Source organism: Nitrosomonas sp. Nm166, assembly GCF_900112825.1.
Lineage (GTDB): Bacteria > Pseudomonadota > Gammaproteobacteria > Burkholderiales > Nitrosomonadaceae > Nitrosomonas.
On the sequence record NZ_FONE01000030.1, the window covers coordinates 1 to 42,981 of the forward strand.

Here is a 42,981-nt window from a genome sequence, read left to right on the forward strand (position 1 = left end):
GCACGGTAGCTGCCGGAGGATGAGCGCGGGTGATCCACCGGGAATTGCAACGCGGCATGGTCGTCACCCAGTTGCTTGCGCCAGTACGCTAATTGTCGCTCTTTCTCACCGGCTTCCAGCCAGTTGCGTTGCCACAACGTATAGTCACCATAGCGGATAGGCAGATTGTTGAAGCAGACAGCTTTCCCTTGTGCATGTGCCTGATAGCACATTGCAAGTTCATTTAACAGGATTTGCATCGAAGCGCCATCCGAAACAATGTGGTGCATTACGATGACCATAATGTTGTCCTGTTCCGCCATCCGGATCAGGGCAACCCGCAACAATGGACCTTGCGTCAGATCAAAAGGTGACGCAACAATACGTTTTATTGCCTCGGCAGCTTCTTTTTCACGCTGTGAAGCGGACAGATCCTGCAAATCAATATTGGCAATCATTAATGACAATACCGGCTGAATGATTTGTTCAGCTGAGCCTGTTGCACTGATACGAAAAATTGTGCGTAACGACTCATGCCTATCGATCAGATTCTGAAAACTGGCATAGAGCGCTTGTTCATCCAGTGCACCCGATAAGCGTAAGGCATACTGAATATGGTAGGCGCTGCTGACGGGATCAAGCTGCCACAGAAACCAAAGGCGCTGTTGCCCATAGGATAAAGGTAATACATCGATCTGATCCTTACTGGGTAATATGCGGTTTTCAGGTATTGAATAAGTAGGTTTTGTCGATATCAGATATCTGATTTCCGCAGCGCACTGATGCAATCGCGGATGCTGAAACAAGTTGCGCGGAGTAAATGGGATGTGCCATTGGTCTGAAATGCGCGCCACAACTTGAACAGCCTTCAGTGAATTACCACCCATGGCAAAAAAATGAGCTTCGCGTCCCACACCGGTACGATTTAATACCGCTTCCCAGATGGCTGCCACTGCACACTCCGTTTCATCCATTAACGACTGGGAAGGCTGCTGGCTCCCACCACGTACAAAGTGACCGTATTCGTAGATGGCATAAGCATCCAATGTGCGTTCGCGCCAACCTTGACGGCAGGCAGAACGTTGTAGCTTGCCACTGGATGTTTTGGGCAGCGCGCCTGGATTTAACAGTACTACCACTGATAAAGGTTCGTGGCAACTGGCACTGACTGCTTCACTGAGCGCCTCCACCAGAATTTCAGCGGCAATGAGTTTCTGCGTACTGCGCGATACTTCAACCGCAACGCCGATTCCTTCACCATCTTCGTTTTCGACTGCAAATGCGGCTATCCTTCCCTTACGCACAACCTCTACTTCTTCCTCAATGATCAGTTCGATATCCTGAGGATAAATATTTTGTCCGCGGATGATGATGAGATCCTTAAGCCGTCCCATAATGTACAACTGACGAGCATGAATGAAACCCAGATCACCGGTGCGCAGCCAGCGTTCGCCTTCATGCTGCAGAAAAGTGGCTGCGGTTTCCTGTGGGCGTTGCCAATAACCATGAGCCAGACTGGGCCCATCCGTCCAGATTTCACCAACAGTGCCGTCTGCCACGGGAGTCAGCTTTTCCGGATCGACGATCTTGACCGTATGGCTGGAGGCCGGGAAGCCGCAGGCAACGACCGGTATTCCCTGGGTCACCACTTCCGCCTTGCCTTGCGCCAGCAATTCAGCAGAAAATTCACAGGTCTTCATTCCTTCTCCACGCACGCCGCCGGTCACAAACAGCGTTGCCTCAGCCAGACCATAGCAGGGATAGATTGTACTGGCTGGAAAACCGGCTGGCTTAAAGCGTTCGATAAATGCGCACATTGTTTCTCCGCGTACCGGTTCTGCGCCGGAAAAGGCGACACGCCAGGTCGACAAATCAAGTTCCTGTAATTGCGAGCTTCTCACGCGCTCGACGCAGAGCTGGAAAGCGAAATTGGGAGCGCCGCTGACGGTGGCACGATAGTGAGAAATAACCTCGAGCCAGCGTACCGGTCTTTCAATAAAAAACTTGGGTGTCATCAGAATTGCCGGAATACCTCGATGTATCGGCTGCAGCAATCCTCCGATCAATCCCATATCATGATACAGTGGAAGCCAGCTCACAAAGATATCATCAGCACTGATTGACATGCCTTCTTCAAACGCCCTGGCATTCACCATCAGATTATGGTGACTGACCATCACGCCTTTGGGGGTGGAAGTTGATCCAGAGGTATATTGCAGAAAAGCAATGTCATCATTCTCTGGTATATGGGCACGCCATCTGGTTGCGTTATTTTGCGCTACCGTGTCAACCGTCAGAATCTCAACACCTGCCAATTGTGCGATTGCTGCATCACCGATCAGCGACAAGTTCCTACTGATGGTGATAATACCTTGCGCCTTAGCATCCGTAGCGATTGCAAGCAACCTTGCCAGATGCTGTTCCCGTATCGACTCCGGAGGAAAAACAGGTACCGCAATTACCCCTGCATAAAGACAGGCGAAAAAACCAGTCACGTAATGCTCATCATTATCCATCAGCAATAATGCGCGCTCACCGGGTGCAAAGCGGTCCTGCAGAATAGCAGCAAGCGCTTTGACCTGCAGATCGAGCGTCGCATAGTCGAATTGCCTGTCAACCAATCCATCACCATCCGCATTCACAACAATCAACGCAGTATCAGTTGGACAGTCGCGGGCAAGCGCCTGCAAATGGGTTACAAAGTTGTCAGGATAGTCACGAGATGGAATCAATCTAGTATTCATGATTTATACCTAAAGAATCTTGCTGTATCAGCTAATTAATTGATAGCAGTGTTTAAATTTCTTGATTCATAGTTTTTGCAGTAGCATTTCAATTTGAATCATGTGAATTGTCAGCAATCACAGAGAGAAGCGTTGGATTGCGATCGCATTGCCGATTGTTTTATCAGCGCCAGTGCTGCCTTATAATGCGCCGGCGCATCAATTGACCAAGCGCTGACACTGGACCACTCGGCAAGATCATGGGCAATACAATAACTTCCGTCACCATTCGGTAGCACGGTAATAGCTCTCAGATGGTCAGCAATTCCGAATCCCAGCGCTTTCAGCACAGCCTCCTTCACCACCCAGAGCTCAATGAAGTGCTTGACTGGCCAAAGCTTCCAGGCACGTTCAGTCGGAGAAAGCACATGCCTATCCAGCCCAGTCACATCCCGATGGCATTGCTCGATGTCGACTCCAATTTCTCCAAGCGTGGATAAGGCAATCAATGCGAAACTGCCGGCATGGGAAATATTAAATTTGATGTCAGGATGCGCCGGTAAGCGCGGTTTTCCAAATTGATCTGCTTCAATTTTCAATGTATCAGGCGATGCCATCACACGCTCTGCCAGCAAGCGACGCAGCGCTGCCCGTGTCGCAATGAAACGCACGCGATCCTGCTGCTGAAGAAAACGCTGTGCCCGGACTTGCTCATCAGCGCTTAACAATGACCAGTCATGGCTCAGTTGCGTTGAGCCCGGATTGAATTCGAGCAGCCAGACCTGAATGCCATCAGGTACCGTCTTAAGCAGTTGCAGATACCCCATGCGAGATCTCCATCTGACTTTCCACCAAGCGCTTTTTTAATGTGAACATAAACCACTCTTCAGATTGACGCAGGAAGAAATGACCGCCATCAAACCAGTCCAGCGTAAATGTCCGACTGCTTTCTAATTGCCAGGCGTTCAGTTTTGTCGCGCCAATCTCATCTGTCCGTCCACCAAAACCATAGATCGGAATGGGCAAAGGTGGCAATGAAAGATACTGAAAACTTCCACACACACGATAATCTATCCGTAATAAATCCAATGTCATCGCCAGCAATTCGCGGTTGTTAAACACTTCTGTCGGTGTACCACCCTGTTTACTTAGGTCTGCAATCAGTGCAGCTTCACTCTGCATCCTGGTATAGCGCTCACTATCCTGGCAACTCGGTGCCGCACAACCCGACACAAATAGTGCCGCAGGTGGTGGTAATTTCCGAGCACATAGACCCTGAGTAATGCCATAAGCAAGCAAGGCACCCATGCTGTGACCAAAAAGAACGTATCGCTCAGGCAGCGCAGGCGCCAGTTCGTCACATAAACTTTTTGTCAGCGTCGCATAACTTTCTTTGGGTGACTCATTCAATCGGCTACCACGACCCGGCAATTCAATGGGTTGCAACTTTACCCAGGCAGGCAATAATTTTCTCCAGCGCAAGTACATTGCTGCGTTCGCACCTGCATAGGGCAGACAAAATAGTGTTAATGGTTTCAGCATAAGTAAAGCGCCTAGTGGGCGTTATCCATAAAACGCCGCAGGCTAAGCGGGCGCATGTCTGTCCAGACTTCCTCAATATGATTCAAACAAGTCTTTTTATCTCCCAACATGCCCGTATCCCGCCACCCTCCTGGAATCGCCTTCCATTCCGGCCAGATAGAGTATTGTCCTTCATGATTGACTAGTACGCGAAACACGCCATCTTCGCGGTCAAAACAACTTGTCATAGCAAATACCTCAAATTACCGATTAAATATTATGATTTTTAAATAAGAATGCTTCTTATTCATACAAGACGAATCGGCTTATAAAGAATACAAAAATTATTCACCCTACCAGTTCCGCCGATTCCTTGAGGAAACACCCCAGATTCACAAAGAGACATAAAAATTGTCAGAAATTTTTTAGAAATCATAAGCATCTCCTTAAACTATTTTGATTAAAATATGAGTAAATCTCTATAGTCTTGCGGATGCTTTGCTCAAAAAAATATTTCTGCAATGATCCATTGCTTCATGGATAAGAATGTTTATCAGCGAAGTAGAAATATTTAACTCATCGGCAATCATTCGGTGCGTATAGCCATCTATTCGATACAGTTCAAAAACCCGCCTTGTACGTTCTGGAAGCTTGGTCAACGCTTCTGCAATTAATGTGAGATGCTGACAAGTAATTGCATGAGTTTCTGGTGTTACCGCTAGCACTGGCACGGGCAATCCTTCCTCATCGGTTTCGAAAAGCTCTGTCTCAAATGCAATACGCCGATAATGATCAATGGCCAGATTACGGACTATCTGAAATAGATAAGCTAGTGGTTGCCTCACTTTTTGCTTGACTGATGATTCAGTAATCTTGATGTAGGCATCCTGCACAACATCTTCTGAACGCTCCCAATCCCCTAAAATTTTATATGCCGCCCGACGCAACTGCATTCGATTTGCGATAAATACTGTATCTAATTGTTGAACCCACTTTTCGACTGGTTCCATCACAAGCCTTTATTATTAAGACATTATTAACATGAATGATAATAATCATGATAATGATAATTATTATTATTTATACTTATACAAGTAGACTACGCTAAAAAACAACTGCTTTGCCAGATTTGAGCAATAACTACAAAATTAAAAAGCTCCAAATGGCTGAACTGGCTGAATCACAAGCTGCTTAGTCTGCTTCATTCAAGCGAAGGCTGATATCGTAATAGCCCATGTCTATCAGAAGCATATTCTGCGAATAGAAGATAATAATGATAATCATTATTATCTAAATTGTAAATAATCACCGCTGAGAAATTTTGAAGGGATGTTCAAATGTGCACAAGCAAAAAAACAATTCCAGGAATCGCATACTCAGGTAAGAAAATGACATTTTTTGTTATTTACTGACAAATAGGAGTATCCGCTGGGCGTTTCGCTCGATTTTGAAAGGAATAAGAAGGATAAGATTGATTAATGATAGAGCCTCCAATGAGTCAGTCATTAAATCATCATCAATCAGTATGCAAGCCTGGTATGCCAATACGTTGTATATGAATAGCATTGTTTCCTTCCTCATAAGCGAGCAATTTACCTTCCTTTTGCCAGAGACGAAATGCTAGAGAATAGGATAATACCCGGATCGGATAATCGCGCGGTAGTGTTTGCAAGTATGGTTGGATCGTGGTGAAATCAGAAGCGCCATATTGTTGCATGATAAAACGCAGCCCCCCGTTGGCAGGGCCGATATTATAGGCGAGCAGAGCCAGAAAAAGATCACCTTTCATTTCAGCCAAATAGTGTTTAAATGTCGCTGCGGCGATAAAGGCGTTGTGCCGGGGATTTTCTAGAGAGATTTTTTCCGTGCCTAATCTTTTATAGGCTTGAGTCATTACCGTTTTCGGAACCTGGGTGATTTGAAACAAACCACGCCCGCCATCGCTGCTCTCTCTTGGTATAAAGGAAGACTCTGCTGCTGCAATACCTTGTAATAGATTGACATCAACATTAAAAGCGCTGGCTGCATTCTCGATAGCCTGTTGATATTCCTGGGCTCGTTTTATCATTTTCTGCAGCTGTGTTGTATTATGCCTGCGATAAGCAGCATAAACTTGATGTGAAATTGTCATTCGACCGGCTTCTTCTTTGCTTCCAACCAGGGTGCGGAAATTTCCATAAGCTAGCGTGAATTGATCGTGGATAGCAAACCAGATAATCAGCAAAGCAAATGAGAGAGATAAGACTGGCGCCAGAAATTCAGAATAAGATTGCAACCATTTTCTCAGCTTCCACCAACCGATGAGAAAAACAGAAGCAGCTAGTATCAAAGTCAATATGCCAAAAGCGAAGGGTAGCAAACTACCGAAAAAACTGGTCCCCGAAAAGCGATTGGCAGAATAACCTAGTATCACTATGATGAGTGAAATCGCTGTAATGCCTAGGCCAAATATTTCTATGCTTAGCAGCAGCAATTTTTGCCGAAATTCACCAGGCAGTTTCTTCTTCGGTCGTTTGCGGGATATAACTTTGCCAGTGCTCGCAATTGACTTACGCTTGCGCTTGGATTTTAGCTTGACGTCATCAGGTATAGATCTGCTGAAATTAGCTGTTTTATCCATTGAAATCAATTTTAAGCAGTCTCATAAGTCAGTTAAACCTAAGAAGCCCTGAATGAGCCACCAAGCAAGATGAGGTACAAAGCGGGGGCGGAACATAGGAATGAGGCATATCGGGCAGATAGACGAGCTTTCGAGTGCCGCCCCATGCAGCTCTCTGGCACAGACACTTATTCAGGACTTTCCTAACAGTTAAATGATACGTTGCGTTTATAATGCTTCTCTTCTTCAGAAGCGTTACTAAAAAATCATTGAAGACATGCTCCACTTCTCGCACTAATTGTAGCATCTTCTACTCCAAAATCCGCTCCACTTCTCTCCTTAACAATCTTTTCATCATTCCAGATCGGAATTAAAAAAACTCCCTACCTTAGCTCGGCAAGTCCTTCTTCAGATCCGATCTCAAATATTGGCACAATTTGTGCTTTATCACTATTGCAGTACTAAAAAGGCAAACTCTGCGAAAGCAGGGGACGCAAAGTCACTGATCTAACGGGAAAATCCCCATGATGGCAGGACTGCAGGTAACACACTCGTGCAGGTCGCATATGTGATTTGACGAGCATCGATCAATAAATTCGATAGGTATCCGCGCAGTTCCGTCCTTTTAAATTATAAGGAGGAATTAAATATGAACAGCAATAGCCAAGCATTACTGGCCCCTAGTCTACTACCGACTATCATCAAACCCAATCAATCTACTGCAAACAGACAAACGCATCATGCCGCATTGATCGCATTATTATTCTTTATTAGCATGATGCTGGTTCCGTGGGGAACAGCGCTGGCTGGCGCCACTCCGGCTGTGACAACTCCAGTCAAATGGCATCCAGGTCATTATTACTCATTGATGGAACATGGAAAAAATTCTTCTTGGTACTTGTCGATGGTATATAGAGAACTTAAAGCAACACCAGCATTGCGTGGCATACAGATTCGCTATTCATGGGCAGAACTAGAGCCAACTGAAGGTGTATATGATTTCTCGCAGATCGCGAAGCGGCTCTCCGAGCTTAGCGCAATTAACAAACGCCTCATTATCATGTTGGATATGAGGACATTTGACCATTTAGAAGAATTTGTACCAGACTACATTAAAACGAGTACCTATGAAGGAGGTGTATTTCTCTATGATAGCGTCATCAAAGACCGCCAAGGACACAACATCAAGCTGTGGAATCCACTAGTACATGATCGACTGGTTGCGCTAATTCGCGAACTGGGAGAACGCTTCAATTCAGACCCCCACTTTGAAGGTATCGGTATAACAGAAACCGCTATAGGAGATCCTGTAAAACCATTATCTAGCACCCAAATAAACGGTTATTATGAAAATATGCTGAGTCTACAACAGCAGATGCGCAATTACTTTCCTAATACCGTGACATTCCAGTTCACCAACTATCCACGGCCGATTCTAGAATCATTTATCGGAAAACTGGAAGAGATGGGAACGGGATTGGGTGGACCAGACACTTTCCTGGAAGAACCCGGATTACTCTTCCCCAGAAAGCCACACGGCGTCTATCATTACTATCCTAAACTTTCGGGAATTGTGCCTCTAACACCTTCGGTAATGTCTGGAAATTATAAAAATACCAGGACCGATGGAAGCGGTTATAAACCCACCGTCTCAGAACTTCTTGCTTTTGCACGGGATAAACTGAAAGCCAATTACATCTTTTGGACACGTAACCCAGATTATTATCGCAAAGTATTGGAATTGCTGAACATGAAAGCTCAAAAAACTACACTTTCGGGTGGATTAGATTCAACTTGCCCCAGCGCCTTTTCCTCATGTGTAGATTAGCAGTTTCCTGAACAGATTCATTGAGTGCAGGTCATACTCTCAAAGTATGAACCTGCACCTCGATCAACCCCCTAGCAATTTGTTTCTTTATCTAAATCATGCAAAGAAAAGATAACTCCCGCCAACGGCGGCAAAGTAATCACAATCGAGTCAGTAAAACTCAGCCATGGTTCTTGCGAAGAAGCAATACACCCTGCATTGCCCATATTGCTGCCGCCGTAATAAGTTGAATCACTGTTAAATATTTCACGGTAAACACCACCCACAGGAACGCCCATGCGATAACCGATACGTGGGACCGGTGTAAAGTTGAGAATCACCAATACAAAAGTACCATCTTTAGCACGCCGCATGTAGCTGATCACGGACTGATCGATATCCTCACAATCGATCCAGCTAAATCCTTCGGCAGAAAAGTCGAGTTGATATAAAGCCGAGATGGATTTATAGCAACGATTCAGGTCGCGCAAAATCGCCTGTACACCGGCATGTCGTTCTTGCTGCAGCAATGACCAGTCCAGTTCATGATTAACTCGCCATTCCTGCTGCTGGGCGAATTCATTACCCATAAAATTGAGTTTCTTGCCCGGCCACGTCATTTGATAAACCAATAATAGACGCATATTGGCAAATTTCTGCCAGGTATCACCGGGCATTTTATTAAATAATGAGCCTTTTCCATGCACCACTTCATCGTGCGAAAAAGGCAAAATAAAGTTTTCGGTATACGCGTAGAGTTGGCTGAAGGTAAGCAATTGATGATGATAGCGCCGGTAGATAGGATCTTGACGCATATAAGACAAGGTATCATGCATCCAGCCCATATTCCACTTCATCGAAAAACCCAGGCCACCGACATAGGCCGGGCGCGATACCGCCGGCCATGCGGTGGATTCTTCGGCCAGCGTCAATGTCCCTGGAAATTCCCCATGCACCATTACATTCAGGTCGCGTAGAAAATCGATCGCCTCGAGATTCTCTCTACCCCCATATTTATTTGGCAGCCATTCGCCTTCCCTGCGAGAGTAGTCCAGGTACAGCATGGAAGCCACCGCATCGACCCGCAATCCATCCAGGTGAAATTCAGAAAGCCAGTAATAGGCACTGGACAACAAAAATGATTTCACCTCGTTGCGGCCATAATTAAAAATATAAGTACCCCAATCTTGATGAAAACCCAGGCGCGGATCTTCATGTTCATACAAGGCTGTACCATCAAAACGCGCTAACGCGAAGGCATCTTGCGGAAAATGTGCAGGTACCCAGTCAAGGATTACACCGATCCCCGCCTGGTGGCAGGCGTCTACAAAAAACCTGAAATCATCGGATGAACCATAGCGGCTGGTAACAGCAAAATATCCCGTCGTCTGATAACCCCATGATTCATCCAGTGGATGTTCTGAGATGGGCATCAACTCGATATGGGTATATCCCATTTCCAATACATAAGGCAGCAGATGCTGGGCCAGTTCCCGGTAGGTATAAAAACGCCCATCCGTATGGCGCTTCCATGAGCCAGCATGAATCTCGAGGATATTCAGTGGTGCATGCAGCCAATCCCAATTTACGCGATTCGTCATCCATGAGGCATCGCGCCAATCATAGACCCTATTAACAGCTGTTAATGCCGCAGTGTTGGGTCGGAGTTCAAAGCGCTTTCCATAGGGATCGGTCTTAATGAGAATTTCACCGCTATCCCGGTTACGAATTTCAAATTTGTACAGTGAATCAGGCGGCAATTCCGGAATGAACAGCTCCCACACGCCACTGCTATGATGCACTGCCATTGGATGAATTCTTCCGTTCCAATGATTGAAATCACCCACTACGCTGACACGCTCCGCGTTGGGCGCCCATACTGAGAAACGCATGCCGTCAACACCGGCATTGTTGACAGGCTGAGCACCTAGCGTACGATAGGCTTGCCACAACTTGCCTTCATTAAACAAATATAAATCGTGAGCAGAAATCTGCAGTGGAAATGCATATGAATCATAAGCTTCATAAACTATATGCTGTAATCCTTTTTTTTCAATGCGTAATCGATACGGCATATCAGGTAGAGATTTCCCACGCCATTCAAAAACCCCATCCGAATGGATCCGTCTCATTGGCTCAAAACCTGCCGTTGTCCTAATCCATATATTCTCATCATATGGACGAAATACGCGCACTACAGCCTGGCCGCGTTCTTTATGCAACCCCAGATAAGCGTAGGGGTCATATAGCTGCGCATTCAGCAGTGCCTGTTGAAGCAGATTGGTTTTACTTGTAGTAATCACATTTATAAACTGGCTAGCTTGATTAATGAATTATAGCTTGTCTAATTTTTGACAAATGACAATTAAACTAAAAGTACGTAAGAAATGCCATAATGCGATAACATATTGACGACACGAATCATGAAGGCATATCGCTATGGATAATAAAATCAGTACATTGGAAAGTGAATTCGGAGCACAGTATACAAGCAGCATACGTTTCCACAGCAACCTTTCGAACGATACCATCGCGCTGGTACTGGCGGGCGGGCGTGGCAGCCGTTTACATCAACTGACGGATTGGCGCGCAAAACCGGCAGTTCCTTTTGGTGGAAAATTCCGCATTATTGATTTTCCACTTTCCAATTGCGTCAATTCAGGCGTCCGGCGTATCGGTGTGGTCACGCAATACAAGGCGCAGAGCCTGATTCGCCATATTCAGCATGGCTGGAGCTTTCTGGATGGCCGCTTTAAAGAGTTTGTCGAACTGCTGCCAGCCCAGCAACGAACCGCCGAAGAAACATGGTATCAGGGCACAGCCGACGCGGTATTCCAGAATATCGATATCCTGCAACGCCATGATGCAAGATATGTATTGGTACTGGGCGGCGATCACATTTACAAGATGGATTACAGCAAATTGCTGTCCGAGCATATCGAAAAAGCAGCGGACGTAACGGTAGCCTGTCTTGAAATTCCAGTGCAGGAAGCCAGTTCTTTTGGCGTAATGGGCGTCAATGATGCATGGCAAGTAACCAGTTTTACCGAAAAACCGGCTAATCCGCCACCCATACCCGGTCGACCGGATACAGCATTGGTAAGCATGGGAATTTATGTGTTTAATGCAGCATTTCTCTATCAGCAACTCATTCGTGACCATCAAGCAACTGATTCAGCACATGATTTTGGAAAAGATCTGATTCCGTATCTGGTGCCTCGCTATCGCGTATTTGCACACCGGTTCCAGAACAGCTGTGTCAATATGATGGCATCAGGAATACCGTATTGGCGTGACGTGGGAACACTCGACGCCTACTGGGAAGCTAATATTGATCTTACAACTATCACGCCACAACTCAATCTGTACGATGAGAACTGGCCGATCTGGACGCATCAGGAACAATTACCTCCCGCTAAATTTGTTTTTGATGATGATGACCGCCGGGGTCAGGCATTGGATTCATCCGTATCGGGAGGCTGTATTATCAGCGGTGCAGCAGTTCGCCGTTCCTTGCTGTTTTCCAATGTAAAAGTTCGCAGCTATAGTAATGTGGAGGATTCCGTCATATTACCCAATGTCGAGATTGGCCGAAATGCGCGCTTGCGACGGGTAATCGTGGAAAAGCAATGCATTATTCCTGAAGGCTTGGTGGTTGGGTATGATTCAGAAGCGGATCGCGAACGATTCTACGTAACACAGAAAGGCGTTACCTTAATTACACCAGAAATGCTAGGGCAACATATCCATAAAGTATGTTAACTGTTTATAAGTATTATCATTTTAAATGAAGCAATTAAATCTTGTTCTATTGTGGCACATGCATCAGCCAGATTACCGCGATTATATTACCAACGAATTCGTATTACCGTGGGTATATCTGCACGCCATCAAGGATTATACCGATATGGCTTATCATCTGGAAACGCATCCACAGACTAAGGCGGTTATTAATTTTGTACCGATATTGCTCGATCAGTTGGAAGATTTCACCGAACAATTCGCCACTGGGCAGATACGTAACCCTTTGCTGCGTCTATTAGCCACACCCGAACTTGAACGTATCACCATCCAGGATCGCCTCTATATATTCGACAGTTGTTTTCTCAGCAATCATGACACGATGCTGCGACCCTATCCAACCTATAAACGGCTGCACGAACTGTATCAAATCTTCAATAAGCGCAGTGAAAGTGAGTTAACTTACATCTCCGGACAGTATTTATCCGATTTGCTAGTATGGTATCACTTGGCATGGATGGGTGAGAGTGTGCGCCGCAACAATGAATTCGTCATGAGATTGATGGCCCAAAGCAGGGGATTTAGCTATGCGGATCGATTACAACTGTTCAATCTGATTGGAGACCTGATCCAGAAACTGATTGCACGCTATCGTAAACTCGCTGAGTCAGGTCAAATTGAGCTATCCACAACCCCACACTATCATCCGCTAGCGCCACTGTTAATTGATTTTTCTTCCGCCCGGGATAGCCAACCCGATATTACTTTACCAGAATATCCTCTGTATCCAGGCGGACGTAGCCGTGCCACATTTCAGTTGTCTTCGGCGGTCACCAGTCATACGCAACGTTTTAATGAAAAACCCGCTGGTATCTGGCCCGCTGAAGGCGCTCTATCGACAGCGTTATTAAAAATCATGGCAGAGCAAAATTGTCAATGGAGCGCCAGCGGTGAAGGTGTGCTGGCCAGCAGTTTACGTGCTTCCTACCCGGACGAATCATTGCCTGATCGCAACCATTACTTATATCGCCCCTACCGTGTCGCTGGAGAAGCAGAGCGAGTCATCTGTTTTTTCCGTGATGATCAATTGTCCGATTTGATTGGTTTTGAATATGCCAAATGGTTTGGGCGTGATGCAGCGGAAAACTTCATCCAATCTCTGGAACGCATCTATCACAGTACGCCTGCTGAGGAAAGTCCGATTGTCAGCGTCATCCTGGATGGAGAAAATGCCTGGGAATCTTACCCATACAATGCTTTTTATTTCTTTAACGATCTTTACAGCCTACTCGACAATCATCCATTTATTCGTACCACAACTTATCGTGACTATATCGCCAACCCTGAAAATGTGGATAATATCGCAACCTTACCCAAACTGGCAGCCGGTAGCTGGGTATATGGAACATTTTCTACCTGGATTGGTGATAAGGAAAAGAACTCTGCCTGGGATATGTTATGCGCTGCCAAATATAGTTTTGACCGCGTCATCCAAAGCGATCGGTTAACCGATGAAGAAAAAATCGAAGCCAGCCGGCAACTGGCATCCTGTGAAAGTTCCGATTGGTTCTGGTGGTTTGGTGATTACAATCCCGCTCATTCAGTAACAAGTTTTGATCAACTGTTCAGACAAAACCTGATGAATCTCTATCGTTTGCTAAAATTGCCGATACCACCAGCAGTACTTGAACCCATTAGCAAAGGTAGTGGGCATACTGAAGAAAGCGGCACCATGCGGAGGTCTTCATGAGTATCTGATTGATTTCAGGCTACACTAGCAGCATTTATAACTGGTTTCAGTTGCCCAGCTTCTTAAAACAATTACACCGGAATCATTAAATGTCAAAACGTGTATCGCTACTTTTTGGTGTCCATGCACATCAACCCGTCGGAAATTTCCCTCATGTGCTCACTGATGCGCACCTGCGTTGTTACCAACCCTTCCTGCAAGTGCTGTATCGCTATCCGGACTTTCGCTTCGCCGTACACTTCTCTGGCTGGCTGCTTGATTACCTGATGCAGCATTTCCCTGAAGATATGGCGTTACTGCATGAAATGGTAATGCGAAAACAAGTAGAACTATTCGGTGCGGGAGATACTGAGCCGGTCTTGGCGGCTATTCCAAACCGTGATCGTATCGGACAGATCGAGACTTTTTCCAGCAAACTTGCAGCAAGGCTAGGGCAACGTCCGCAAGGCGCATGGCTAACTGAACGCGTATGGGAGTCAACGGTCGTTCCGGCGCTCGCAGATTGCGGCATCCGTTATGTGATCGTGGATGACTACCATTTTCTCTGCGCTGGAAAAACTTATGCGGAATTAAATGGTTATTTCACTACTGAAGAAGATACTCGTAAGCTTGACTTATTCCCCATTTCAGAATCCTTGCGCTATAAAATTCCATTTTACCCGGTTGAGGAAACCATTGCCTATCTGGAATCATTGGCAGATCATTCACTCAATAACAGCGTTGCAGCAATTTATTTTGATGACATTGAGAAATTTGGAATCTGGCCGGAAACTTATCAATGGGTATACGAGAAGGGCTGGCTGGAGCGTTTTATTCAAAGCGTATTAGGCTCAACAAAAATTTGTACCCAACACTACAATGAGTATCACGCCTGTGAAAAAACGCGAGGTGTTATCTACTTACCGACAGTATCCTACATTGAAATGAACGAGTGGACGCTGCCTGCCCAATCTGCCAATAGCTATGCAGATTTGGTCCGACAGGCCAAAACCGATGGCTGGTATGAACCTAAAAAAGCATTCTTACGCGGCGGCATCTGGAAAAATTTCTTTTCCTGCTACCCAGAATCCAACTGGATGCATAAGCGCATGTTAGGACTCTCGGCACGGTTAAATTCGCTGTCGGAAAAACAACGAACAGAACTTATGCAGCAAAAACTCTATGAATCCCAGGCCAATGATGCTTATTGGCATGGCCTGTTTGGTGGCTTGTATCTTCCTCATTTGCGACGTGCAGTTTACAATGGCCTGGTCGAACTGGAGGCATTACTGGATGCTTGTATGCCGCGCCCTGCGCTCTTTACCGAAGATACTGATCTGGATGGCGTAACAGAAACTTATCTGCAAAACGGCATTCTCCAGGCAGTGGTGAAGCTGGATAGCTTCGCCAGTATTTGTGAATTGGATGCCTATCGACTGAAGCATAACTTCGGCGATACATTGCGCAGTCAGGTCGAGTACTATCACCAGAAAATTCAGCCAGGCGAGCATTCTTCATCTAACCATGCCGTGAATGGCATTGCTTCGGCGCACGACAGAATCAGCTATAAGCATGAAATTACTGCGGTAGATATGGTAGCGGACGATCATCCCCGTAGTCTGTTTGTAGATTGTCTGGACGATATGTATATCGCCTATCAGTCTGCTTCAGTACCTGAACACAGTCGCTTTGAATCCGAAAATACCGAGCATCCCATCCATAAGCACATCATGCTAAACAATAATCAGCTTCAAGTAACCTATCATTTTGGCGCTAAAATGGCCCAGGTGATGTTCAGTACCGAAATCAATCTCGCCATGCCAAGCTGTGACGGTGCTGGTGGGCGTTATATCTATCAGGGAGAAATTCCTGGCGGCTTTGGTCAATTGGTTGATCTAGCGGATCTAACTGAAATAACACTGGAAGATGATACATTGGATGGCAATGTCGTGTTGAAAGCTTCCTCTCCCGTGACCTTTGTTGCACATCCGCATTTTTCGGTATCTCAATCTGAGAGCGGGTTTGAGAAAATCATGCAGGCGGTCATATTGCTATTGAAGTGGCCGATAACGACGCCAGAACTGGTCATCACGCTGGAGATCAATCCACGGATACATCAGTAAGCAATTGATCCAATAAGATCAGCACGCTTTGAAAATCAGCTGGTACTATACTCTGAAAGATTCACTCAGTAATTAAAATAAATCATATGCCATCTCTTACTCAATCATCGGCCTGGCTTGCTTTGCAGGCTCATCAATCCATTATGGCGCAACATCATCTGCGCGATTTATTTCAAGAAAATCCACAGAGATTTGAAGAGTTTTCTCTTCTTTTCAACGACATTCTGATGGATTATTCGAAACAACCCATCAATGGTGAAACAGTCAGCTTACTGATCGAACTGGCCCACCAGCAAAAACTGGAAAACTGGATTGCCCGCATGTTTTCAGGAGAAAAGGTTAATATCACTGAACATCGGGCAGCACTACATATTGCATTACGCGGCGATCATCCAGTTCATGTGGATAACATGGATGTGATGCCTGACGTCAAGCGCGTGCTGAAACAAATGGAGCGCTTCTCAATCGCTATACAAAGTGGGGCGCATAGGGGCTATTCGGGCAAAATCTTTACCGATATCGTTAATATCGGCATCGGCGGCTCAGATCTCGGGCCAGTCATGGTAACCGAAGCACTGAAGCCTTATGGTATAGAAGGTATCACGCCGCACTTTATTTCTAACATTGATGGAGCGCAACTGGCTGAAACCTTGCAGTCTCTGGATCCTGCCACGACATTGTTTGTGATCGCATCGAAAACGTTCACCACTCAGGAAACGCTCGCCAATGCCCATTCGGCACGGGAATGGTTTCTGTCTCACGGCGGCAGCCAAAAAGATATCGCGCATCATTTTGTCGCCGTATCCACCAATCGCTCCGCCGTGCAGAAATTCGGCATCAATCCGGACAACATGTTTGAGTTCTGGGATTGGGTGGGTGGACGCTATTCACTTTGGTCGGCGATCGGCCTGCCAATTGCTTTGGCAATCGGCATAGATAATTTTTACGCATTGCTGACAGGCGCTCGGGAAATGGATCAGCATTTCGTCACTACACCATTAGAAAAAAACTTGCCCGTTATGCTGGGTTTGATTGGTATCTGGCAGATCAATTTTTTCGGTATATCATCCCATGCGGTACTGCCATATGATCAGTCCATGCACCGTTTCCCTGCCTATCTACAACAGCTGGAAATGGAAAGTAATGGCAAACGCATCACCCGTAACGGTAAGGCGGTCGATTATGCAACGGGTGCAGTCGTGTGGGGAGAACCGGGCACCAACGGTCAACATGCTTTCTACCAGTTATTGCATCAGGGAACACAAACCGTTGCAGCTGATTTCCTGGCTCCCTGTCAAACCCACTATCCGGTCGGCAATCATCACCGTATGTTACTGGCAAATTTCTTCGCCCAGACTGAAGCCTTGATGAGCGGTAAGAATGCGTATGAAGTGCGTGCTGAACTCAAATTGCAAGGCATGGATGCTGAATCAATGGAACACCTACTGCCACATAAAATTTTTCCAGGAAACCGTCCCACCACTTCTATTCTGTTCAAGAAGCTGGATCCTAAAACATTGGGCTCACTTATTGCCCTGTACGAACATAAAGTTTTTGTACAAAGCGTCATCTGGAATATCAATCCGTTTGATCAATGGGGCGTGGAACTTGGTAAGCAGCTTGCCGGAAGAATTCTGACTGAACTGGAACAGGATGTCGCAGTAACTTCTCATGATGCGTCAACCAATGGGCTGATCAATTATTTCAAGGCTAATCAATAATAACGCCAACTATGCCATCTTCCCACGAAGTCCGGGTTCTATTCATCACCCCCGAAGTTTATCCATTATGTCATACTGGTGGCCTGGGCGATGTCAGTGCGGCACTACCTGCTGCATTGCGCAGACTACAGACCGATGTGCGGCTTTTGCTGCCGGGCTACCCGCAAGTTCTGGCGGGTGTTAAATATAAATCCAAAGTAGCCGAATTCAACGAACTATCCCAATTCCTACCTAGCACATTGCTGTCAGCACGATTATCGCTAAGCAAATCTGAAAATATTCCGGTCTTTATTATCAACTGCCCCGGTTTATTTGGTCGCGCAGGAGGACCTTATATCGATACCTTTGGGCATGCCTGGCCGGATAATGCGTTGCGTTTTGGCTTACTTTCAAAAATTGGCGCCATTCTGGCAAGTGATGCCAGCCCCATTGCCTGGCGCCCAGATATCGTGCATTGTAATGATTGGCAAAGTGGTCTCACTCCAGCTTATCTGCATTTTTATCAAGGAAAAAAAGCAGCCACTGTGATAACGATCCATAACCTCGCGTTCCAGGGTATATTCCCCCCCGGGAGCGTAGTGCAACTGGGATTGCCTGAAGATAGTTTCGATATCCACGGTGTCGAGTATCACGGCAATCTATCATTTTTGAAAGCGGGACTATATTACGCTGACCATATCACTACGGTCAGTCCCAATTATGCAGAGGAAATTCAAACAGAATCGCAAGGCTCTGGTCTGCAGGGACTGCTCGCCGCACGCCGCCGCCATCTCACCGGCATTACCAACGGCATCGCTACCAGCGACTGGAATCCAGCAACGGATCCACACCTCGCAAGAAATTACAGCAGTGAAACACTTTCCGACAAAGTAGCGAATAAAAGCGCTTTGCAACAACAGATGGGGTTAGCGGTTGATGCCGATCTTCCGCTATTCGCTACCATCAGCCGCCTGAGTCATCAGAAAGGCATTGATCTGCTGATACAGATAGCACCCCAACTGGTAAAGATACCCGCTCAATTGATTATCCTCGGGAGCGATGAGGCCGGACTGTCTCATCAACTCTCACAACTGATACAAACTTATCCCAAAGCGATCGCTATCTATATAGGATTTAATGAAGCTTTATCCCACTTGATTGAAGCAGGCGCAGACTGCTTCCTGATGCCCTCGCGGTTTGAGCCTTGTGGCCTGAATCAAATGTATAGCCAACGCTACGGCACGCCACCCGTAGTCCATGCGACCGGCGGCCTGGTGGATACGGTGGTCGACTGCACATCAGCAACGCTTGCAGATGGCAGCGCCAGCGGCTTTTTGTTTGCTCCAATAACCGCTGACAACCTGTTGAATACGATAAAACGCGCAGCGCGCGCTTATCACAATAAAAAAATTTGGCAGCGCTTGCAGAAAAATGGCATGGCCAAAGACTTCAGCTGGCACGCCAGTGCGACAGCTTACCAGGAAATCTACCGCTCATTATTATCTTAATAACAATGAAACTTATCGTTCATACGCCAACACAGGCGCCAGCCACCGTTCAGCTTCTTCCAGTGTCCAACCTTTTCGTTCGGCATAGTCTTCCACCTGATCTTTGCCAATTTTTCCAACAGCAAAAAAAGTAGACTCGGGATGTGCGAAATAAAAACCGGATACCGCTGCGGTGGGTACCATGGCGAAGGATTCGGTGATGATGATACCGGCGTTCTCTGTGGCATTCAGAACGGCAAACAGTGGGCCTTTTTCGGTGTGATCCGGGCAGGCGGGATAACCCGGCGCGGGACGGATGCCGCGATATTCTTCGTTAATCAGTTGCTCATTAGTGAGATTCTCATCTTTGGCATAGCCCCAGAATTCGCGGCGCACCCGCATGTGCATGTGCTCGGCAAATGCTTCCGCCAGGCGGTCCGCCAACGCTTTGAGTACAATCGCACTGTAATCATCGTGCACGTCCTCAAACATCTTGATGCGCTCATCAATGCCAAACCCCGCGCCGACCGCAAACAGGCCGATCGTATCCTGGATACCGGTTTCCTTAGGTGCAATAAAGTCAGCCAGGCAGCGATTGGGTTTTCCTGACGGTTTTTGATCTTGCTGGCGCAGGCAGTGGTAAGTCATGGCGATTTTACTGCGCGACTGGTCGGTATAGATTTCGATGTCATCGCCCACCGAATTGGCCGGAAACAAGCCGATCACTGCATTGGCGCTCAACCATTTTTGCTCGACGATTTTCTTCAGCATCGTCTGCGCATCGCGAAACAACTGGCTTGCTGTCTCTCCGACCACCTCATCCTGCAAGATATCCGGAAAACGCCCGGCGAGTTCCCAAGCCTGAAAGAAAGGCGTCCAGTCGATAAACGGCACGATCTTTTCCAGCGGATAATTATTCAGCGTACGGATACCGATCAATTCCGGCTGATGCGGCTGGTAATTTGCCCAGTCGGTTTTGAAGGCATTGGCGCGCGCATCAGAGAGTGTCAGCAGTTTCGCCGGACCTTTCTTGTTTTTGTGCTGCGTGCGCACTTTCTCGTATTCGTCTTTAATCTCCTGAATATAAGCCGCTTGCAGATCCTGTGATAGCAAATTGCTACATACACCCACTGCGCGGCTCGCATCCGGCACCCAAACGGTCGGACCCTCATAATGAGGCGCAATCTTGACTGCCGTATGTACCCGGGAAGTGGTTGCACCACCAATCAGCAATGGGATGGTAAACCCTTCACGCTGCATTTCTTTCGCCACATGTGCCATTTCTTCCAGCGAAGGCGTAATCAGTCCTGACAAACCGATGATATTGGCGTCCTCTCGCCGCGCCATATCGAGAATCTGCGCACTTGGCACCATCACGCCCATGTTGATCACTTCGTAGTTGTTGCACTGCAAGACCACGGCGACAATATTCTTGCCGATATCATGCACATCGCCCTTGACAGTAGCGACGACGATTTTTCCTTTCGGCTTGCTGTCTCCCGATAATTTCTTTTCGGCTTCAATAAACGGTAATAAATGCGCCACTGCCTGCTTCATCACACGTGCTGATTTTACTACCTGCGGCAGAAACATTTTACCTGCGCCGAATAGATCACCGACCACACCCATGCCTTCCATCAGCGGCCCTTCGATCACCTGAATCGGACGCCCGCCCTGTTTTTCAATCTCCACGCGCGCCTCTTCGGTATCTTCCACAATATACGTGGAAATGCCCTTGACCAGCGCGTGCGTCAAACGTTGTTGCAGCGGTTCATCACGCCAGGCCAGATCTTCAACCTGCTCTTTTTTCTGGCCTTTGAAATTTTCTGCATAGTCAACCAGAATCTCGGTCGCATCCGCACGCCGGTTCAGTAGAACATCTTCAACCTTTTCTAATAGCTCCGCGGGAATATCCGAATACACCCCGAGTTGCCCGGCATTGACAATGCCCATCGTCATACCGGCTTTAATGGCGTGATACAAAAAAGCGGTGTGAATCGCTTCGCGGATCGGTTCATTGCCACGGAACGAAAACGACACATTGGATACCCCGCCGCTCACCTTGGCATATGGCAAAGTCTGTTTAATAACGCGCGTAGCTTCGATAAAATCGACGCCATAGTTATTATGTTCTTCAATTCCTGTGGCAATGGCGAAAATATTCGGATCAAAGATAATGTCTTCTGCTGGAAAACCCACCTTGTCGACCAGCAAACGGTAGCTGCGCGTGCAAATCTCCACCTTGCGCTGCAAGGTATCGGCCTGACCCTGCTCATCAAAAGCCATCACGATCACCGCTGCGCCATAACGGCGAGCTAATTTGGCATGATGAATAAACTCGGCTTCGCCTTCTTTCATGCTGATGGAATTGATGATCGATTTGCCTTGCACGCATTTCAAACCCGCTTCAATCACTGTCCATTTGCTGGAATCCAGCATGATCGGCACTTTGCAGATATCCGGCTCGGCAGCCAACAGATTCAGAAAAGTCACCATGGCTTTCTGCGAATCCAACATGGCCTCGTCCATGTTGATGTCAATGATCTGCGCGCCATTCTCCACTTGGCTGCGCGCCACGTTCAAGGCTTCTGCATAATCATCACTGAGTATCAAGCGCGCAAAAGCTCGGGAACCAGTGACATTGGTACGTTCACCGACATTGACGAACAAAGAATCATCCCCGATATTCAGTGGTTCCAGGCCGGATAGACGCAATTTCTTCGGAATCTCAGGAATTTTTCGCGGCGCAATGTCGGCAACAGCTTCTGCAATAGCTTTAATATGCGACGGTGTGGTGCCGCAACAGCCGCCCACGATATTGACAAAACCCGATTGCGCGAAGCCTTTGATTTGACTCGCAGTATATTCCGGTGATTCATCATAGCCAGTTTCCGATAAAGGATTCGGCAAACCGGCATTGGGATGCACACTGGTATACACATCCGCTACCCCTGCCAGCTCTTCCACATAAGGACGCATCAGCTCGGCGCCCAGCGCACAGTTAATGCCAACGGATAGTGGCCGGATATGGCCGATCGAGTTCCAGAACGCTTCCGGTGTTTGTCCTGATAACGTGCGGCCGGAGGCATCGGTAATGGTGACCGAAATCATGATCGGCAGACTTATATCATGATCTTCAAAGTATTGATCAATGGCAAACAGTGCAGCTTTGGCATTGAGCGAGTCGAAAATGGTCTCCACCAGCAGAATATCTACTCCGCCATCCACCAGCCCACAAATCGATTCCGTATAATCGGCAACTAGCTGGTCAAAAGTAATCCCACGAAAGCCTGGATCATTGACATCCGGAGAAATAGAGGCTGTTTTAGTGGTAGGGCCGATCACACCGGCCACAAAACGTGGTTTTTGCGGATTCTTTTCTTCAAAAACCTGTGCCGTTTCACGCGCCAGTTTTGCCGCTGCGAAATTCAATTCATACACCAGATCCCGCATGTGATAATCGGCCATCGAAACCGCATTGGAATTAAAGGTGTTGGTTTCGATAATGTCTGCACCCGCTTCCAGATAACCAGTATGGATCGAACGGATGATTTCCGGCTGCGTAATGGTCAGTAAATCATTGTTTCCTTTCAGATCATGCGGAAAATCTGCAAAACGCTGGCCGCGGAAATCCGCCTCGGTGAGCTTGAAGGTCTGAATCATCGTCCCCATCGCGCCATCCAGAATCAAGATACGCTGCGCAAACAGACTTTCCAATAAAATTGTGCGGGGATTTTTATTCATGGATTAAAGCATGCTTAAAAAGAGATAAACGTGCCATTATACCTTACCTCCTCTCTGCTACTGTCCATGTCCAGGTAAGGGCTAAAGGTAAAGCAACAACAGGCGATAACTAGCCGCACCCAGATCACTACTAAAAAAATCCAGTCGAATCTCAATCTCATGCTGGGATGCAATAAATTGCAGTGCTTTGTCTTCTTCCTGCAGATAATCCTGCGCGGTAAAAATACGGCTGGCAATTAATTGATCCTCCGCATCCAGCAAGGAGAGCTGCAATGCCGGCAAGGCTTGCGGAAAAGGTGCATGATTGCGGATAACCGCTGACAAGGTGGCGACTTCAGGCTGACGCACAGGATTTTTTTCCAGATCGGATGCTTCGATACCTAACTGCCGGATATCTTGCGGATAAGGCACCGTGCAGGCAATAAGCGCGCAATAGCGCTCTAGATGGGACCTGATTTGTGGCGCCACAATAGTCAATTCAGTACGATAGGTGTACGCGATCTGTCCGATCAGCAACAGCAATAAAAAAACATTCGCCACACCCCATGCGCCTTGTGATTGTTTGACCGGCGCCTGAGCGCCAAACAGCTGATCCGAAGTTTCAGTCGTTTCCTGTCTCCGGTCAGTAATAACCGACTGATCTACGGCGTTATTTATATTTTCAGCGCATGCCTGGCTCTGCGCCGCAACTTCAGGTTCACTGACTGTCTGTGGCTGAGTTTGGAATGGGCATGCAATGGCTGATTCGTTGACAGTAATCAGCGTGGCAAATCCATTGAAGATTCTCTGGCAATGTCCGCAGCGAACGTCACCGCTATGAGCCTGTAATTGGGCGGCACTCACGCGAAAGGTGGTACCGCAGCCTGGACAGATTGTCACTAACGCCATACGCTAACTATTAATCGCATTTTCATCTTTTGATGCCGGTTAACAACACCCAGCCTTCCTGCTCACTCGCGATATGCATAGCAAACCATTGGTGATAAACATTTCTGACCTCTTCGGCCTGTTCTTTAAGAATGCCGGATAATGCAATATGGCCTTGTGGCCGAACTGCCTGCGCCAGAATAGGTGCCAACATGATCAAAGGATTCGCCAAAATATTGGCAACCACGACATCCGCCTGTTCACTTGGCTGCAAATTCCGCTCGGTTGCCTCATACGTTGTTGCAAAGGCAAATCTTGCTGAATCGCAGTTATTACGTAGCGCATTTTCCTGACTGGCTTTGACAGCTTGCGGATCGATATCTATCCCGGTGACATGGCTTGCGCCCAGCTTTAGCGCTGCAATGGCCAATATCCCGGAACCGCAGCCATAATCCAATACCTTGTCTCCGGGTTGCAGATGTTGGTCCAGCCAGCCAAGGCATAGTTGCGTGGTAGGATGGCTACCCGTGCCAAAAGCCAGCCCGGGATCGAGTATCAAGTTGATCGCCGCTGGATCGGGTAATTGATGCCAGGTGGGAACAATCCATAGGCGTTGTGATATTTGAATCGGATCAAACTGTGATTGAGTCAAGCGCACCCAATCCTGCTCTTCAACATACATCAGCCGGTAATCGGGATCACTATTTAATTGTGCAGCCCGCGTCACATTGCGCAGAATCTCATCAATATCCGCCTCTTGATTAAACAATGCCGAAACCTCAGCATTCTGCCAGATCTCCCCGCCAGGCTCCCCAGGTTCTCCGAACAGTAATTGCTCGTCTTGCGTATCGGCAGCTGCATCGTGGATGTCCACGGACAGCGCGCCCTGCTCCATCAGCGTATCGCTCAGTAACTCAGCATGTGCCGCATCAGTCTTGATAATCAGCGTAATCCAGGGCATGCACCTTGCAACAACCGTTAGCAATCAAATTCAATGTAGGTAATTGTTTCTCTATCAGCCGACCTTGTTATGCAAAGCAAGTTTCTGCTCCAGATAATGAATTGCGACACCGCCGCGCAGGAAGGACGCATCGGTGAGCAAATCCAGATGCAGTGGAATATTGGTTTTTATGCCGGTAACCACCATTTCTGATAAAGCGATGCGCATGCGTGCAATCGCCTGTTCACGGGTATCTCCATAGGTAATGATCTTGCCGATCATGGAATCATAATAAGGCGGCACCATGTAGTTATGGTAAACATGCGAGTCAACCCGCACACCGGGGCCGCCCGGGGCGTGATATTGCGTGATACGCCCGGCAGAAGGCGTAAGCTTATAAGCATCCTCAGCATTGATACGGCACTCGATCGCGTGCCCCTTGAACGTGACATCTTTCTGGATGATCTGCAGTGCATGACCTGCGGCGACATTAATTTGCGCCTGCACCAGATCAATGCCGGTAATTGCTTCCGTCACAGGATGCTCCACCTGCAAGCGGGTATTCATTTCAATGAAATAAAATTCATTGTTCTCAAACAAAAACTCAAATGTACCTACCCCGCGATATTTAATACTGCGGCACGCATCAGCGCAGCGTTCGCCAATTTTATTGCGCAATTGTTGCGATATGCCAGGTGCTGGCGCTTCTTCAAGGATTTTCTGGTGGCGGCGTTGCATTGAGCAGTCTCTTTCGCCCAGGTGCACAGCATTACCATGCTCGTCAACCAGCAACTGAAACTCGATATGCCGAGGATTCTCCAGGTACTTCTCCACATACACCACAGGGTTACCAAATGCTGCGTGCGCTTCATTACGCGTCATGATTACTGCATTGGACAATGCGGCTTCAGTATGAACCACCCGCATTCCCCGCCCACCTCCGCCACCGGCGGCTTTAATGATCACCGGATAACCAATCTCCCGCACAATCTTTTTAACTTCATCGATATTATCAGGTAATGGGCCATCTGATCCCGGAACACAGGGCACGCCTGCTTTTTTCATGGCATTCTTCGCGCTGACTTTATCACCCATCAGACGAATCGTTTCAGGTCTTGGACCAATAAACACAAATCCACTCTTTTCTACCCGTTCTGCAAAATCTGCATTTTCCGACAGGAACCCGTAACCCGGGTGGATCGCTTCCGCATCGGTCACTTCTGCTGCGCTGATAATCGCTGGTACGTTAAGGTAACTCTGTGCTACCGGTGCCGGACCGATACATACCGACTCATCGGCTAATTTAACGTATTTTGCTTCCGCATCGGCCTCTGAATGTACTGCAACTGTTTTGATACCCATCGCACGGCAAGCGCGCTGGATCCGCAAGGCGATTTCGCCACGATTGGCTATAAGAATTTTCTCAAACATATTATCTGATCTCTATTTCGTAATCACTGGATTACGAATAAGGGTTCACCGTACTCAACAGGCTGACCATTCTCTTGCAAAATCGCTTTGATAACCCCACTTTTATCAGCTTCAATTTCATTCAGCAATTTCATTGCTTCAATAATGCACAGCGTATCGCCCTCTTTAACGCTCTGCCCGATCTCTACGAATGGATTCGCTCCAGGTGATGCCGCCCGGTAGAATGTTCCCACCATTGGAGATTTAACAATATGACCTTCAGGTGTTGCATTTGCATTAGAAACGGGAGATTCACTGGTTTTAGATTCATCGGCTTTATCTGTTCCTGCCGCAGATGCTAGGACTTGCGGCTGGATAGGAGCCATTACCGGCTGCATGGGAGGCTGCATAAATGCATAATTCTGTGCACCGGGACCCGCCTTACTAATGCGGACTTTTTCCTCACCCTCCGTAATCTCCAATTCAGCAATACTTGACTCCTCAACCAGTTCAATGAGTTTCTTGAGCTTTCTTAAATCCATATTCAATCTCCCGAGACAATGCCTCGTTTAAGGTAATTTATAAAATCAACAGTGTTAATATAAAAATGAAAATGAACAAAATTACGGTTACATCGTAAAAAGAATTAAGATTTAAAAATAGAAACTTATCTATAGATCAAACTCAACATCTGGTTTAACAAGATGTCATTGCATATTCCAGCGCTAATTCATACCCCTTAGCACCCAGACCACTGATAACACCAATCGCCAAATCCGAAAAATAAGAATGCTGGCGAAAAGGTTCACGGGAATAAATATTCGATAAATGCACTTCGATAAAAGGCAGTTTTACGGCAGCAAGCGCATCACGCAAAGCGACACTAGTATGTGTATATGCAGCCGGATTAATGATAATAAAGCCTGTGCCGTCACGCATCGCTTGCTGAACTCTATCAATTAAAGCCGACTCTGCATTACTTTGAAAAAAAACCAGCTTAATAGGTTTATTTTCGGTTAATTTACTTAAATTTCTGTTAATATTTTCTAATGTTACACCACCATAGATTTGTGGTTCTCGAAACCCAAGCAGATTCAAATTGGGGCCATGCACAATCAAAATTTTCTTAATATTTATTTTTTCTGAATCCATTTTATTAATTATGGACTCTTATCATAAAAAAGTACAGATTTTTGGCGAAATTCACCGAAATTAAGCGGAAATCTTAGAAAATGATACTAATTTTTATTATTCTAGGTGATTTTTAAAATCATTTTAAAAATACATAATTACTGACTGTAAGTAGTTGATCCAATATTAATTTGCCCGTAACTATCTAAGCATCTATAATAGGGCAATTTTTCTAGGCAGATGCTGTTGTAGCTCAGTTGGTAGAGCAACTGATTCGTAATCAGTAGGTCGGAGGTTCGACTCCTCTCAACAGCACCATTAAACAAAGACTTAGAAACATAACTGAAACATTTTTACTTCGATTGTGCCAAATTTGTGACTTTTAGCACGTCATCCAAAACACGGGCATGTTGTGAAAACTGCTCAGGTGCCAAATGAGCATAACGCCTCACTATCTCAGCAGACTCCCATGCACCCATTTCTTGAATGACATTCAACGGCACGCCATTCTGAGTTAGCCAACTTGCCCAAGTATGGCGCAAATCATGCCAGCGGAAGTCTTCAATATCAGCACGTTTTAATGCCTTATACCAAGCTTTTGTATTCACTTGTGTGATTGGTCTTCCCTTATAACTAAATACAGACCTTGGGTGCTTTCCAATCTGCCTAGTTAATACCGCTATTGCCGTAGTATTCAGTGTCACATGAATCGGTTTTCCTGCTTTGGCCTGATCGCCATGTATCCATGCAACATTTCTTTGCATATCCACTTGCGACCATTCCAGTTTTGTGACGTTTGATCGTCTCAAGCCTGTAGCCAGCGAGAACGTCACCATATCGGCCAAATGCTGCGGCAATTCCCGAATGAGAATACTTGCTTGTGTTGCACTCAGATAACGCACTCGACGCTTTGTTTCGCGATACAGCTTGATGACTGGGGGCTTGTCTATCCATTCCCAGTCAAGAGCCGCACGGCGCAGGATAGAGCGAATCAGAGCCAGTAAACGATTAGCTGTCGCCGGACTCGTTTCTTTTCGCTTTAACTCGCCAATCCCCGCAATCACATCTCGCGTCAGTTCATCAAGATACTTGCCTCTAAAGAACTGTTGGAGCCAGTTTATTTTAGCCACGTCGTCATGATGTGTCTTTTTATCCTGTGTTTCCATCAGCCATTTATAGGCCGCTTCATCCCAAGTGCGTTTTGGCTTATCCCCCAGTTTCACGACTCGCCAAGATTCTGCTTTCAGCTTGTCGTGGAATTCCTGTGCTTGGGTTTTGTCTTCAGTTGCAGCAGAGCATCTAACTCGCTCGCCGCTTGGTGTGGTGAAACTAATCCACCACGTCTTACCACGTTTAAAGAGTGACATAATTGTTTCTCCTCATGTCCCACTTGCAACGCTTGCCGAGGAGTAGCATATAGCGAGCGCAGGCAGGCAACAAGATCATCTTCAATAAATACCCAACGCTTCCCCAATTTCGCCCCTGGGATAATTCCCGCTTTGGCACGGCGGCGTAGTTCTTCAGGGTGCAGTCTGAGAAATTGGGCGGCTTCATCTAAGTTGAGGGTTTTCATTCATTCCCCTTTGCCTTGCGATAATCTTTGGCAGCCTTCTCAACTTCCAGACGTTTTTGGTCTGCTTCATTGATGTTCAAGATGGTGTTGTATTCCTTGCCACGCAAACGCACTTTTTCAAGAATATAGTCTTCAGCGGACAAACCAATAAATTCACCGCAGGAATAAAGATGCTGATGCAGCGCCAGTAAATAACGATCCAGACCTTCATCAAAATCCGTAATGCCATGCTTGGCCATGAAGCAGGCCATTGAACTGGCTCCTAATGTCAGTATTCGTTTATCTTCGGGCAATCGTGTCGCTTTGAACGATCTGGAAAGCGTGTTGAAGTCTGTTTCCCAATCAATGGATGAGATATAACCCCACAATAGATGAATCGGCCAGCGTGATCTCGTTTGATCATCGGGATTAGGCAGCGTGAGACGCAGCCATTCTGTTGAAGCATAACTCCATAGGCCGTTTAAATTAGCCAATACAGTATCAAGGCTAATCAAGCCATGTCCTGCCAATACATCGCGCATCAACTGAAATTCAACACGCCAAACGGGTTCATCCTCGATCCATCCAGCTTCTTTCCATAATGGAACAAGATCGGTTCTGCCACTGGTATGAATTTCTATTAGTTTGTTATACAGGCGGCAAGAAATCTTCCCACCCAAACCAATAGACCAGCCTGTGAATTTCTCATTGACTGCATGGGCATCAATCTTTTTGCCGCGTGTGATCCATGCTTCACGCTTCCAGGATTCCATGTTTTCATGGGAAACAAAATCGGCGCATAGATCAATACGGCTGACATGAGCAGAGCTCTCCAATGTGCCCAGTTCATTCAAAATATAGCGCAAGTGTTTTTCAGCTTCAATGGGCTTGATGCTGCACAGATAGCGTGAGGACAGCTTCACATAAGCCATCGGTGTCTTTTTGCTGGTTCTGGATAGGCTGATGCGGAAAGCGCCATCTTCCACCACATACGGAAATATTGACGAGCCTTTATCCTTGACTTCAAAGATATGACCAGCAATGGCATATTGTGCTTGCGCTTGCTGATCTATTTCTGGATGCTGTGCCAATTGCTTAAGCTTGGCTAAACGTTCTTTGACTTCAGGGAATAATTCACCTTGATAGGATAAATACAGGCTATCAACCCCTATCCTTAAAAGCTTGAAGTATTCATTATTGCAGTTATAGGGTACTGTGTTACTAGCCATCGTACCCTGAGAGGATGAATCAGACTGATGCAATGCATCCGAAAAATTTTTTTCCACCTCGCCTTCGCAACGCACAGCCTCGCTGTCGCTCGTAGTGCGATGCGCTGGCTTGGCGGTTTGTGTTTTCTTAGATGCTACAGCTTCAGGTGAAACATTGATTTCTTTCTTCATGATAAAACCTCATATCCACGGCGACCATGCAAACAAATGTGCTTGTCGCAACGGATAGAGATTTTGTATATCAATTCAAAATTTGTATTCCATCCAAAAATTCAGTTTTTAGGTAGTTGCGTTTTTCTTCATGTAGGTGTCTGCAAATTTACGTAAAGACTTTTCGCTTCCACCACCACTTGAGTTTGCTGTGTATAGCTTTAATTCTTCTATAAATAGCTCTCGAAGTTGAGAATCGGTTAAACGTAAAGCACCCGCTTCAGTCAGAACTCTAAAAACAACACGCATTTTCTGAAAGTTTTCTTGTTGGCGTTTTGCTTTTTTGCCATCGATAGCATTCTTGAGATTATCAAAAAATTGAATGTCTTGTAAGCGTGTAGCTTTACTGATTCTTCCAATCGCAGACTGACAGCCCATTACAGTTGGATCTATTCGTATAGCATCAAATAATGCCTTGTCATCACCTGCTCGCACTCGTTCAATGAGGTTATACATAAAACAACCGTGATAAAGTACACAATACAAAGAATACTGTACTGATAAGAAATAGGTGCAATTAGCTAAGAGTATGGGCTGCAATGCTTTGGTATCTTTTTCAATAGTAGGGTTTTTGTTCGAAGTGAAGTAACTCTCTATTTGATCGTGAATAAGTGGCAAAGCATTAATATGACCCGGTGTTTGCACAAGCTGCTCGCGCCAATTTATTAGCTGTTCTTCATGAACGAGCCCAGAAAAATTAAAATTTGCAGTATGCTTAAAGGGGTATTCGTATAAATGGCACCAGCTAAATCTAGCAGTTGCTTCATCAAAGAATGTTTCTATAATTTCGATAATCGTTTGTTTGGTTTCATCAATTACAACAAATATTTTTTGCCAAAATTCAAGAAAAGTACGGAGATTTTCAGCTGTAATGCCTCTAGCATAGTATGGTTCAGTCATGATCAGAAGTCTTATAAATGAATTAACAAAGTAAAGTGAGATACGATTTATCGGGCAGGACATCCGATAAGATTGTGCTACGGCTGAATTTTGTGATTCTGTATGATATTAATTGGCACAACAGCTTCACTTTTGTACAAGAAAGAAGTACAGCCTGGTTATACCAGACTGTAATGTTAATTCTTAATTTACTGAAGGGATTGATTAAAAAATGAATCTAGACCATTTTATGGAAACTCTTCATGAAGGTATATTCCGGAGCAGATGCGAGGAATCATCTTTGAAGAGATAATTCTCGTGCAAGATGAACCTTAATAGAAGTTGATTCCCTGATCACATTAGCCATTACCAAATTTGACAATAGCTCTTGCAGAAGTCATGATTATGATCAATATACGCCTTAAAGTGTCCCGTAAGGTTGCCTTGTAGGCTGACGTCGTGCAGCAAGCCTGCACCAACGAGAGATTTTTTATGAGAAAAGGAGAATTCAAATGGCTAACGGTAGCTTGGAATTTAACTGGGATGCTTATAAGGAAAGTCTCAATCAACTTGCTTATGATGTAGCAAAAAAAAACCGTAAGATACGTCCGCTACTTACGCTTTATGGGGAACAAGGTAAGTGGGCTCGAAACATTATCCAGAACAAGGTCATCTCCCAGCCCTCCCTAGCTATTTCAATTGAAGAACAGAATCTTACACCCATTACACTCTCTTACACGGTCCCATTGCCTGAGAATTTTTTCAGTAACCCTATTGAAGCACTTGGCAACTTTGTGACAATAGCTGCCCGCAAAATCGCCAATGCCGAGGATGCTGTGATCCTATTAGGTAAGAACGCTAAAGAAAGATTGAGTTTGTACGGAGTGAATGCCAGTTATCTGGAAAAACAAATTGGTCTGTTAGACACAGCTCTAGAGTTGCCTCCGAATCAGTCTGTTTCAGAAAGCGTTAGGGAGGGCATGAGTGAATTACTACGCAATGGATGCGTTGGCGATTATGCAGTTGTGGTCTCCGATGCCTTGGACAAGCAAGCGAGAACGCGGAATCAAGTTACGCATACCACAGAATTAGAAGAAATGAGAAATTTAGTTACAGAAGAACGTTTTATTTTATCTTCTGCTCTAGAGGGTAGAACAGGTGTGATGATGTCCTTAAGCGACAATGGCATAAAGCTCGCTGTTCCTGTCGACATCTCAGTCCAGTTTGTCTCACTACAGTTAGTCGAAGGAACAATACAGGCCATTCTTCGAGTTGTCGAACAAATCCGGCTTGTCATAGATATACCCGAGGCGATCGTCCCGTTACGGCCTATAAATGATAACCCTCCGGTTAAATAGAATAATATTACCTAGTTCGATAGGAATCCTTGATTGGCCAAGCTTCATTTAAAGGAAACTAAAGATGCAATTCGAGCATGGTCATATGCGTTTATGGGTTGAGCCCAATGAAAACCTTGCACGTGGCACCATTGAACCTGGCTCTGACGTCAATCTTATGGTCGGAGTCGAACCAGCAGATGCAAGCAACCAGGTTCAGCTTAGATATCGTGTAAATGGTGGCCATACGGCAAATATAGCTGCCGAACCGGTGCGGCACGCAGGTAACACCCAATATTTTAAAGCCTGCCTTCCATGTAGTACCTTGCGTGACGGTGACTTAGTAGAATATGCCGCAGTGTGCCAATGTGCAGGTCGGCAAGTACCCTCAGCACATGAAGCTGAGCAATTTTCCTCATCATTCCGAGTAATGAGCACGAGCGCTATGGGCGCTCAAATACCAACATCCAATTACACAAAAAATATGAAGTCTGCTTCAGTCGCTTCATCCCCAGCTGGCACACGAATACAGACTAATGTTGGTGCTGCTAATCAACTCAAACAAACCCACCTTAGCCTGTTTGCTGTGGATCAAAAGACTGGTCACCCGATCGCACGGATACCGTTTTATGCAGAAGTGAGTGTCATAGCCTATGTACCATTGCCTAAGCCGGAATGCAGGCTAAAAGAGACTATCGAGGATAGTTATAAGAAATTCCTTTACCGAAGTTCCACGAATCCAGGAAGGTACTCGCGCGACCTTCAGGTACAGGTACCGGATGCATTTACTGAGCCTCTTTGTGATGCTTTGTCATCTTTACTGTCTCCCGAAACAATCGATGCTCTAGTTGGCGACAGCAATAAAGTAGCAGATCTCATCACTGGAATCTTTACAAAGGCTAAAGAAATCAACAAAAATAATGAAATCAGTTCTAATGATCCTGAAGCTTCTCGTAAGCTTCTTGAGGCAGCAATCCGTGCCTACATTAAAGAACACGATGACCTTCATTTGGTAGATCAAAATGCCCAACTACAAAAGATCGTTTGGGCCCATCCCCTGGGTGCCCTGGCAACCGACCATGCAGGATACCTTTCTTTTGATCTTACTCGCCTTCCTCCAGATGTAGCTAGTGCCGTTGCTTCTGCGCTTGAAGCACGCCGTCGCAATCCAAATATTCCGACAGAGACTTCTATCCGGCTTTATCCAATGGCTCAAGAAGAAAAACGCATTGACGCACTGGAGCAGATGCGCTTTGCCCATGACGCAATTGTTGTCCGGATCGAGCTTGACCTGGAATTAGACCCAGTATTTTGCCAACCAAAGATGTGCGAGTCCGTCAAAAATTTAGGGATCGCTGCTATGCAGAACCCTAGCCTGACAGACTGGCGATTATCCCCCGCATCCTTTGCCACTAATCCAAGCACTCTACTGGGAGAAGACGGCTGTGAAAGCCTTTTACCGGCAAATATCGCACTGCAGGAATTTTATTTTTATCAGATAGTAGGTCTCTCAGATATCCATCCCAACGACCTGCCACCTGAAACTCAAGGAAAAGTAAAATTCGGCGTTGCTCACGAATATCGTTTGGCTTGGTATCCCTTAGGTCACTCATTAGGACAAATTCAGTATAGTTTGCCATTGGCGCCAGGAGAGTCAGTCAATTTGGCGGTCATCGACTGGACCCGGCGCGATGTAGGCAGCCGCACTGAAGATTCTACAGCAAGCGAGCAGCTTGTGCACAACCAGCGCCGAGATCGCACGATTACCGAGACTGTTAATGCAGCGATCAAAGAGTATCAGAAAGGTAGCAGTTTCATGGGTGGGATAGCGCACTCAGGGGGTATATCTGGAACATTTGGCATGTTTGGGATCGCCGCTGGTACAGCTGCTTCCCTAGGGGGATCATCTTCGAACAGCCAGGGAAGCCGAGATATCGCCGCCAATACTGTGCAAAAGCTAAGCGATAACATCACTCAATCGAGTGCATCGATGCGAGAACTCCAGAGTACAGTGGTTGTTCAAACAATGCAGCATGAAAAGGAAACCATTGAGACGCGGACGGTTGTCAACTACAACCACAGTCATGCGCTCACGATTTTATATTATGAAGTGCTACGTCATTTTCGTGTTGTCACTGAGTATGTACGGTCGCGCCCAATTGTTCTTGTAAAACTAGATACGAATCTTCTAACTGAGGAAAATTTGGCATTCGTACCTAGACAGCCATCAGCTGGTAGCACTGACCCCGCGGTATATATCGAATACACAACAAAGCTTTTTCAGCATATTCTGACCACACAAAATCTTGTAGAGAACCGCTCGGCACTCGAAGCTGCCTTACTTGATAAGCGACATAATGAAGGCTTCAATGCATTACAGCGCGCTGCACATCGGCGTAACATTGCAAGTGCAACGCCTCCTCCACCAGCATCCGACCCTCCTTTTAATCCTGCGGATTCTCTAATACGTTTTTTCAACATTGATATAAAGACTGGGGGTCTCGTCGTCGAACGTAGTGAAGGAGAAGGAAACAGAGCCAATGTTAATGTGAAGCTGAACCCAACTGGGTATAGGCTCAATGACGGCAATCCGATCAACCTGTGGGGTTCCTTTACCCAGGAAAATGCCAACAATTCATTCACTGCATGGTTACCGGCGGATGTAGGTACCATTCCGAATAAAGGTACCATTCGATGGGGTGACATTGATTCTATTGAGTTCAATGTCTCCATGTCTGAGGATCCAGAAGATTGGAGTGACATATCCTTCCAGCATATAAAAGTGACAGGCAAGGACATAAATGGTGAAGATATCGATCTTATCGACAAACATTACATCGATGGGCACCTTATACTGCAAAGGAACGGAGCGTTCATCTTGCCGACACGACGGCCGCCACTCTTGCCACCTTCACCGCCACCGCCGCAGCAACCTATTGAAGAGATTGAAGATAATGCGAAGATCAATGAATTAATCGATCATCTGCGTTACCATCGAGCTCACTACAGTCGAGCGCTATACTTGAATCAAAATACAGCAGAGCGTGCCCGTCAGCTCAATGAAATCAAGCTCCTGCACGACGCAACACTACTAGAAAAGGTGGAAAATCGCCCGCTTGAAATGCTTGGTGACTTTGTCGCCTATCCTTGCGCTAATTCTGATTGGGCCATAATTATCAAGGACACGATCAATAAATCACCCCTCCTAGATGATCAGAAATTAGACGAGAGATTGATTACCCTGCCGACCCGAGGAATATTTGCTGAAGCCAAGCTTGGTCACTGTAATGCATCGGAAGAAATAGATCCCAACCGTTTCTGGAAGTGGGAAGAACACCCAATACCACATTTGGCACCAGAAATCGCAGCTATTCAGGCAGGGCAGCACACTGTTAAAGATCTTGATTTGAAATCAACACCATTCCCACAGCCACTGGTCAATATTGTCAACCCGCCCGCAGCACCTGACCCAACCGGTCTGGCAGCCGCATTGAATGTTCTTGGCACACCAAATATTTTCCGTGACATGTCAGGACGCACCGAAGTTGCTGACCTACTGAAGAAGCTATCTGACAACTCCATCTCAATCGCGGACGCAGCTAATAAAGCTAAGGAAATCCAAAACAAGCATGGAGTAGACCTCGATAAACAGCAGAAGGGCTATGACTTAGGTAAATACCAAACAGCTACTGATCTGGTGGGCAAAGCTATTGATGCTGAGTCGAAGCGTCTTGAGAACGAGAATAAGAAACTTGACATAGCAAATAAACTTCCACCCGCGGAAAGAAAAGAAGTTCAAAATGAAGTCGCCCGCGAGTTGAAAAAGCCAACATCTTCTGGAGATTCTTTAAAGAAACCGGCAGCTTCTCAAACTCCTTCTCGTAAATCCAAAGAGAATATCAAATTGCAAATCGACCTAAAGGGTTACGGTAACAACCTTCTTATTGGACGATTTGGCGTCAGAGTCAAACAAGGTATAAGAGACGTAGGGTTTCTCATGGCTACCGACTACTCCAAGGAAGGCCAGCTCGTAGTCGGCGTCCTCAACGAGAACAATGACCCGCGTTATTCCGTCGAGATTAATGGAGAGATTTTAGGGGGCGTAGGTATAAACACTCAGCTTCTCGGTCGTGACCTCGTGACCATCCCACGTGAGGATTTCGATGCTTACGATTACTTTTATTTGGTCGCAACGGCAGAGGTAGACGATTTCGAATTCGAGGCAACCAACAGCGACGAGATCGCGCACGAGGTTACCAAGAGAATTGGTGGCGGTATCGACGTCGCAGCTGGTCAGAAGGCAACAATTACCGCGAAAACTGAGGGGGGCGTCGAATGGATGGATGGCAAGACGCACACGAGCACGAAAGCAGTTAAGTTGAGAATCGTATACTACAAAGGTAGCTTTAACATCCATTACTATGGAAAAGGCAAAGAAAAAGATTAGTGCTAACAGCCAAAATGATAGTAGCGTGGCATTGGTAATGTTATATAGTATTGTTGGAGATGCGCATTTAGTATTGAAGTATCTGAATTATTGAAAATGTTTAATTTAAGGTATCATTGAAAAACAAACCTATGACTAATGAAACCAGTCCAATTGAGCAAATAGAACGTCAACTTTCAAAGCTGGAAAGTACCGCAACCAACCTAGAAACGATCTCAGCTTTGGTAGCGCGAGCTAATAGAACCCAAGAGGTGAAAATACTAGCTGACCAAGCTATCGATCTCCGCATAAAGCAATTTGCACTGTATCGAAATAAAAATCGGCTTCAGGTTAATACAAAGGAATGGAAGGCGTTAGTATCAGCCCTTGAACTCGTCAATCACTTCATCGATGAAGCGATTGCTGACCCGAAAGTTATCAAGGAAGTGCAAGACTCTGCTGCGCGTCTTATTTCAGTAGTGACAAAGCTTGCTTCATCGTTTAGTTAAAGACTGCTCTCAAGAGAGCAAGGAATACAAAAACACAAAAAACACTGCACGGTTTAACAACTGATTGCTCGGAGGTTGGTTTGAGGATTATCAGAACGATTTAGCCACAAGCTATCGCACCAGAAATCACGTAATAAATATGAGAATTCTTGGTGAGTGCTTGAGATTATTTTTAATTAAAAATAGTTAGCTATAGCCTCATGTTAATACGCAGGTTTTGATTCGATTTCTATTCGAAAATCAAAATAAGATATAAAACTGTACTGTGTCAAATTTGTGCCAAACTACGCTGCGAGTAACACTATTTGTAACTGTGTGACACTGTTTTTCTGCTTGGTAAGCATTGCAAGAGGTTGATTTTTAAAATATTTTTTACTTATAATTACGTTTCGTAATCAGTAGGTCGGAGGTTCGACTCCTCTCAACAGCACCATTTCGTTACTACCCCTATAGTTCTGCTCTAAAAGCGAGAAGGGAAGCGATTTTTCGGGGGTTCTAAACCCCTCATTTCGGCAGTATCGAAGCCGTTCGCTGAAAGCGAGTTTCAGGACGGCTCTTTTATGCTCCAGCCTGTCAGAAACCCATAATTTATGCGGGTTTGACAGGAACGAGAACGCGGTTCTAAATGTTTCATCGAACGATTGCAGCGGACGACCGCATTGCGCTATTTTTTCATCATGTGCGACCTTTTCTTCTTCCAGTTGACGTATCTTTTTCTCATAAGCCGTGATCAATATCTGATTGTCGGCTTCCGCGATCCGATCTAAGAACTGTTCCGTCTTGCGTTCGATCTGAATAAGACTGCGGCGAATAGCATCCGCTTCCTGTTTTGCATCATTACACCGCACATTCCACAGATCGGTGAATATCTCGGCAGCTAGGAAGAACATTTCCTGGGAAGGCTTCATATCGCTCAACAGCGCTTCAAACTCGCCTTCCAGCTTGTCCTTACGAACAGATTTACCATATTGACTGCATTTGGTTCCATTTGGCTTTCCATGGCATAGGTAATAAGCATGCAGCCCGTTCCTGCCGCGTGACCAGCATGCGGTCAAGGGCGTACCACAGCAGGCGCAGGCGACAAAGCCGCGCAGAGGGAAGTCCTCATTGATGTCCTTGCGTACGGGTGCTTTAGCTTCTCCCTTCAATCGTGCCTGAATCTTTTTATAGGTTTCAAAGCTGATCAGCGGTTCATGATGACCTCTGACCAGATGGATATTCCAGTCCGGCTTGTCCAGATAACCTGCATATAAAACGCGATTGAGGATTTCCTTTATCCTCTGCATATGCACGGTTCCAAACCTGTCCTTGGGAAAATGCGGTGATGAATGAAAACCGCATCAATTCGCCTTGCGACTCGAACCGGCCAGAAGCAAATCCCTCTAGCCCTTCCGTAATGACGGAAGCGCAGGGCTGATCCGGAACAAGCAGTTTGCCGTGCTTAGCCACCTTTTTATAGCGATAACCGACTGGGGCGTTGAACACGAAATATCCGCTCATCATGCGGGCTTTCATACGGTTTAAAACTTGCTCGGCGTTCTTCTCGCGCTGGTGTGCGGCCACAGACGCCAATAAATGCTCGACCAGCCTGCTATCGGAATCGTCCCCAAATTCAATGGACGGCGATTCCAGCTTGCCCCCGGCAGCGGCAATAGAAGCACGCAAATGTAAGTGCGTCTCAATATCCTTGGCTGTCTCAATATCCTTGGCTAAACGCGAGATGTCATCAATGATTACTATCGGATTAGCGGCACGATATTTCTTGAGATACGTGAGCATGGCTTTCATGTTCGGACGATCCAGCAGTTTGCCGGTAATCCCTTCGTCATGAAAGACTTCCACGACCTCATAACCCTTATGTTTTGCATATTCCCGGCAGCGCGTCTCTTGGGAGGCCAGCCCATGACCTTCAGTGACCTGTTTGGGACTGCTTACGCGGCAATAGATAACGGCTTGTTGTGTCATGGCAGAATCCCTCTTACTTATCCAGCCCGAATGCGGCATTTTGGTATGAAGATTTGATTGAACGATCTTTTGAATCTATCACGTCACCTTGATTCTGCAAAGTTTCGCTGTTTCGTTCCTGCAAGGCGTGCTGGATCGGATGCTTGTGGAAAGCCGCCGATACGAATTCGTCCATAATCATATAAACATAGCGGATAATTTCTTCTTCGCGCTCTTTGCCCAGATTGTACGGTGCGAGATGCTTACGATACTTTTCTATATCCAATTTCATAGCAGACACGATTGCACGCTTCTGCCGGGGCAAAAGCATGTTCCTTAAGAATTGATGATGTACGAAATTATGAGAGTCGCCTGCTTAGCAGGCGGGAAACTGTTGAATCCAACTTACAGTGATGATTGCAACATGGAGACGCAAATCGGGTGATTTGCCTAATTGATATCCCTTTTAAAACAATGAGTCAAGGAAGAAATTCCTTTCATAAATGGTTAATTATTTTTTAGAATTAAAAATTGTTTTAAGCAAGCCACTCGCAAGATTTAAGTTATAAATCTGCATCTTAAATTAAAGAGAATATGTTTCAATTTAATCTGAGAACCATTCCATACCATTTTGATGGTAACCTAGGTTAATCATAGCTTGCATGTCTCCTTGTTTCGCAGCTAGCTTGTATAATTCAATGGCTTTCTTCAGACTTTTAGTAACTACTATGCCTTGTTCATAATAATAACCAAGATTAACCATAGCATTACTATTGCCTTGTTCAACAGCCTGCTGAAACATGTCGATAGCTTTTTTTAAATTCTTCTCAACCCCATCGCCATTTTCGTAACAAATTCCGAGATTGAACATTGCTGTACTGTTACCTAACGTAATTGCTTGGTGATAAAGACTAATCGCTTTATTCCAATCTTGCTCAACGCCTTCACCTACTTGATAATAATAGCTAAGATTGACCATGGCATTGCTTTCACCTAACTCAACTGCTCGTTGGAATAGCTCAATCGCCTTGTCTTGGCTCTGTTCTACGCCACTCCCGCTTTCGTAGCAAACACCAAGATTCACCATTGCAGCGCTATTGCCCAACTCTACTGCAAGTTTAAATAGATCAATAGCTCTTTGCTCATCTTGTTCAATGCCATCGCCATTTTCGTAGCAAAGACCAAGATTGAAAATCGCTGAGCTGTTGCCTAACTTAGCTGCTTGCCAATACAGATCCGCGGCCTTATTCGAATCTTGTATTATTCCTTCACCTCTCTGATAGATAAGACCTAAATGTACCATTGTTGCTATATCACCTTTTTCAATTGCCTGTTCATATAAACTGATAGCAGTATCCCAGTTCTGTTTGACTCCATTTCCTAATTCATAACAAAGACCAAGATTAAACATTGCGATAGAGTTATTTTTCTGTATCGCTTTCTGATACAGATCAATAGCTATATTTAAATCCCGCTCAACTCCATATCCATTATCATAGCAAACTCCTAAATTAACCATTGCCTTGCTATCATTTTTTTCATTTGCTTTATGAAATAGTTCAATAGCTTTATTCAAATCTTGCTCAACCCCTTCACCCTTTGAATAGCAAACACCCAGATCTACCATAGCATTAGTATCTTCTTTTGCTATGGCTTGTTGATACCAATATATAGTTTTATAAGAATTTCGTTGAACGGTAATGCCTTGACTATAAAAAAAACCAAGGTAATTCATGGCGGAGATATCGGATAAATTTCCAGCATATTCCAATGCATCGATAATATTCTGCGGTATCTTTGAATTTCGCAGTAGTTTATCAGTAATGGCTACTGCAACATGGGCCAAGGCTTCATAACAGTTATCGCATGGAAGTTTATGTGCTATTAATTCATGTATTAAATCCCACTTATCATATTCTTTTGATATATCAATAAAATCTTGTGTAATCCGATGTAGAAATAGTGCTGTATTCTTAGGCGAATATTGCCATGCAATTTCTAACAACTCTTCGAAGTTAAGGCCTCTATAAAAACAAAACAGAACAAACCATTCCCCTAATAAATGTGGTTCCATTGCAAAAATTTGCTGAGGATGATCATCTTTATTAATAAGATACCCACTAGCAATGAAAATTGCCTTTTGTCGAAGAGGCCAACCAATCTCACCAAAATACCTCTTAATTTGAACATCCTCAAAAGATATCTGGCGGACTATTGTCGCTAGTACCGCTAACTTCATGGCGGGATGACTTTCTCCCCAGGTAGGGGCTCTTTGCTCTTGCTCATCAAAAAACTTTTCCCAACGCCACTTATCACGGGTTAGTTGATGATTTAGTAGTTTAATTTTTGTCCAGCTTTGATATCCTTCTTCCGTTACACTTAGTTGTTGCGCCAATAAATAAGCATATAGAGGCCTGCCGGAATCATCGATCCGCTCTAATGTTTCTGTTAGTATTGCATCGGAGAGAGTAAGTGTTTTAGCGTATAACTGCGCTAATAATTCTTTGACGATATTGACCAGATCATTGACATTCAGTTTTTTTAATTCCTCAACGCCGTTTTCAAAACGATAAGGGCGGAGGCTATCCTCATCGAAATAGTTTTCTTCGCATAGCTTGAGAAACCACTCTGCTTTATCACTGATATGCTTTGAAAACCTTCTCTCATTATGAGCATTTTGATTGTCCTTATTTAATATTATTCCCTGATTCCAAGGTTGCCTTTCCACTAATAGGATGCGCACCTTATGATCAAAATTTTCTTGATTATCAATTAGGGATTGAAGAATAAATTTTATTTCTTCTTCCCTTCCGATCACGTAATCAAAAATAAATAAATAAGGTTTATCAGGCTTCCATTTTTCCCAGCCGTGCCTGAAAGATTTAATATTATGCTTTGTGAGGAATCCTGCACGCCACTTCAATTTTTTCAAAGCATAATGCATTAATTCATATGCCAAACGACTTTTACCTTGCCCGGCAACGCCAGCAAGCTGGAACCATGCAACTTGTGAATCTTCCAAATTACATTTCAAGAATTTTTTTAAACGTATTTTTTGTTTACCCCTCCCAATCAACGGATGAGCAATATTTGCAAAATAATTAATATTGCCAATTTTTGGTTCGGGAATGGTTAATTGCGGTTGGATTGAGTCTGGTTGTTTGATGCCTTCTAGGGGCAGTTCATTCTCAAGCTTTTCTCGCTTGAGTCTTTTTTCTTCATTAAGAAGGTGCTTATTTATATCATTTATTGCGTAATCTAGAGCATTCTGCACTTAAATAGAGTCGATAAGGATTCTCAAAGGATGAGATATAGTTGATGATCTTGCTATGAGGAGGTGACATATGCCAAAACCCTTATCGAATGATCTCAGGAAGCGTCTGATCAAGGCGGT

At 45.5% G+C, this 42,981-nt stretch carries 30 protein-coding genes, 1 tRNA gene and 1 riboswitch; of the genes, 10 read left to right on the forward strand and 21 right to left on the reverse strand.

Annotation, left to right across the window (positions count from 1 at the left end; all coding sequences use genetic code 11):
• The 6 genes from BM021_RS09520 to BM021_RS09545 form a co-directional block, all read right to left on the reverse strand.
• On the reverse strand, positions 1-2,723 hold a 2,723-nt coding region (locus BM021_RS09520), incomplete at its 3' end, for an AMP-binding protein (RefSeq protein ID WP_143074322.1).
• A 110-nt stretch (positions 2,724-2,833) separates the two neighbouring features.
• Positions 2,834-3,529, reverse strand: coding sequence for a 4'-phosphopantetheinyl transferase family protein (locus BM021_RS09525; protein ID WP_090720808.1), 696 nt, complete (start codon positions 3,527-3,529; stop codon positions 2,834-2,836).
• Positions 3,507-4,244, reverse strand: coding sequence for a thioesterase II family protein (locus BM021_RS09530; protein ID WP_090720809.1), 738 nt, complete (start codon positions 4,242-4,244; stop codon positions 3,507-3,509). The genes BM021_RS09525 and BM021_RS09530 overlap by 23 nt, the downstream gene beginning before the upstream one ends.
• An 11-nt stretch (positions 4,245-4,255) precedes the next feature.
• Positions 4,256-4,471 carry an MbtH family protein gene (locus BM021_RS09535; RefSeq protein WP_090720810.1) on the reverse strand — a complete coding sequence of 72 codons (216 nt, stop codon included), beginning with the start codon at positions 4,469-4,471 and terminating at the stop codon, positions 4,256-4,258.
• A gap of 231 nt (positions 4,472-4,702) precedes the next feature.
• Complete coding sequence (locus BM021_RS09540) at positions 4,703-5,233, reverse strand: RNA polymerase factor sigma-70 (RefSeq protein WP_090720811.1); 531 nt, start codon at positions 5,231-5,233, stop codon at positions 4,703-4,705.
• A gap of 506 nt (positions 5,234-5,739) precedes the next feature.
• Positions 5,740-6,843, reverse strand: a complete 1,104-nt coding sequence (locus tag BM021_RS09545) for a lytic transglycosylase domain-containing protein (protein WP_090720812.1) — start codon at positions 6,841-6,843, stop codon at positions 5,740-5,742.
• Between the two features lie 437 nt (positions 6,844-7,280).
• A riboswitch (cyclic di-GMP riboswitch) is annotated at positions 7,281-7,366 on the forward strand.
• Positions 7,367-7,471: 105 nt separating this feature from the next.
• Here BM021_RS09545 and BM021_RS09550 point away from each other — a divergent pair.
• A complete protein-coding gene (locus BM021_RS09550) occupies positions 7,472-8,650 on the forward strand; it encodes a glycoside hydrolase (protein WP_090720813.1) in 1,179 nt (392 codons plus the stop codon).
• A gap of 71 nt (positions 8,651-8,721) precedes the next feature.
• On the opposite strand, the gene glgB is transcribed toward BM021_RS09550, so the two are convergent.
• Positions 8,722-10,932: a 1,4-alpha-glucan branching protein GlgB gene (gene glgB, locus BM021_RS09555; RefSeq protein ID WP_090720814.1), complete on the reverse strand. Its 2,211-nt coding sequence runs from the start codon at positions 10,930-10,932 to the stop codon at positions 8,722-8,724.
• Between the two features lie 136 nt (positions 10,933-11,068).
• Between glgB and glgC the strand changes: the two genes are divergently transcribed.
• The 5 genes from glgC (at position 11,069) to glgA (ending at position 19,430) form a co-directional block, all read left to right on the forward strand.
• The gene (gene glgC / locus BM021_RS09560; protein ID WP_090720815.1) at positions 11,069-12,391 is read left to right on the forward strand and encodes a glucose-1-phosphate adenylyltransferase; all 1,323 of its coding nucleotides are present in this window, start codon (positions 11,069-11,071) and stop codon (positions 12,389-12,391) included.
• 25 nt (positions 12,392-12,416) lie between these two features.
• Positions 12,417-14,120 carry a glycoside hydrolase family 57 protein gene (locus tag BM021_RS09565; protein ID WP_090720816.1) on the forward strand — a complete coding sequence of 568 codons (1,704 nt, stop codon included), beginning with the start codon at positions 12,417-12,419 and terminating at the stop codon, positions 14,118-14,120.
• A gap of 89 nt (positions 14,121-14,209) precedes the next feature.
• Positions 14,210-16,222: an alpha-amylase/4-alpha-glucanotransferase domain-containing protein gene (locus BM021_RS09570; protein ID WP_090720817.1), complete on the forward strand. Its 2,013-nt coding sequence runs from the start codon at positions 14,210-14,212 to the stop codon at positions 16,220-16,222.
• Positions 16,223-16,308: 86 nt separating this feature from the next.
• A complete protein-coding gene (pgi, locus tag BM021_RS09575) occupies positions 16,309-17,943 on the forward strand; it encodes a glucose-6-phosphate isomerase (RefSeq protein WP_090720818.1) in 1,635 nt (544 codons plus the stop codon).
• 11 nt (positions 17,944-17,954) lie between these two features.
• Positions 17,955-19,430, forward strand: coding sequence for a glycogen synthase GlgA (gene glgA / locus BM021_RS09580; RefSeq protein WP_090720819.1), 1,476 nt, complete (start codon positions 17,955-17,957; stop codon positions 19,428-19,430).
• 12 nt (positions 19,431-19,442) lie between these two features.
• On the opposite strand, the gene metH is transcribed toward glgA, so the two are convergent.
• The 6 genes from metH to aroQ form a co-directional block, all read right to left on the reverse strand.
• Positions 19,443-23,153: a methionine synthase gene (gene metH, locus BM021_RS09585; RefSeq protein ID WP_090720820.1), complete on the reverse strand. Its 3,711-nt coding sequence runs from the start codon at positions 23,151-23,153 to the stop codon at positions 19,443-19,445.
• 81 nt (positions 23,154-23,234) lie between these two features.
• On the reverse strand, positions 23,235-24,041 hold the full coding sequence (locus BM021_RS09590) for a zinc-ribbon and DUF3426 domain-containing protein (RefSeq protein ID WP_090720821.1): 807 nt from the start codon (positions 24,039-24,041) through the stop codon (positions 23,235-23,237).
• A 22-nt stretch (positions 24,042-24,063) separates the two neighbouring features.
• The gene (gene prmA, locus BM021_RS09595; RefSeq protein WP_090720822.1) at positions 24,064-24,981 is read right to left on the reverse strand and encodes a 50S ribosomal protein L11 methyltransferase; all 918 of its coding nucleotides are present in this window, start codon (positions 24,979-24,981) and stop codon (positions 24,064-24,066) included.
• A 54-nt stretch (positions 24,982-25,035) separates the two neighbouring features.
• The gene (gene accC, locus BM021_RS09600; protein WP_090720823.1) at positions 25,036-26,391 is read right to left on the reverse strand and encodes an acetyl-CoA carboxylase biotin carboxylase subunit; all 1,356 of its coding nucleotides are present in this window, start codon (positions 26,389-26,391) and stop codon (positions 25,036-25,038) included.
• 23 nt (positions 26,392-26,414) lie between these two features.
• Positions 26,415-26,912, reverse strand: a complete 498-nt coding sequence (accB, locus tag BM021_RS09605) for an acetyl-CoA carboxylase biotin carboxyl carrier protein (protein ID WP_090720824.1) — start codon at positions 26,910-26,912, stop codon at positions 26,415-26,417.
• A 154-nt stretch (positions 26,913-27,066) separates the two neighbouring features.
• Complete coding sequence (aroQ, locus tag BM021_RS09610; RefSeq protein WP_090720825.1) at positions 27,067-27,522, reverse strand: type II 3-dehydroquinate dehydratase; 456 nt, start codon at positions 27,520-27,522, stop codon at positions 27,067-27,069.
• Positions 27,523-27,743: 221 nt separating this feature from the next.
• On the opposite strand from aroQ, the gene BM021_RS09615 reads away from it, so the two are divergent.
• Positions 27,744-27,819, forward strand: a tRNA-Thr gene (locus BM021_RS09615).
• A 35-nt stretch (positions 27,820-27,854) separates the two neighbouring features.
• On the opposite strand, the gene BM021_RS09620 is transcribed toward BM021_RS09615, so the two are convergent.
• The 4 genes from BM021_RS09620 to BM021_RS09635 form a co-directional block, all read right to left on the reverse strand.
• Complete coding sequence (locus BM021_RS09620) at positions 27,855-28,835, reverse strand: tyrosine-type recombinase/integrase (protein ID WP_256207863.1); 981 nt, start codon at positions 28,833-28,835, stop codon at positions 27,855-27,857.
• A complete protein-coding gene (locus BM021_RS16130; RefSeq protein ID WP_090720827.1) occupies positions 28,745-29,074 on the reverse strand; it encodes a helix-turn-helix domain-containing protein in 330 nt (109 codons plus the stop codon). Before BM021_RS16130 ends, BM021_RS09620 begins: the two co-directional genes overlap by 91 nt.
• Complete coding sequence (locus BM021_RS09630) at positions 29,071-30,453, reverse strand: replication initiation factor (RefSeq protein WP_090720828.1); 1,383 nt, start codon at positions 30,451-30,453, stop codon at positions 29,071-29,073. The genes BM021_RS16130 and BM021_RS09630 overlap by 4 nt, the downstream gene beginning before the upstream one ends.
• A gap of 108 nt (positions 30,454-30,561) precedes the next feature.
• Positions 30,562-31,392 carry a hypothetical protein gene (locus BM021_RS09635; RefSeq protein WP_090720829.1) on the reverse strand — a complete coding sequence of 277 codons (831 nt, stop codon included), beginning with the start codon at positions 31,390-31,392 and terminating at the stop codon, positions 30,562-30,564.
• Between the two features lie 491 nt (positions 31,393-31,883).
• Here BM021_RS09635 and BM021_RS09640 point away from each other — a divergent pair, with 491 nt between their 5' ends.
• From BM021_RS09640 to BM021_RS09650, 3 genes are all read left to right on the forward strand, one after another.
• The gene (locus BM021_RS09640) at positions 31,884-32,729 is read left to right on the forward strand and encodes an encapsulin (RefSeq protein WP_090720830.1); all 846 of its coding nucleotides are present in this window, start codon (positions 31,884-31,886) and stop codon (positions 32,727-32,729) included.
• A 64-nt stretch (positions 32,730-32,793) separates the two neighbouring features.
• Positions 32,794-37,155 carry a hypothetical protein gene (locus tag BM021_RS09645; protein ID WP_090720831.1) on the forward strand — a complete coding sequence of 1,454 codons (4,362 nt, stop codon included), beginning with the start codon at positions 32,794-32,796 and terminating at the stop codon, positions 37,153-37,155.
• 131 nt (positions 37,156-37,286) lie between these two features.
• Positions 37,287-37,643, forward strand: coding sequence for a hypothetical protein (locus BM021_RS09650; RefSeq protein ID WP_090720832.1), 357 nt, complete (start codon positions 37,287-37,289; stop codon positions 37,641-37,643).
• A 395-nt stretch (positions 37,644-38,038) separates the two neighbouring features.
• Here BM021_RS09650 and BM021_RS16135 read toward each other — a convergent pair whose 3' ends face one another.
• The 4 genes from BM021_RS16135 to BM021_RS09665 form a co-directional block, all read right to left on the reverse strand.
• Entirely contained in the window at positions 38,039-38,929 is an 891-nt protein-coding gene (locus BM021_RS16135; protein ID WP_256207860.1) for a recombinase zinc beta ribbon domain-containing protein, read from the reverse strand.
• Positions 38,835-39,647 carry a recombinase family protein gene (locus BM021_RS16140; RefSeq protein ID WP_256207861.1) on the reverse strand — a complete coding sequence of 271 codons (813 nt, stop codon included), beginning with the start codon at positions 39,645-39,647 and terminating at the stop codon, positions 38,835-38,837. Before BM021_RS16140 ends, BM021_RS16135 begins: the two co-directional genes overlap by 95 nt.
• Positions 39,622-39,912, reverse strand: a complete 291-nt coding sequence (locus BM021_RS09660) for a hypothetical protein (RefSeq protein WP_256207862.1) — start codon at positions 39,910-39,912, stop codon at positions 39,622-39,624. The genes BM021_RS16140 and BM021_RS09660 overlap by 26 nt, the downstream gene beginning before the upstream one ends.
• Before the next feature lie 279 nt (positions 39,913-40,191).
• Positions 40,192-42,861, reverse strand: coding sequence for a tetratricopeptide repeat protein (locus BM021_RS09665; RefSeq protein ID WP_090720833.1), 2,670 nt, complete (start codon positions 42,859-42,861; stop codon positions 40,192-40,194).
• Between the last annotated feature and the right edge of the window lie 120 nt (positions 42,862-42,981).

What these genes read in the sequence shown, in the direction of transcription:
- prmA (WP_090720822.1), bottom strand. Translation starts at nt 24,981, where the DNA reads ATGCCCTGGATTACGCTGATTATCAAGACTGATGCGGCACATGCTGAG.
- BM021_RS16140 (WP_256207861.1), bottom strand. Translation starts at nt 39,647, where the DNA reads ATGCCGCATTCGGGCTGGATAAGTAAGAGGGATTCTGCCATGACACAA.
- BM021_RS09540 (WP_090720811.1), bottom strand. Translation starts at nt 5,233, where the DNA reads ATGGAACCAGTCGAAAAGTGGGTTCAACAATTAGATACAGTATTTATC.
- glgA (WP_090720819.1), top strand. Translation starts at nt 17,955, where the DNA reads ATGCCATCTTCCCACGAAGTCCGGGTTCTATTCATCACCCCCGAAGTT.
- BM021_RS09570 (WP_090720817.1), top strand. Translation starts at nt 14,210, where the DNA reads ATGTCAAAACGTGTATCGCTACTTTTTGGTGTCCATGCACATCAACCC.
- accB (WP_090720824.1), bottom strand. Translation starts at nt 26,912, where the DNA reads ATGGATTTAAGAAAGCTCAAGAAACTCATTGAACTGGTTGAGGAGTCA.
- pgi (WP_090720818.1), top strand. Translation starts at nt 16,309, where the DNA reads ATGCCATCTCTTACTCAATCATCGGCCTGGCTTGCTTTGCAGGCTCAT.
- BM021_RS09530 (WP_090720809.1), bottom strand. Translation starts at nt 4,244, where the DNA reads ATGCTGAAACCATTAACACTATTTTGTCTGCCCTATGCAGGTGCGAAC.
- BM021_RS16135 (WP_256207860.1), bottom strand. Translation starts at nt 38,929, where the DNA reads ATGCAGAGGATAAAGGAAATCCTCAATCGCGTTTTATATGCAGGTTAT.
- BM021_RS09645 (WP_090720831.1), top strand. Translation starts at nt 32,794, where the DNA reads ATGCAATTCGAGCATGGTCATATGCGTTTATGGGTTGAGCCCAATGAA.
- BM021_RS09640 (WP_090720830.1), top strand. Translation starts at nt 31,884, where the DNA reads ATGGCTAACGGTAGCTTGGAATTTAACTGGGATGCTTATAAGGAAAGT.
- BM021_RS09590 (WP_090720821.1), bottom strand. Translation starts at nt 24,041, where the DNA reads ATGGCGTTAGTGACAATCTGTCCAGGCTGCGGTACCACCTTTCGCGTG.
- accC (WP_090720823.1), bottom strand. Translation starts at nt 26,391, where the DNA reads ATGTTTGAGAAAATTCTTATAGCCAATCGTGGCGAAATCGCCTTGCGG.
- aroQ (WP_090720825.1), bottom strand. Translation starts at nt 27,522, where the DNA reads ATGGATTCAGAAAAAATAAATATTAAGAAAATTTTGATTGTGCATGGC.
- BM021_RS09635 (WP_090720829.1), bottom strand. Translation starts at nt 31,392, where the DNA reads ATGACTGAACCATACTATGCTAGAGGCATTACAGCTGAAAATCTCCGT.
- BM021_RS16130 (WP_090720827.1), bottom strand. Translation starts at nt 29,074, where the DNA reads ATGAAAACCCTCAACTTAGATGAAGCCGCCCAATTTCTCAGACTGCAC.
- BM021_RS09525 (WP_090720808.1), bottom strand. Translation starts at nt 3,529, where the DNA reads ATGGGGTATCTGCAACTGCTTAAGACGGTACCTGATGGCATTCAGGTC.
- BM021_RS09550 (WP_090720813.1), top strand. Translation starts at nt 7,472, where the DNA reads ATGAACAGCAATAGCCAAGCATTACTGGCCCCTAGTCTACTACCGACT.
- BM021_RS09630 (WP_090720828.1), bottom strand. Translation starts at nt 30,453, where the DNA reads ATGAAGAAAGAAATCAATGTTTCACCTGAAGCTGTAGCATCTAAGAAA.
- BM021_RS09650 (WP_090720832.1), top strand. Translation starts at nt 37,287, where the DNA reads ATGACTAATGAAACCAGTCCAATTGAGCAAATAGAACGTCAACTTTCA.
- BM021_RS09545 (WP_090720812.1), bottom strand. Translation starts at nt 6,843, where the DNA reads ATGGATAAAACAGCTAATTTCAGCAGATCTATACCTGATGACGTCAAG.
- metH (WP_090720820.1), bottom strand. Translation starts at nt 23,153, where the DNA reads ATGAATAAAAATCCCCGCACAATTTTATTGGAAAGTCTGTTTGCGCAG.
- BM021_RS09565 (WP_090720816.1), top strand. Translation starts at nt 12,417, where the DNA reads ATGAAGCAATTAAATCTTGTTCTATTGTGGCACATGCATCAGCCAGAT.
- glgC (WP_090720815.1), top strand. Translation starts at nt 11,069, where the DNA reads ATGGATAATAAAATCAGTACATTGGAAAGTGAATTCGGAGCACAGTAT.
- BM021_RS09535 (WP_090720810.1), bottom strand. Translation starts at nt 4,471, where the DNA reads ATGACAAGTTGTTTTGACCGCGAAGATGGCGTGTTTCGCGTACTAGTC.